This window comes from Salinivibrio sp. MA607, from assembly GCF_001996245.1.
GTDB classification, from domain to species: Bacteria; Pseudomonadota; Gammaproteobacteria; order Enterobacterales; family Vibrionaceae; genus Salinivibrio; species Salinivibrio costicola.
Window position 1 is genome coordinate 1 of sequence record NZ_MUFJ01000026.1, and the last position, 51,095, is coordinate 51,095.

At 49.6% G+C, this 51,095-nt stretch carries 40 protein-coding genes and 1 CRISPR repeat array; of the genes, 20 read left to right on the forward strand and 20 right to left on the reverse strand.

The annotated features are described in order from the left end of the window. Both BZG81_RS12025 and BZG81_RS12030 read left to right on the forward strand, forming a co-directional pair. The coding region (locus BZG81_RS12025) for an EAL domain-containing protein (RefSeq protein ID WP_108743489.1) at positions 1-745 on the forward strand (745 nt) is incomplete at its 5' end. A gap of 166 nt (positions 746-911) precedes the next feature. Next, positions 912-2,294: a multicopper oxidase family protein gene (locus BZG81_RS12030; RefSeq protein ID WP_077460981.1), complete on the forward strand. Its 1,383-nt coding sequence runs from the start codon at positions 912-914 to the stop codon at positions 2,292-2,294. 74 nt (positions 2,295-2,368) lie between these two features. On the opposite strand, the gene BZG81_RS12035 is transcribed toward BZG81_RS12030, so the two are convergent. Then, entirely contained in the window at positions 2,369-4,327 is a 1,959-nt protein-coding gene (locus BZG81_RS12035) for a methyl-accepting chemotaxis protein (protein WP_077677486.1), read from the reverse strand. 238 nt (positions 4,328-4,565) lie between these two features. On the opposite strand from BZG81_RS12035, the gene BZG81_RS12040 reads away from it, so the two are divergent. Next, positions 4,566-4,913 carry a carboxymuconolactone decarboxylase family protein gene (locus BZG81_RS12040; protein ID WP_077460919.1) on the forward strand — a complete coding sequence of 116 codons (348 nt, stop codon included), beginning with the start codon at positions 4,566-4,568 and terminating at the stop codon, positions 4,911-4,913. A 134-nt stretch (positions 4,914-5,047) separates the two neighbouring features. After that, a CRISPR array of direct repeats spans positions 5,048-9,534; the repeat unit is 29 nt; unit sequence CGGTTCATCCCCGTGGGCACGGGGAACAC. Positions 9,535-9,612: 78 nt separating this feature from the next. On the opposite strand, the gene cas2e is transcribed toward BZG81_RS12040, so the two are convergent. The 10 genes from cas2e to BZG81_RS12090 all read right to left on the reverse strand — a co-directional run bounded on the left by cas2e (position 9,613) and on the right by BZG81_RS12090 (position 20,185). Beyond that, on the reverse strand, positions 9,613-9,909 hold the full coding sequence (gene cas2e / locus BZG81_RS12045) for a type I-E CRISPR-associated endoribonuclease Cas2e (RefSeq protein ID WP_021022945.1): 297 nt from the start codon (positions 9,907-9,909) through the stop codon (positions 9,613-9,615). Positions 9,910-9,912: 3 nt separating this feature from the next. Continuing rightward, positions 9,913-10,833, reverse strand: a complete 921-nt coding sequence (cas1e, locus tag BZG81_RS12050; protein WP_021022946.1) for a type I-E CRISPR-associated endonuclease Cas1e — start codon at positions 10,831-10,833, stop codon at positions 9,913-9,915. A gap of 27 nt (positions 10,834-10,860) precedes the next feature. Next, positions 10,861-11,532 (reverse strand): type I-E CRISPR-associated protein Cas6/Cse3/CasE, encoded by a 672-nt coding sequence (gene cas6e, locus BZG81_RS12055; protein ID WP_241827389.1) that lies wholly within the window; start codon positions 11,530-11,532, stop codon positions 10,861-10,863. Continuing rightward, complete coding sequence (cas5e, locus tag BZG81_RS12060) at positions 11,516-12,265, reverse strand: type I-E CRISPR-associated protein Cas5/CasD (protein ID WP_077677488.1); 750 nt, start codon at positions 12,263-12,265, stop codon at positions 11,516-11,518. Before cas5e ends, cas6e begins: the two co-directional genes overlap by 17 nt. A 12-nt stretch (positions 12,266-12,277) precedes the next feature. Continuing rightward, complete coding sequence (gene cas7e / locus BZG81_RS12065; protein ID WP_021022949.1) at positions 12,278-13,312, reverse strand: type I-E CRISPR-associated protein Cas7/Cse4/CasC; 1,035 nt, start codon at positions 13,310-13,312, stop codon at positions 12,278-12,280. 17 nt (positions 13,313-13,329) lie between these two features. Continuing rightward, entirely contained in the window at positions 13,330-13,887 is a 558-nt protein-coding gene (gene casB / locus BZG81_RS12070; protein ID WP_077677489.1) for a type I-E CRISPR-associated protein Cse2/CasB, read from the reverse strand. Continuing rightward, the gene (casA, locus tag BZG81_RS12075) at positions 13,887-15,482 is read right to left on the reverse strand and encodes a type I-E CRISPR-associated protein Cse1/CasA (protein WP_077677490.1); all 1,596 of its coding nucleotides are present in this window, start codon (positions 15,480-15,482) and stop codon (positions 13,887-13,889) included. Before casA ends, casB begins: the two co-directional genes overlap by 1 nt. Next, a complete protein-coding gene (locus BZG81_RS12080; protein WP_077677491.1) occupies positions 15,479-18,208 on the reverse strand; it encodes a CRISPR-associated helicase/endonuclease Cas3 in 2,730 nt (909 codons plus the stop codon). Before BZG81_RS12080 ends, casA begins: the two co-directional genes overlap by 4 nt. 195 nt (positions 18,209-18,403) lie before the next feature. Beyond that, the gene (gcvT, locus tag BZG81_RS12085) at positions 18,404-19,522 is read right to left on the reverse strand and encodes a glycine cleavage system aminomethyltransferase GcvT (RefSeq protein WP_077577305.1); all 1,119 of its coding nucleotides are present in this window, start codon (positions 19,520-19,522) and stop codon (positions 18,404-18,406) included. Between the two features lie 60 nt (positions 19,523-19,582). After that, on the reverse strand, positions 19,583-20,185 hold the full coding sequence (locus BZG81_RS12090) for a helix-turn-helix domain-containing protein (protein ID WP_077677492.1): 603 nt from the start codon (positions 20,183-20,185) through the stop codon (positions 19,583-19,585). A gap of 596 nt (positions 20,186-20,781) precedes the next feature. Here BZG81_RS12090 and BZG81_RS12095 point away from each other — a divergent pair. From BZG81_RS12095 to BZG81_RS15510, 6 genes are all read left to right on the forward strand, one after another. Continuing rightward, the gene (locus BZG81_RS12095) at positions 20,782-22,182 is read left to right on the forward strand and encodes an L-serine ammonia-lyase (RefSeq protein ID WP_077677493.1); all 1,401 of its coding nucleotides are present in this window, start codon (positions 20,782-20,784) and stop codon (positions 22,180-22,182) included. A 26-nt stretch (positions 22,183-22,208) separates the two neighbouring features. Continuing rightward, entirely contained in the window at positions 22,209-23,507 is a 1,299-nt protein-coding gene (locus BZG81_RS12100; protein WP_077677494.1) for a serine hydroxymethyltransferase, read from the forward strand. A 128-nt stretch (positions 23,508-23,635) separates the two neighbouring features. Then, positions 23,636-24,013: a glycine cleavage system protein GcvH gene (gene gcvH / locus BZG81_RS12105; protein ID WP_021022957.1), complete on the forward strand. Its 378-nt coding sequence runs from the start codon at positions 23,636-23,638 to the stop codon at positions 24,011-24,013. Between the two features lie 15 nt (positions 24,014-24,028). After that, entirely contained in the window at positions 24,029-26,893 is a 2,865-nt protein-coding gene (gene gcvP / locus BZG81_RS12110; protein WP_077677495.1) for an aminomethyl-transferring glycine dehydrogenase, read from the forward strand. Between the two features lie 192 nt (positions 26,894-27,085). Beyond that, positions 27,086-27,493 (forward strand): hypothetical protein, encoded by a 408-nt coding sequence (locus tag BZG81_RS12115; RefSeq protein ID WP_077668964.1) that lies wholly within the window; start codon positions 27,086-27,088, stop codon positions 27,491-27,493. Between the two features lie 72 nt (positions 27,494-27,565). Further along, positions 27,566-27,739, forward strand: a complete 174-nt coding sequence (locus BZG81_RS15510; RefSeq protein WP_108743183.1) for a DUF6435 family protein — start codon at positions 27,566-27,568, stop codon at positions 27,737-27,739. Here BZG81_RS15510 and BZG81_RS12120 read toward each other — a convergent pair. Both BZG81_RS12120 and nsrR read right to left on the reverse strand, forming a co-directional pair. Beyond that, complete coding sequence (locus BZG81_RS12120; RefSeq protein WP_077677496.1) at positions 27,736-29,547, reverse strand: ABC transporter transmembrane domain-containing protein; 1,812 nt, start codon at positions 29,545-29,547, stop codon at positions 27,736-27,738. The genes BZG81_RS15510 and BZG81_RS12120 overlap by 4 nt on opposite strands. A 27-nt stretch (positions 29,548-29,574) precedes the next feature. Then, positions 29,575-30,000 carry a nitric oxide-sensing transcriptional repressor NsrR gene (nsrR, locus tag BZG81_RS12125; protein ID WP_077668966.1) on the reverse strand — a complete coding sequence of 142 codons (426 nt, stop codon included), beginning with the start codon at positions 29,998-30,000 and terminating at the stop codon, positions 29,575-29,577. 108 nt (positions 30,001-30,108) lie between these two features. On the opposite strand from nsrR, the gene hmpA reads away from it, so the two are divergent. The 7 genes from hmpA (at position 30,109) to BZG81_RS12160 (ending at position 38,365) form a co-directional block, all read left to right on the forward strand. Then, entirely contained in the window at positions 30,109-31,293 is a 1,185-nt protein-coding gene (gene hmpA, locus BZG81_RS12130) for an NO-inducible flavohemoprotein (RefSeq protein ID WP_077677497.1), read from the forward strand. 183 nt (positions 31,294-31,476) lie between these two features. Next, positions 31,477-31,959, forward strand: a complete 483-nt coding sequence (locus BZG81_RS12135) for a DUF3015 domain-containing protein (protein ID WP_021022964.1) — start codon at positions 31,477-31,479, stop codon at positions 31,957-31,959. A gap of 106 nt (positions 31,960-32,065) precedes the next feature. After that, on the forward strand, positions 32,066-33,988 hold the full coding sequence (locus BZG81_RS12140; protein WP_241827390.1) for an Lnb N-terminal periplasmic domain-containing protein: 1,923 nt from the start codon (positions 32,066-32,068) through the stop codon (positions 33,986-33,988). Positions 33,989-34,244: 256 nt separating this feature from the next. Continuing rightward, complete coding sequence (locus BZG81_RS12145) at positions 34,245-35,870, forward strand: HAMP domain-containing methyl-accepting chemotaxis protein (protein WP_077677498.1); 1,626 nt, start codon at positions 34,245-34,247, stop codon at positions 35,868-35,870. 163 nt (positions 35,871-36,033) lie between these two features. Next, positions 36,034-36,729: a pirin family protein gene (locus tag BZG81_RS12150; RefSeq protein WP_077677499.1), complete on the forward strand. Its 696-nt coding sequence runs from the start codon at positions 36,034-36,036 to the stop codon at positions 36,727-36,729. Between the two features lie 102 nt (positions 36,730-36,831). Then, the gene (arfB, locus tag BZG81_RS12155) at positions 36,832-37,245 is read left to right on the forward strand and encodes an alternative ribosome rescue aminoacyl-tRNA hydrolase ArfB (protein ID WP_021022988.1); all 414 of its coding nucleotides are present in this window, start codon (positions 36,832-36,834) and stop codon (positions 37,243-37,245) included. Between the two features lie 118 nt (positions 37,246-37,363). Further along, positions 37,364-38,365: a substrate-binding domain-containing protein gene (locus tag BZG81_RS12160; protein ID WP_077460904.1), complete on the forward strand. Its 1,002-nt coding sequence runs from the start codon at positions 37,364-37,366 to the stop codon at positions 38,363-38,365. Between the two features lie 21 nt (positions 38,366-38,386). On the opposite strand, the gene edd is transcribed toward BZG81_RS12160, so the two are convergent. Together edd and BZG81_RS12170 are read right to left on the reverse strand one after the other, a co-directional pair. After that, positions 38,387-40,180 carry a phosphogluconate dehydratase gene (gene edd, locus BZG81_RS12165; protein ID WP_077677500.1) on the reverse strand — a complete coding sequence of 598 codons (1,794 nt, stop codon included), beginning with the start codon at positions 40,178-40,180 and terminating at the stop codon, positions 38,387-38,389. Beyond that, positions 40,177-40,698 (reverse strand): gluconokinase, encoded by a 522-nt coding sequence (locus BZG81_RS12170; protein WP_077677501.1) that lies wholly within the window; start codon positions 40,696-40,698, stop codon positions 40,177-40,179. The genes edd and BZG81_RS12170 overlap by 4 nt, the downstream gene beginning before the upstream one ends. Before the next feature lie 152 nt (positions 40,699-40,850). Between BZG81_RS12170 and BZG81_RS12175 the strand changes: the two genes are divergently transcribed. From BZG81_RS12175 to BZG81_RS12190, 4 genes are all read left to right on the forward strand, one after another. Then, positions 40,851-42,230, forward strand: coding sequence for a GntP family permease (locus BZG81_RS12175; protein ID WP_077460901.1), 1,380 nt, complete (start codon positions 40,851-40,853; stop codon positions 42,228-42,230). A 9-nt stretch (positions 42,231-42,239) separates the two neighbouring features. Then, complete coding sequence (locus BZG81_RS12180; RefSeq protein ID WP_077677502.1) at positions 42,240-42,848, forward strand: bifunctional 4-hydroxy-2-oxoglutarate aldolase/2-dehydro-3-deoxy-phosphogluconate aldolase; 609 nt, start codon at positions 42,240-42,242, stop codon at positions 42,846-42,848. A gap of 159 nt (positions 42,849-43,007) precedes the next feature. After that, positions 43,008-44,933 carry a RecQ family ATP-dependent DNA helicase gene (locus BZG81_RS12185; RefSeq protein WP_077677503.1) on the forward strand — a complete coding sequence of 642 codons (1,926 nt, stop codon included), beginning with the start codon at positions 43,008-43,010 and terminating at the stop codon, positions 44,931-44,933. 185 nt (positions 44,934-45,118) lie between these two features. Next, positions 45,119-46,588, forward strand: coding sequence for a transporter substrate-binding domain-containing diguanylate cyclase (locus BZG81_RS12190; RefSeq protein WP_077460898.1), 1,470 nt, complete (start codon positions 45,119-45,121; stop codon positions 46,586-46,588). Positions 46,589-46,592: 4 nt separating this feature from the next. Here the strand turns inward: BZG81_RS12190 and BZG81_RS12195 are convergent, their stop codons facing one another. The 5 genes from BZG81_RS12195 to BZG81_RS12215 form a co-directional block, all read right to left on the reverse strand. Further along, a complete protein-coding gene (locus tag BZG81_RS12195) occupies positions 46,593-46,820 on the reverse strand; it encodes a DUF2798 domain-containing protein (protein WP_021022980.1) in 228 nt (75 codons plus the stop codon). 179 nt (positions 46,821-46,999) lie between these two features. Further along, positions 47,000-48,136, reverse strand: a complete 1,137-nt coding sequence (locus BZG81_RS12200) for a M20 family metallopeptidase (protein WP_077677504.1) — start codon at positions 48,134-48,136, stop codon at positions 47,000-47,002. An 8-nt stretch (positions 48,137-48,144) separates the two neighbouring features. Further along, positions 48,145-48,612, reverse strand: a complete 468-nt coding sequence (locus tag BZG81_RS12205) for a YjiG family protein (protein ID WP_021022978.1) — start codon at positions 48,610-48,612, stop codon at positions 48,145-48,147. After that, complete coding sequence (locus BZG81_RS12210; RefSeq protein WP_021022977.1) at positions 48,609-49,346, reverse strand: nucleoside recognition domain-containing protein; 738 nt, start codon at positions 49,344-49,346, stop codon at positions 48,609-48,611. The genes BZG81_RS12205 and BZG81_RS12210 overlap by 4 nt, the downstream gene beginning before the upstream one ends. 318 nt (positions 49,347-49,664) lie before the next feature. After that, positions 49,665-50,912, reverse strand: coding sequence for an aromatic amino acid transport family protein (locus tag BZG81_RS12215; RefSeq protein WP_021022976.1), 1,248 nt, complete (start codon positions 50,910-50,912; stop codon positions 49,665-49,667). Between the last annotated feature and the right edge of the window lie 183 nt (positions 50,913-51,095).

Genomic DNA, 51,095 nt, shown 5'->3' on the forward strand with positions numbered 1-51,095 from the left:
ATGTAAAAGTGCGCAGCCACTTTCCTTTGCCTTTACCATGGCTTTTCAACCGATCATCCAACTTTCAACGGCAACCGTGTTTGCTTATGAGGCGTTGGCGCGTGGTATTGATGGCAGTGGAGCAGGCAGTGTGTTTAAGCATGTCAACGCAGATAATCAGTATAAATTTGATCAAACCTGCCGAATCAAGGCTGTCAAATTAGCGGCAGAGCTTGCAATCCCTTGTTATCTCAGCATTAACTTTATGCCTAATGCCGTTTACGAACCTGAGCGTTGTATTCAAACAACGCTGAAAGCGGCACGCGATAACCAGTTTCCGCTCGATAAAATCCTCTTCGAGTTTACTGAGGGCGAAGAAGTGCTTGATTACGAACACATTCAACGCATCATTCACCATTATCGCTCTCAAGGCTTTCTGACCGCGATTGATGATTTTGGCTCGGGCTATTCAGGGCTAACAGCTCTCGCCAATATCGACACGCATATCATCAAATTAGATATGGCCTTGGTGCGCGATATTGATACGGACACCACGAAACAGGCCATTGTTCGCCATAGTATTGCCATGTGCCGCGAACTTGGCCGTCAAATTATTGCCGAGGGCGTAGAAACGGAAGCCGAGCTTGCTTGTTTAGCCGAACTGGGTATCGATTTATTCCAAGGCTACTACATTGCTAAGCCAGGTTTTGAATCATTACCTGCAATTAATCAATCACCTGGTTTAGAGGCCTTCCATCGTCAATAACTCGACGATGGAAGGCCGCTTAGATAGGTAGCGACTGGATAGGCATATTTTAACTGCCTCACAAATACAACTGATAACCTTTCTCATTTATTAGCCTTGCGATACAATACCGCATGATTTTTGTGAGTATAAAGGGCGTTGTATGCATAAAGGACAAAAAGGATTGATGACGCAGGGTTGGTCTCGTCGTCGTTTTTTACAATCGACAGTAGCGATGGCTGCTATCTCAACTCTCCCCGCCTGCTCGCTGAGATCTGCCTCCCGACAAACCGGGCAGTGGGAATATCACCTAAGCGCTGAACCAGGCCTCGCGTCACTCGTGCCCGGTCATCAAACCGATGTATTGGCGTTTAACGGTAAGATTCCAGCGCCTACTATTCGTTGTCGGCAAGGCGAGCCAGTGACCATTCACTTCACGAATCATTTACACGAGCCGACGACAATTCATTGGCACGGACTGCGTATACCCATAGAAATGGATGGTGTCCCCTTCTTATCTCAAGCACCAATCCAACCGGGCGAAACCTTTACCTATCGCTTTACCCCCCCTGATGCCGGCACCTTTTGGTACCATCCGCACATGAACTCTGTGGTACAGCTGGGGAAGGGACTGGTCGGAGCCATCGTAGTCGAGGAAGCCACGCCGGTTGTGTTTGATGAAGAGCACACACTGACACTCAAACACTGGCACCTTGATCGTCAAGGCAACTGGAAAGATCTCGCTATCCCTCGCTACAGCGCACGCATGGGCACTCCCGGCGAGTGGGGCACCGTCAACGGCGTTCACCACCCTGAATACACACTGCAAGAAAATGCCACCACACGGTTACGTTTGGCAAACGTGGATAATACGCTCACCTATCCGATTCAAGTGCGAGGCGCAGAGGCTTGGATCATCGCCATTGATGGCAACCCCATCGCAACGCCTCAACGGTTAGAGGAGCATAAAATCGCCCCAGGGATGCGACTAGATATCGGCCTGATTGCACCGAAAGCGGGTAGAAAGATCGAAGTCATGTACATGAAAGGACGTTTTCCATTCTTGTTGACAAGCTTTACCACAACACCGTCAACCTTAACAGACAAGCCCCTGCCCGCTCTGCCACTCAACCCCGTTGCAAAACCAGATTTAGTGAATGCCGAAACCCGTCATTTTGTGTTTGAGTGGGCCGGCGCCATTACCCCTGCGGATAAACAAGGAAAAGGAAATCACGACTTTTGGCTGATGAATAAACGTGCCTGGGAGGGGATGAGCAAAGGAAATATTCCTGAGCCAATCGCAAAACTGGAACGAGGGAAGACCTATATTTTCGATTTAAAGAATGTGACCCAGTATCATCATCCGATTCATTTGCACGGCCACACCTTCACGGTGCTGGAAATAGATGGCAAGCCTGTGACGCCGTTCCATACTGATACCGTACTATTAGGTAAAAATGGCCACGCCAAGGCTGCCTTTGTGGCGGATAACCCAGGTCGTTGGATGTATCACTGCCATGTGATTGAGCATATGAAAACTGGCCTGATGGGTTTTGTGGACGTGGTGTAGCAATACGCAAAACACACTAACAATAAAACGGCGAGCCGATACGCTCGCCGTTGCTGTCTTAACCGCAATCACAATCAGGAAGTCGGTTTATCTGTTTTGAACCGATTTACCAGCTCAGATAACTCAGTCGCCACCATACGTAACTCCGCCGCTGTCGCGTTGGTTTGTTCGGCGGTTTCAGCCGCACTGTTGGCACCATCCAATACGTTGGTCACATTCTGATTAATATCTTCAGACACCGAGTGCTGCTCTTCTGTCGCCGTGGCAATTTGTGCCGCCATGTCATGAATTTGTCCGACCAAGCTTTGGATAGTATCAAAGACGCCCAAGGCCTCTTCCGTCGCCTCCGTGGTAGTTTGCGAGTGTTCCACACTGCCTTGTAGCTTTTCTGAAAGCTGATTGGTGCGCTGCGTTAATGCTTGCAAAAGTTCATCAATCTCTTCGGTTGATTTGGTGGTTTTTTGCGATAGCACCCGAACCTCATCCGCCACCACGGCAAACCCGCGCCCATGCTCACCTGCACGCGCGGATTCAATTGCCGCATTCAGCGCCAACAAGTTAGTTTGTTCAGCAATACCTCGAATGGTATCGAGCATGGCGGTGATGTTGTCGTTCTCTTTAGTGAGCTCTGACATGGCGCTATCCGCTTCATTGAGTGTGGTCGCCATTTCTTGCACCGCGGCACGGGTGTTATTCATCAGAGCCATCCCTCGCTCGACTTCCGATTGGCACTGCTGAGCCGAATCCGCCGTTTGATTACAGTTTTGCGAGACCTCGTTTGCCGTGGCCACCATTTGATGGAACGCAGTCGCAATTTGCTCTAACCCTGAACGTTGTTGGTGACTCGCACCGTCTAGCTGCTCGGCAAATTGGGTGGCGTGATCGGCATGAGATGACAGCTTGGTGGACCTGTCCTTGATACCAATGATCAGCTCTTGAATCACATCCACGAACTGATTAAACGCACCCGCCGTTTTACCCAGCTCGTCCTGGCTGCGAATCGGTAAACGCTTGGTCAAATCACCATCACCGCTTGCCGCATCACTCAGCCCATCACTAACGGCAATGATAGATGCCGATATACGTTGAATCATAAAGTAGCCAAGCACACCAAAGGCGATAACAAGGATGAGGCTGATGGATAAGATAACCGTTTGCAGCTGGGTGACCTGACCCAGGACTTCTTGCTGCGGCACAATCCCAATCAAACGCCACCCACTCTCTGGTGCTTTGTATTGGTTGACAAAGTAGTCTTCCCCATCAAAAGAAACGGCTGTTAACGACTCACTAAAATTCCCATCGCTATATACACTTGCAACATTACGAGCCGGTTCAAAATTGTTATCTGGATTATTGGGATCAGCGAGCACAGTGCCCGTATCTTCTACCAGTACAATATAACCCGACTTGCCAAGGGTTACATCTCCTAGCATATTGGTGAGCGCCTCTAGGGTTACATCAACACCAATCACACCACTTAGCCCATCTTGCGCAGGAAACTCCATTACGTAGTCAAGCAACGGTGCACCCGTATTGACATCTTGATAAGCTGGCACTCGTACCGCGTTGTTGCGATTACCTTGACCTGTTTGATACCACGGTCGTTGACGGGGGTCATAATCACCGAGCTCTCCCTGTGGCCATTGGATATAATCACCGTTACTCAACCCAAGAAAGACATAAGCGAAATCATCCCGTGAATTTCCCATTGCTTCTAATAACGCATAAGCGCGGCGCTCTGCTGGACTATTTTGTTTGGATGTCATGGGTTGCGTGTCGCCCATATAGTCGGCGACTGAGCTATCTAGCCCCTGTAGCGCCTCACTATTCGCTAGTACTTTAGCGTTAGCAGACAAACCTTGAAGGTAAAATTTAAACGCATTACCTATGTGCTGCATTTCTTTATAGGAGCTCTGCTCATAACTTTGCAATGTACTCGTTCGAAACTGATAGAGTGACACAATAGCGATGATAAGCGTGGGCAGGATAACGCCTGTCAAGACAACAACGAGTAAACGTTTTTTAATACTCATACTGATCTCCGTCAGTGACGACACATTGAAGCATTTTCAAAAAATAACTGGTTTGTTTTAAATTAGAACAGCTATTAATGACAATCTAGTTAATATCCAGTTTTGCCCTGAAACTCGCTAGAAACAAAGCTGAATTGCTAGTTTTATAGGCAATTAAAACGCTGTGCCAGACATTAGTTGCATCTTACATGCAAAAATTATAAATTAGCATAATCTAAACAACAAGGAGCGATTGGGAATGAGTAAAAAAGACTACCAAGAGATTAACCAACAACAGTTAGCTCTCAACAAGCAATTTAAGGCACACAGCAGCGAGACACTGACTGCATTTGGCCAGCTTCATCGCGCCGCAATGGCAGAAGGCGATCTAGATGTAAAAACCAAAGAATTGATTGCCTTAGGCATCGGAATTGCCGCGCGCTGTGATGGCTGTATCGGCGCACACGTCGCCGCCGCTTTAAAGCACGGCGCGACTAAGCAAGAATGCGTAGAAGCAATTAATGTTGCCATTGTGATGGGCGGTGGTCCGTCGTTGATTTACGGCTCTCAAGCTCTGGAAGCCGTCGAGCAGTTGAGTGAAGCTTAGCTTATTAGCGCTCGGCAACATCAGTAGGCTGAGATAAGATAGTCTCAGCCTTAACGTATTCGGCATTTCACGAACCTTATTTCCCTTAGGCACGGGGAACACGATTTGGTCTCGCGGGCGTTTACCTCTGGCGACGGTTCATCCCCGTGGGCACGGGGAACACACGTGCTAGGCGTTTGCTACACCTTGTTCGCCCGGTTCATCCCCGTGGGCACGGGGAACACAGTCCGAAGAGCTCGGGGCGGCTGTCCCACGGCGGTTCATCCCCGTAGGCACGGGGAACACCAGTGACAGAATCTCAGTGTCAGGACGCTCAACGGTTCATCCCCGTAGGCACGGGGAACACGATACGAATTCGGTCATAAACTGCGGGCATTTCGGTTCATCCCCGTAGGCACGGGGAACACCCAAGGAGACGGAAACAGGACGTAAAGAGAACCAGTTCATCCCCGTAGGCACGGGGAACACGACTATAAAGTCTACGCAGCAGCAGACGGCACCGGTTCATCCCCGTGGGCACGGGGAACACTGTTCCATCAACCGCAAAGCTATCCATCAAAGCGGTTCATCCCCGTGGGCACGGGGAACACAACCGCAAGAGTGCGATTGACAGGAGGATTTTCGGTTCATCCCCGTGGGCACGGGGAACACCTGACGCTCCGCTTCTCGTGCGTCTTTGTATGCGGTTCATCCCCGTGGGCACGGGGAACACATCACCGAACCCGCAGTGTAYAACGACATAACCGGTTCATCCCCGTGGGCACGGGGAACACCTTAGTCTTTGCCTGTAAACATCCATCAGAACCGGTTCATCCCCGTGGGCACGGGGAACACAACAACAGCAATAATGACGGGCGCATATCGTACGGTTCATCCCCGTGGGCACGGGGAACACATCACCGAGCACGTCAGTGTTGACCCGCATGACGGTTCATCCCCGTGGGCACGGGGAACACATTGCGGCTTGAATGCGTTCACGAGCTGGAAACGGTTCATCCCCGTGGGCACGGGGAACACCTAGCCAAAAAGGTTGGCACCAAAGTGAGTTACGGTTCATCCCCGTGGGCACGGGGAACACTACCCCTGTTAACGTTAATCCAGTCGCTCAAACGGTTCATCCCCGTGGGCACGGGGAACACACGCGGCGGTTAACGATGCCGTCAACAAGTTACGGTTCATCCCCGTGGGCACGGGGAACACATTGATAATGGCAAAAAGTCTGTTTATGTGAGCGGTTCATCCCCGTGGGCACGGGGAACACTCTTCGGACTGCTCCTCCAGCTCGGCCATCTGCGGTTCATCCCCGTGGGCACGGGGAACACTGTATCAAGCGCAGCCATTCAAACTAACTGCACGGTTCATCCCCGTGGGCACGGGGAACACCAGTACGAGATTGGTTTAAGCTCTTGCTTGCGCGGTTCATCCCCGTGGGCACGGGGAACACTAAAGGCGTATATCATCGAATCAATGAACACGCGGTTCATCCCCGTGGGCACGGGGAACACGATCTAGCGCTGACGCTCGAAGACGCCGGCGGCGGTTCATCCCCGTGGGCACGGGGAACACGCAGATTCCCAGCTCTTTGTTGGTCGCGGTACTCGGTTCATCCCCGTGGGCACGGGGAACACTCAAACAACAGATGAGAACCAATTATTTGCTGACGGTTCATCCCCGTGGGCACGGGGAACACCTCGATGCTGTATGCCATCGCATCGCCGATATCGGTTCATCCCCGTGGGCACGGGGAACACGCCCCCGCTATCCTCCACGACCAGAACGCCGACGGTTCATCCCCGTGGGCACGGGGAACACTTCCTCTTGTTAATGTGCTAACAAATCTAGCACGGTTCATCCCCGTGGGCACGGGGAACACACTGCGCCTACGCCGTGGGCGACTAGCTTACGCGGTTCATCCCCGTGGGCACGGGGAACACAGGCGCTAGCACAAGACGGTGACATTGCTCGGCGGTTCATCCCCGTGGGCACGGGGAACACCTGCGGTTATCGCCTTTGTTCCAGCGCTAAACCGGTTCATCCCCGTGGGCACGGGGAACACACTAACTTCACCGATGCTATTCAGCAAATGGGCGGTTCATCCCCGTGGGCACGGGGAACACCATTTCCCAAACAGTTTGCATTACCGGATTGCCGGTTCATCCCCGTGGGCACGGGGAACACCTCTCCGTGTCGCTTGTAAACATGATTGATTAGCGGTTCATCCCCGTGGGCACGGGGAACACGGCATCCAACTTAGACTCAAGTTCTCGATGCTCGGTTCATCCCCGTGGGCACGGGGAACACCGGAGAGTAAGGTGATCAAGTATCACATTATGCGGTTCATCCCCGTGGGCACGGGGAACACAAGTCCATCAGCGGCCGGTTATTTTTTGCCGACGGTTCATCCCCGTGGGCACGGGGAACACTCGGGTAGATCTTGCCGTCGTCCCCTTCGTACTCGGTTCATCCCCGTGGGCACGGGGAACACATACGTTGGCCCCGTGACTAAGCGCAAGTGCGCGGTTCATCCCCGTGGGCACGGGGAACACTAATAGTTGGCACCGGTGTGGATCTCAGCATACGGTTCATCCCCGTGGGCACGGGGAACACAAATACTGTCTAACCAATCAATTATTGAAACACGGTTCATCCCCGTGGGCACGGGGAACACAATGACGGAACAGAACACAAGATCGGCGAAAACGGTTCATCCCCGTGGGCACGGGGAACACTTATTCCGTTCGAGAGTGGGCAAGGCTGCAAGGCGGTTCATCCCCGTGGGCACGGGGAACACTCGAGCGTAAAAACGAGCCGGTATTCCGATCGCGGTTCATCCCCGTGGGCACGGGGAACACAGCAAATGTATATCGAACTCGACGAACTACAACGGTTCATCCCCGTGGGCACGGGGAACACCTCATGCTCACCTCCAAAGGTCTCTTTATTAACGGTTCATCCCCGTGGGCACGGGGAACACTTCGAGTTTGCCAATGTTTGCCTGGGCGCAGTCGGTTCATCCCCGTGGGCACGGGGAACACTGCCAAACGCCCGTCTGGGAGTTTATGAGTAGCGGTTCATCCCCGTGGGCACGGGGAACACTCGGAGAAATCAAGGCGATAGAGGCCGCTAAACGGTTCATCCCCGTGGGCACGGGGAACACGTTGGCAAAGGCTGCGTCCTGCATACCGGTAACGGTTCATCCCCGTGGGCACGGGGAACACGATAGCCTGTTGTCAACTATTACGGTTAATTACGGTTCATCCCCGTGGGCACGGGGAACACCCGTAAAGCCTGACGCGGTTTATCTACGCATGCGGTTCATCCCCGTGGGCACGGGGAACACTAAAGTTGAAACAGGTCGGTTTCTTCGTCCTGCGGTTCATCCCCGTGGGCACGGGGAACACTAACATATGCCCTCTCGATTTTTGCGCGCCAACGGTTCATCCCCGTGGGCACGGGGAACACATAAAACACTGGTTATCGACTCTTGCACGCAGCGGTTCATCCCCGTGGGCACGGGGAACACACCTCGATGGTCGTCAAAGTGATGATGCGTTGCGGTTCATCCCCGTGGGCACGGGGAACACCTGTCGAAAACGAGGTGCCGGTCAACACTGAGCGGTTCATCCCCGTGGGCACGGGGAACACGCCCATGCTGCCAAGCAAGCGCGGCAAAACGGCGGTTCATCCCCGTGGGCACGGGGAACACCTGTACGCGGGCAGCATTCCGCCCGTTGAGCACGGTTCATCCCCGTGGGCACGGGGAACACATCTCGCATCCAGCGCTGGCGCTGTCTTTAGACGGTTCATCCCCGTGGGCACGGGGAACACTGAATCAGGGATACTAGACGAGTTCGAGCTGTCGGTTCATCCCCGTGGGCACGGGGAACACGGGGAGGTTCCCGAGCATGTCCGACCAGTTAACGGTTCATCCCCGTGGGCACGGGGAACACACTGTGCCGGTCTTTTCTTCACGCGCCATTGACGGTTCATCCCCGTGGGCACGGGGAACACATACTTGCTCGACCAGAAAAACGTTCGTGTCGCGGTTCATCCCCGTGGGCACGGGGAACACTAACTAGACGTTTGTTTTGGCTCGACCAATGTCGGTTCATCCCCGTGGGCACGGGGAACACCGTATCCTCAAAATGAGCACACGCAATGTAACCGGTTCATCCCCGTGGGCACGGGGAACACATCACGAGGCGCAAGGTTTAACAAAAAACAATCGGTTCATCCCCGTGGGCACGGGGAACACTTCACAAGTGATTCCATTGCATCATCATCAATCGGTTCATCCCCGTGGGCACGGGGAACACGCGTGATAAACATATTGCGATCAGCAATAAGGCGGTTCATCCCCGTGGGCACGGGGAACACACCGCTCGAACTGTTGCCGCGATCCCAGTTTTCGGTTCATCCCCGTGGGCACGGGGAACACACCAAGGGTGGTAAAAAGATCCATAATTAATACGGTTCATCCCCGTGGGCACGGGGAACACGAACTCAGGGAATTTTCTTTCAATCCTTTTATCGGTTCATCCCCGTGGGCACGGGGAACACGCCAGTGAGTGAGACAGTGACGCCGCCAATAACGGTTCATCCCCGTGGGCACGGGGAACACTCTAAACGGATACTACTGTTTTATATAACAAAAATCGACCCTCTTTTTTCTACCAATTTTTTAAAGAACACACTGGGCTTATTTATCCTCATCACTCGGCTTGAATACCACCAACCTTAGACCATCTAAATCGACAGGCTCCCGACGATTTTCACCATAAGTTTGAAAGTCAAAACCTGATTCATTGTTCATCGCCCAACACATCACCACGTTGCCGGAGTCAGCAAGTTCTGTTACCTGCTCCCAAATCATTTCCCGCACGCGACGTGTTACATCGCCCACATAGACACCGGCGCGCACTTCGAGCAGCCAGACCGCAAGTCGGCCACGTAATCTCGGTGGTACGGCTTCGGTGACAACAACAAGCATACTCATTATCTACCCGCTCCTATGGCCACTATCACCAATTGATTTTGGCTCAGGTATAGCTGGTGGTTGAGCGTCATGAGGCGGTTCAGGTGGTGTAATATCACCGGCCGCTAATACCTCTTCGATCATCGGAATGATGTTTTTCAACAACTTGCTGGTTCTAAAGAGCTCACGACAAGCAAGACGTACTTGTCTGTCAGGTGATGCAGGTGAAGAGGCCGCCACTTTGAAAGCGAGTGGCACTACGGTGTCAAATTTGACAATGTCTGCGATGTCATAAACAAACGAAAGCGGTTTACCCGAGTGGATAAATCCAATCGCAGGCGCGTAACCAGCTGCCAAAATAGCCGCTTCAGTCACGCCATAAAGGCAACTGGTCGCCGCACTGATACATTGATTGGTCACATCGCCTTTATCCCAATCATTTGGATCATAGTTGCGGCCATGCCATTCAACGCCGTATTGCTTGGCCAATATTTTATAGCTGTTGCGTACCCGAGCCCCTTCAATTCCACGTAATTGTTCAACACTACGTCTTTGGGGCGCAGGTTCGCCAAATCGTCGTTCAAACATTTTACGCACGACTTTTAGGCGTAAATCGGGGTCAAGCGCTAACTGTGCTTGGTATAAAAGACGATCAGACCGCGCACCGCCAGGTTGTCCTACAGAATACAGCCTCACTCCTGCTTCACCGACCCAAATCAATAATGTACCCGTTGTTGCCGCGAGTTTAACCGCAGCATGACTGATGCGCGTACCCGGCTCCAACATAATGCATACCACTGAGCCAACTGGGATATGCATTCGTTCACCATTCACCTCATCAATCACAACAAAGGCACCATCACGCACATCAATGCGCCCCATCCCGACAAAAACCATCGAACGTCTGTCTTTTATCGGGATAGGTTTCAACGGAATGAACCCCATGATACCTCCATATCTACTGACCGATATTTATGCAGGCCGAATCAGCATTAACCCACACCCCATAGCTTTGGCGCGCCCAAAACCTTTTGCGTATTGTTCCAAAAAGCGCTCGCTGTCTTGGAGCGTTAAGGTACCGCGAGCATCCACACTCGAAAACTGCACATGCGCGCCACTCTTTTTCCGGCTTTGATGTTGGGTATATCCCTCAATTGTTGGCACGTTATCGAATGTAACACCCCACTGCGACAAGCGTTTTTCGTCACAGAGCCATTGTTGCGCGGCCTGATCCATCCGCTCCTGCAACGCGATAGCACTCACTTCCCCCGCCTGCTTTTTAGCATGCATAAGAACATCGTGCCGCTGTCGCTTTCCTTTTACATCGGTCACACAAATCGTCGGGTTCACCCTCAGCTGAAAATGAAGTCGCTGGCCATTGTATAACTGGGGCGAGAATGGCTTGATTTGGAGGTCGAACACACCGGTTTCATCTTGTGGTGGAATAGTTGAAAGCACATAAAACAGCGGCCGTCCGGTGGCTTGATCTTGCTCCTCTCGATATATAAACGGCCGTTCACTCGCATGACGAAAGAGTTGCCAAATGATTTGGTGAGTACTGTATGCCCCATTGCGGCCAAATTTTGAGATAAGTTTAACTGCTTGTGCGGATGACAGTAGCCGGACTTTAGACAGATACATCATTGGCCCCCTCTACCGTCAATTGATGCATAACGCGTTGTTTAAATTGCCAACGACTGCGATTGATAGGGTCATCCCAAGGGTGGGTGGTTAATACACGCTCATCATTGATTTCTCCCACATCGCCTTCCCAAAAGTAAGTCACATAAGGTGTCGTCCCCAGCCAGAGTGAATCGCTTTTATTCGATGCTGTTATCGCTGGAAACTCCATATCTAATGCTGACTTTAAATCAGCATTAGCCACCAAGGTAGGTTGTAATGGTAAGGCCGGTGGACATGCTTTTCTCCCCAAAGAAAGGGGATACACAGGCTTTAATAACGCCTTTTTAAACTCGTTTAATGAGATCGTAGCCGAGGGCGAGAGCCACACTGCAACGACCCACAAACCGTCACAACGATAATCACGTTTTGAGAGCACAGTTTGTAGTTTCTTTCCCGTTTTTAATTCACTTTGGCGCGTGCGATGTATGCGCTTTTTATCGTGACTCGGCACCTGCGCGGTATGGTAGTCACGCAAAAGCGAACCCGGTACACACTGTTTGATGCCGATACATACACTTTGTTGCAGACTTGAAAGCTGTACCTTATCATCCCGTTTGATGCCAAGTGCCGCTCCAAGTAATCCAAGCACTGCTGATCTCGACGGATAAGCGCTGGTGGGTCTGTCGCCACCGACGGCTGGCTCACCCCAACTGGCTAGCGGCCCGTACAATCGAAAAACAAGATAATCTCGCATCTTGCCTCCCACTTATTCTGTGACGAATTTGAGTAATTCATCAAAAGAGCCGGTACCCTCAAATACATTTAATGCATAGCGGCTATCTGCACACTCGCCATATACTTGATCGAATTTTTGCACTTGGTCGCTGAGCGCCGCTACAGCCGCTTGGCCTTGATCGGGGTCGTTAATTGGCTTCAGAAATGCCACCGACAATTGTCTTGGTTGGTATTCGCCCTTCTCGGCTAAAACAAAACTCGCGTAAGCGCGTGAAGCAAAGCTATTTTGTTTACCTGAAGGCGCAACTTTTACCGCCGCTTCCGTCAAGGCTTTGATCGCACTATCGGCCAATGCCTCATCGCCCTGCAAGTTTTCAATCAACTGCGTTTTGTTGATGCAGATATAGGAATAGAATAAAGCCGCCGCAAACCCCGCTTCGCCAAGGTGCGCGGAGCCCGCGTCCTCCTCTTTGTTGTTCAAATCGTCCACAGCAGTAAAGTAATCATCTTCCACAACCACGCTATGAACACTTAATGCATGCGCGACTTGGCAGGCGGCCTCCACGTTAAACGATGGAGAAGAGGCTAGCATACGGCCAAACAAAGCGATGTCGGCTGCTGCATGATCTGCCTTCAATAAGTCCAGTTCTTCTTTGTTTGGTGCACGATTTTCTTCTGCCAATACCGCAACCAAAGAGAGTGCAGCATCCTGTTCTTCTGGGCTAATATGAACAAGCTGTTCGATGTCTAATTGATCTTTTTTAATTTGGCCAAAAACACCCGCTATCTCTGCCGCCCATGCTTTGGCGGATTTTTCCGCAACGCCGTGCTCGACAAGCGCATTATATAACTGACGACCAAAACGTTTGGTCCGTATCCCAATTTTACCTGCCAGTGCCGTTTCAAAGACTTCCGATGTCCGCCAATGGCGTTTTAAACTTTGCGAGCTCACTCGCAAGCGCTCAAATCCACCCATCTTTGCGGTTTTGGGACGACCTAAATCGTCACGGTTCAGGTTAGAAGGCGCATAAGAAGTAAGCAGGTGTAGTTGAATAAATTGACTCATTATCTTTTCCTTTTTGTCTATTTAGTGCCCGCTGCACGGTAATAGTCCATTGCCCATTGAACAGTGATTCGTTTATCTGCTTGGCGAGGATAAAATTGGCGGTATTCCTCAAACCATTTATACATATCTTTCGCTAGAGTTGAGACCAAAACACTATGATCAAGCTGATGCAGGATCCTTCTTAAACGACGCAGAAATTCATCCGGTGTCTTGGCATCTTGTAATTGTGCAAAGCGAAGCTCACTCACTCTCGATTTATCGCTTTTTGTTTTGCTTCCCGCAGCTGTGGCTAGGTTTTGTGCGCTATCATGCTTCACATGTACTAGCGCACCAGCAATAGTTGCCCAGCATTCCATGTCATTTGATGTAGCATGCTCCGTGATGGATTCAGGCAAGCTTTGCCATAGGGCACGAAACCCTGGCGTCAGCATAACGGCGTCAATATCTCGACAACGTTTTAGCTGTGCTTTTTGTGCGTTAGAGGCTGGCGTGATGCCTTTCTTGTATAATTCATTCGGTGATAAGTACATACTTYGCCACCAGCGTAAAACACTATGTTGTAGTGTGCTATCCATTAGGCGATCTCCTTATCAATCGCAATACCGTGTTCACGAATAAACGCTTTTATATCTTTACTATTAAATATCCACCGGCTCAATGCCTGTCGCGCCTTTATCCGTCTCGCCATATTTCTCGCGTTGCCAAGCTCGGCCATCGCGTAACCATCAAATAAGTCGAAACATACACCACGTAATGTGGTGAGCCATTTTTTTGCTTGTTCCGGCGTTAAGCTCTCGTCTTCTTGCTCTATATTTTCAATCAACAGCGACACAGCAGTAAAAAAAGCAGACTCCGTTTTCTGCCAGAACGCGAGATCAATAAAAGATGTATCGCCTTTCGCATCCTTTGGACGATCAAACCACGCGTGTTTGATTTGTTCACGTAGCTGCTTAAGACTTTTGACCGATAAATCTTGCAGTGTGTTAACCGCTGTTAACACATCGTCTTGCTGCTCTTCGCTAAAAGCAAATAAAGGCAATTCGCTGTTATACCATCCTCTCGCTTTCATATTATCCATGTCATAACCGAAAGCTTTGAGGCGTGGACTGTAACCTAATAACTTTTCGTGCCTTTGACTTAGAGCGTAATAGTGAGAAATCACGGTTGCACATTTATAGCCTTGGACGTCACTACTTAGTGTTAATGTGTCCCAAATTTTATAGGTGATACCACCAGGTTGCGCTTTAACCGAAAAAGGGGGTTCTTCAGGTTTTTTGGGGTTAAATCGATATGGTGTTAGAGGATGAGACCATTCTCCATCATAATTGGCGCCATAATTTTGCGTCCGGTAATAGTTAACGACTTGCTCAACCTGTTGACCTAGTAATTGACACTCTGCGTCACGATGTTCAACTTCTAGGCGGATACGTCTTGGCATCGCCCAATAAACATGTAACGGATGAACAGCATTAGCAAAAACTTCACTGCCCTTTTTCTCACTTGTCTGCGTAGGAGCAAGCCACGGGAAGACGGAACCATCTGTAAAATTAGGCGATGGATACCGCCAAAAATCTTTATTGATAATATTAAGCCAAAGCTTTTCCCACAGACTGGCCTCGCTTGTTACTGGCATCACTAACGTTGTTAACGGTCCGCCACCACGCAAACCGACACGATGTCCAGAACCACCAGCAGGCGCATTGATTTGCATGGTAAACAAAGCCAAGGCCGCCATATCGAGGGACAACACTTGGCCAACACCCCGCTTGATAAAATGATCGGTATTGTTCTTTATGCCGTTCGCCCCGGGCGCTTCTATCAATAGCCCTGAGACCGTGGTAGATGGTGCATCCTCGAGCAGATCAAAATCCTGCATAAATAAGGCACCATTTCCGTCAACATTAAAGGCATGACTGACCTGATTAAACGCCTCTTCCAAAACAGCATCGGCCGGTGGCGTTTTAAAGTAATGGTGCCATTGTGACAAATCTTTTGGCGCAAACGCGGTTTGCAATAAACCAATGGTAAACTGATACGCCGCGCCATAGAAATCGGCCCTTGGTAGTGAGAAATCTACGACGTTGGGATCACATATCGCAGTAATCGGCCGTTTCTTAACGTCGCCATTACGATGGATATAATCCAACCATGGGTCTTGAATTAAATTCATGTCGCCTCCTGTGGCCGCTCGTAAAACCCTTTTTCCTCGCTATAAGCAAAACGAGAATCGTTTTCGGGCAACCAGACTTTCATATATTTCAGCTGAGGGTGTTGCTCGATCAATTTCGCCAATGCAGGTTCAAGCCGCTCGGGAAAAGGTGCAAGTTGATCGGCATACTTTCTTTTTGACAGCTTGACCGTGCTCAGCGCCACTGAGAATCGATTGTCTTTTGCTATTGGCACAAGCTCACCTGCTTGCACGTTGACCAACAACACATCCACGGTTTCTATGTCGTTGTATCGAGTACTAATGTCTGTGTCGTCATCAAACCAATACTTTGCGCTGCGATCACAATAACCATATTGCCAATCAATACATTGAGACTGTGCTTTCGCGCCAATACTGTATGTTTTCCCCAAATATTCTTCTTCCATAGGTTGAAGCGCGGTTGGAATTTGTGCCAGTGCTTCGTCACTGTAAACGGCTTCTACCAATTCGCGTGCATGGGTTGGCATACAGATTTCGCCTAATTCGCGTAGTTTTCTAAGCCCCAACCAAAGCCGTCCAGGTGAGCGATAAACAAATTGCGTGGGTTGAAAATGACGGCTGAGCCAATCGGCTTTTGGCTCGTCTTCCCAAGAGGGGGCATGAATATAGAGAACAGGAGGATCGCGTTCGTCGTCACCTTGCGTAATATAGGCACCTTGTTTGTTTCTTTTATGACGGTGCAAACGTCCCGCGCGTTGAATCAAGTCATCGATCGGACAAAGATCGGATATCATTACATCCGCGTCAGCATCTAAGCTCTCTTGGAAAACTTGAGTCGCAATTAAGACACGACCTTGACGCTCCGATTGCGAACTGCTTTTACCAAAATTATCGAGGACGGTTTTCTCAATATTTTTCCGATCCGCCAGAATAAATCGGCTATGAAATAAATGGCACCTTTCCGGGTGATCAAGCCGACTAAGTAACGTTTCATATGCTTCACGTGCGTCATCTACAGTATTTCTTATCCAGACTACGCATTGTCCTTTGACAACCGCTGTCAACACAGTTGCTAAACAGTCATCAAACTGAGTGAGCATATCTATTGCAACCGCAGGTTTTTGTTTAGCTTGCCGAGAAATAGCGGTTTCTTTCAGCGCTGGGGCTTTATCAATCGCCACTTGGGTAGCTAAAGGGAAGTGATCCTGACTTGGAATCACAGGGGTTAAACCGGCGGCTTGCTGCCACACTTGGCATAAGCGTTGCCGTTGTTGCTGAGACAAGGTGGCCGTTAACAATATAACCGAGCCGCCCTGATGCAGATGCAATGATAATAAGCTTTCTAACAAGGCGAGCATATATTCATCCGCTGCKTGGATTTCGTCAAAAATCAGGACCTTTCGATTCAACCCTAGTAAACGCAAAGATTGATGCCGTCGAGGTAATACAGCGAGCAAAGCTTGATCAATGGTGCCCACACCAACAGGTGCTAATAACGCTTTTTTACGCGAATCCGCAAGCCAAGCATTACATTGTGCCGTTACGGTTGCATCACGCTGGTGATAATTGCTATCTACCGTAGCTGTAGTATGCACCATTTCTCGAAATCGGTCATTCATATCACGTGCGCCGTGTGCCAACGTAATACTGGCTAATTCTCCCTCACCGAGTTTCACCATTTGCGTATAATGATTGGCGACTCGATCAAACATGGCATTAGATGTCGCCATGGTCGGTAAGCCAAAATAAAATCCGTCGGCCGCGCCTGCAGCCATGAGTCGGTGTGTGAGTGTGAGCGCGGCTTCTGTCTTCCCTGCCCCTGTCATATCTTCTAAGATAAACAGCTGAGGTTGGTCGTTGATTTCTACCGACGCCGCCCAAGCCTGCAAAGGTGTTGGGGAAAAGGGAAAGATATCGGAAAAGGCACTAAAAGGTGTAATTGTCGGTGTGCGAGATAAGTCGGTATAGTCCAGTGCTTGTTCGGCACATGTCAGCGCGTAATGCCAATACTGTTCAAGCGGCTGAGGCTGAGAGACGTAGGGAAAAAAGTGAGTATCTGAACCCATCCAATCCGCTAGCACAGCCAGCCCTGCTAGTTGCCAGCTCACTTGTTCAAGTCGCGCTCGCCAATCATCAGACGACAATGTCTCAATGTTGATTTTGGGCTGAAACAACTCATTAATATCAGCAATAAATTCTGTCACCGCATCATGATTGCGCGCTTCCGTGAATGATCTCATCCGCCTCGGCGTTTGCCGATTGACTGGCTGACCGTGATGCCCTAATACACATTGCGCCAGCACGTCAACTGTTTCATATACAGCTGTTTCATCATCTATTGAACCAAGCGATTGGCCACAAATCGCGTGAATAAGCTCAGTCTCATGCTGCTGCCAGAAATAATACCCTAACCTGTCATGTCGATATTCTCGCCCGTCATATTCTTTTTTGCTTTGAGGGTTTAGCAAAGTAGCGGAAACACTGAGGTTCAATTCCTGAAATGCAGACGCATACTTACCCAAGTCATGAAGTGATATCATGAAACACCATAGGGTTCGTAGCTGTTCTGGAGATAGTTCGAGAAATTCTGCGATGGCTTTCGTGAGCGGCCGCTCTTTATGAAGGAGGTGATAGCTAACTGCTGCTACGTCCAAACAATGATAGGCTAGCTGGTGATATGAATCCCCGTCTCCTATGTCAGTACTGGCCTTTCCCCAATAGGAAAAATAAGGCTTTTCGTTATCCACAACCTGTATCCACGTCCTATGTTTTTTAGAACGCTAACATAGGCAAGTCCAGCCAGCAATTTAGCCACTTGATTTATGTGAGTTAGTAACGACTCGAGACTACCGTGATATATACTCATTATAAATAAGATGGCACACCGAATTACTCATCACAATCAATGCGTAATTTGTGCCATCCTAATCAATAACAATTATTTACCCGCGGTAATATCGCTGTGGCACAAACGGCATTTTTTCGACCGTCATAGGCAATTTCTTGCCACGCACTTCAGCGTATACCTCGGTGCCGGGGGCAATAAACTCAGGTGGGAGGTAACCCATCGCCACGGGCATCCCTTTAGTAGGGCCAAAGGTGCCACTGGTCACGATGCCAATTTGGTTGTCGTCCGCATCAAACAGTTTACTTCCTTCACGGACCGGCGCTTTGCTTTGACCGACTAAACCAATCCGCTTCCGACTCACCGCTTTAGTCGCTATTTGATCCAAAATGATTTGCTCACCGGGAAAGCCACCTGCGCGCTCACCATCAGCGCGACGAACTTTACTGATTGCCCAGATTAAGGTTGCTTCAACCGGCGTAGTGGTGGTGTCCAAATCATGACCATACAGGCATAAGCCACACTCCAAACGCAATGAATCCCGCGCACCTAAGCCAATCCATTCTACTGCCTCATCATCGAGCAACGCTTTTGCCAACGACGCAGCATGCTCAGCCGGCACCGAAATCTCAAACCCATCTTCGCCAGTGTAACCTGAGCGACTCACCACACACTCAATGCCGTTGACCACAATAGGCTGAATATCCATAAAGACCATCTCACTGACCTGCGGGTTAAAGGTCGCCAGCACCTCGGCCGCTTTTGGTCCTTGCAAGGCCAGCAAAGCGCGATCGTCAACAACATCGACGGTCACATCCCCTTTAAGATTATCGCGCAAATGCTGAATATCCTGGGCTTTGCAGGCGGCATTGACCACCAAGAACAAGTGATCGCCTAAGTTCGCAATCATGAGATCATCAAGAATCCCACCTTGCTCATTGGTAAACACCGCATAGCGTTGTTTTCCTTTCGGTAAATCGACGACATCGACAGGCACCAATGTTTCGAGCGCTTTCGCGGCGTCATCACCATGGAGGCGAATTTGCCCCATATGAGAAACATCAAATAATCCCGCCTGTTCGCGGCAATGCAAGTGCTCTTTGCGCACCCCTAGCGGATACTGGACTGGCATTTCATAACCCGCAAAGGGAACCATTTTTGCCCCCATATCAAGGTGCAAGCCGTGTAACGGGGTGGTTAGTAACTCTGCCATCATTCTCTCCATATTGTGCCTGCGGGCATCATGCCCACGTGAAGCAAGGCGTTTGTGTGGTCATTAAGAAGCGGTCACCCATAAGATCAATGCATCGGCGTCACTCACTGACGCCAACATGTGTCCCATGGTGGCGTCGTAATACACGCTATCGCCCTCATTGAGAGTAATCGCTTCATAAAACTCAGAAAAAAATTGAATGCTACCTTCAAGTACCAGCAAAAATTCTTCGCCGTCATGTCGGATCCAATCACTGTAATCCTCAAAAGCACGCGCTCTTACTCGCGATTTAAACGGCATCATTTTTTTGTTGCTTAACTGTGTGGCCAGTAATTCATGCTCATAGGTGCCGGTAGGGTGCGCTCTGCCCTGGCCCGCAAACGTCACATCTCGCCTTCCCGTTGCCTGCCGCTTTTTTGGCGGAGCAAATAACTGCGGGATATCAATGTTCAACCCGTGCGCGAGTTTTTGCATGGCTTGAAAGGTGGGAGATATCTGCTCATTTTCAATTTTGGACAACGTGGAACGCGCCAAGCCAGTGCGCTGGCTTGCTTCTTCAAGCGTTAACCCTAACCCAACCCGTACGGCTTTTAAACGCGGGCCCAGCCGCAATGGCGCAATGGGTTCGCGTGCCTCCCCCTCATGTTGCGATCGTTCTACCTGCATTGAGGGGTACACATCCTGTGTTGATTGATTGGTTGTCACCTAATTGTCGCCCCTATCGGTTATCTCACAGTATGACGCTTTAACGCCTTAACATTTTTAACAAAAAAGTTTCCTATCGGAAAATAGTGATGCCATAAACGTGACATAGCAAGCGAATTGGCACAGGCACGCTACGCGCTCTCTTCATCACCACCCCACCTCGCTTAAAATCAAATATCATAAAATCAATGTATTATATATCCACTCACGAATACTGTTCCACGTAATCACTGACGAAAAGCGATGTTTTCATCAACATGGATTTGCAATTTACCCTATCTTAAGATAAAAAGGCAAACGTTTGCGCTGCATTGATTGAGAGAGAAAAGGTGAGGTTTTGTCTTCAGGATCACAACATAGGTTTCTTATTGGAAATTTATTTTGCGGAAAAGTGAACGCTTAGGTACGTTAACAAAATGTTTAAATTAATGGTAAAGCGCGAGAGCTCACCGCTTAACTGTTTGCTGTAACGTGAAGCAATGTCGGCAACACCCGTTGGCATGTAGGACAGTATAAATAATGATAAAAACGTACCTTACTGATCGAGGAGGCAGGCCATGAGTCACAGCATGTTTGACCTGTTCAAAATAGGCGTGGGGCCTTCAAGCTCACACACTGTCGGGCCCATGGTTGCCTGCGCACGTTTTTCGCAACTTGCGTCGCAAACGCTCGCGCTCGATATGATCCATCGTGTGACTGTCGATTTATACGGCTCTTTGGCGCTGACCGGAAAAGGACATGCCACGGATGTCGCTTGCGTGATGGGATTGATGGGCGAAATGCCCGCGACTATCGAATCAGATGAAATCGATACCATGACTAATATGGTTAAAAATGGTGGCGAACTGCCCTTTGCCGGCCGGCATTATATTCGATTTAACTGGGAGGCAGATATTGCCTTTCATTATGATCAGGTTCTCCCCGCGCATCCTAATGGCATGACTGTCAGCGCATATGATAAAGCCGGTGACTGCTTGACCAGCAAGACCTATTTCTCTGTCGGTGGCGGCTTTGTGGTCGAAGAGGGCGAAACGGATGCCTTGGCAACTAATTTCACGCCACCTTATCCATTTGATAGTGCGGCAACGCTGCTGGCGCAATGTGATCGAACCGGGATGAGTATTAGCGAATTGATGTTCACCAACGAAATTGCGCGCGCCCAGTATCATGACTCGGCAGCAACGCATGAAACCGTCAATCAAGGGCTCGACCATATATGGCAAGTGATGCGTGAGTGTATTGATCGCGGGGTTCAACAAGGCGGCGTGCTGCCAGGCGGTTTGAACATCAAGCGACGCGCCAAAGGCATGTACGAGGCCATTCATGACAAGCAAGCCCATGGATTACCGACAGATACCAATGATTGGGTCAACCTGTTTGCCATGGCAGTGAACGAAGAAAACGCCGCCGGTGGCCGAGTCGTCACCGCACCGACTAATGGTGCTGCCGGCGTGATCCCTGCAGTACTGGCGTATTACGATAAATTTGWATCGCCCAATAACCCTGAAGGCATCCGCACCTTTATGGCGACTTCCGCGGCTATCGGCTCTTTGTACAAGACCAATGCCTCTATTTCGGCAGCAGAAGTCGGTTGTCAGGGAGAGATTGGCGTGGCGTGCTCGATGGCAGCAGCCGGATTAGCCGCAGCCATGGGCGCAAGTAATCAACAAATTGAAAACGCGGCAGAAATCGGCATGGAGCATAACCTCGGCCTCACTTGTGATCCAATAGATGGCCTCGTACAAGTCCCTTGCATTGAGCGCAATACCATGGGTGCCGTGAAAGCGATTAACGCGACTCGGTTGGCAATGGGTGGTGACGGCCAACACCATGTCTCACTCGATAGCGTGATTAAAACCATGCACGAGACCGGCCTCGACATGATGAGTAAATATAAAGAAACCTCACAAGGTGGCCTCGCTACCAATGTGATCCCGATTAATGTTGTGGCCTGTTAGCCACCATCGCCAACAAGGAAAGCAAAATGAAACCGAGCTACCCAAATGTAGAATTGGAGCAGTTTTTCTCCACCAATTTATCGGAATCCGATGGTGCCGTGATGTCAGCCGTGCAAGCCGAACACAAACGCCAACAACAGCAAATCGAGCTTATCGCATCAGAAAACATCGTTTCGCAAGCGGTGATGCAAGCACAAGGTACTTGCTTGACCAATAAATACGCAGAAGGCTATCCAGGCCGTCGCTATTATGGCGGCTGTGAGCATGTCGATGAAGTCGAAGCCATTGCTCAAGCCCGTGCCAAACAGCTGTTTAACTGCGAGTTTGTAAACGTGCAGCCGCACTCTGGCGCACAAGCCAACGGTGCCGTGATGCTGGCACTACTGCAACCTGGTGACACTATTTTGGGTATGTCACTGGATGCCGGAGGCCACCTTACTCACGGGGCACGCCCTGCGTTATCAGGCAAGTGGTTTAATGCAGTGCAATACGGTGTTAATCAAGAAACTCTAGAAATTGATTATGACGATGTCGCGGCTCTTGCGCGTGAACACCAACCTAAGATGATCATCGCCGGCGGCAGCGCTGTCCCACGCCCAATTGATTTTGCTCGCTTCCGCGCGATTGCCGATGAAGTAGGCGCATATCTGATGATCGATATGGCACACATTGCCGGTTTAGTGGCCACCGGCGCCCATCCATCGCCACTGCCGCATGCGCACGTGGTCACCACCACCACGCATAAAACCCTGCGTGGTCCACGCGGTGGCATGATCCTCACCAATCACGAGGACATCAATAAGAAGATCAACTCGGCCGTGTTCCCCGGCCTGCAAGGCGGTCCATTGATGCACGTGATTGCCGCGAAAGCCGTGGCATTTGGTGAGGCGCTAGAGCCTGAGTTTAAATTGTATATTGATCAAGTGGTTGCTAACGCCAAAGTACTGGCTGAGGTTCTACAAACGCGTGGCTGCGACATTGTCACGGGCGGCACCGACACTCATCTGATGTTGGTTGATTTGCGCCCGAAAGGTCTAAAAGGCAACCAAACCGAACAAGCACTCGAGCGCGCGGGGATCACTTGTAACAAGAACGGTATTCCATTCGACACCGAGAAGCCAATGATCACATCGGGTATTCGCCTCGGTACACCAGCCGGCACCAGCCGCGGTTTCGGCACCGAAGAATTCCATCAAATCGGTGAATGGATTGGCGATGTATTAGATGCCCTAGTTGAGGAACCAGACGGCAACGCTGAGGTTGAAGCGCGGATTCGTAAACAAGTGCAACAGCTATGTGCCCGCTTCCCGCTTTATCGTCAATAAAGGCACAGCAATAAATAACCATATATCAATTACTTAGGATTATGAGGCGGTAAAATAGTATTTGCCTCAATTTACAATGTAAATTGCTCATAAATCGAGCAGTTCGTAATTTAGCAGGAGAGTAGCAAATGGACGCGACACTGAAGTATTCCGAAAGCCATGAGTGGGTCAAAGACAACGGCGATGGCACAGTCACCATGGGGATCACTGATCATGCCCAAGGCCTACTTGGCGATGTCGTGTTTGTCGATCTACCTGAGGTGGGTGACAGTACTGAAAAAGGTGAAAGCTTTTCTCTGGTGGAATCGGTAAAAGCCGCCTCTGATATCTATGCACCGGTTGATGGTGAAGTTGTCGCCATTAACGACGATTTAGAAGACAGCCCAGAGTTAGTTAATGACGAACCTTTTGAGGGCGGCTGGATTGCCAAGATTAAACTCGCTGACGACACCAACTTGGATCATCTGATGGATGCGGATGCTTATGCCGCCGCCATCGACGACTAATTCAGGACGAATATCATGACTAAAACGCGTTTACTCGATAGCTTAGTGGCTGATAGCGATTTTATTGCTCGCCACAATGGACCGGATATCAAACAACAAGACGCTATGCTGGCGGCGATCAATGCCACCAGCCTTGAGCATGTGATTGAAGAAACCGTTCCTGCGGATATCCGTTTGCCGAAGCCGCTTAATCTGAGTGCGCCGAAAAGCGAAACCCAGATGCTGGCGGAACTGAGCGACATTGCTACGCAAAATACGATAAAGCGTAGCTTGATTGGCCAAGGTTACTACCACACTCATACCCCACCGCCTATTTTACGTAATGTGCTGGAAAACCCTGGCTGGTATACCGCTTATACGCCCTATCAGCCCGAGATCTCGCAAGGCCGATTAGAATCCTTACTGAACTTCCAGCAAATGGTAATGGACTTAACGGGGATGGATTTGGCCAACGCGTCGCTGCTCGACGAAGCCACTGCCGCGGCGGAAGCCATGACCCTGTGTAAGCGTGGCGGCAAGCACAAAGGCAACGCCTTTTTTGTTGCCAGCGATGTGCACCCACAAACCTTGGATGTGATTAAAACGCGTGCCAACTTCTTAGGTTTTGACATCATTGTTGATGACACGGACAAGCTGGATCAGCACGATGTATTTGGCGCCCTACTCCAATACCCCGGCACCACCGGCGAAGTGCGCGATCTCAGTGCGCTTATCGCAGAAGCACAAAGCAAGAAGACGCTGGTCGCGGTTGCTACCGATCTGCTTTCACTCACTTTGCTTAAAGCGCCGGGTGAAATGGGCGCGGATGTAGTGATTGGGTCGGCACAACGCTTTGGTGTGCCTATGGGTTACGGGGGCCCACACGCCGCCTTTATGGCGACACGCGACAAGCTAAAGCGCACCATGCCTGGCCGAGTGATTGGCGTATCGGTCGATAGCAAAGGCAACCAAGCCCTGCGCATGGCGATGCAAACGCGTGAGCAACATATTCGCCGTGAAAAAGCGACTTCCAATATTTGTACCGCTCAAGCCTTGCTGGCCAACATGGCTGCTTTTTACGCGGTGTATCACGGTCCAGAAGGCTTAAAGAAAATTGCTCGCCGCGTGCATCACCTCGCCGCGCTGTTCGCCAAATCGGTACAAGCAGCCGGGTTGAGCCTCGCGCACGATAGCTTCTTCGATACCGTGACGTTTAACACGGGCGATCAAACCGATGCCTTGTATCAACAAGCGCAGGACGCCGGTTTTAACCTGCGTAAACTGGATGGCCAACTTGGCGCGAGCTTTGATGAAGCGAGCACACTGGCAGAAGTCAATCAACTGCTCACCGCACTCACCGGTCAAGGCGATGCAGATGCCGTGGCGAGCGACATTGAAGCCGATGAATTTGCCGCGATCCCTGCAGTATGCCGCCGCAGCAGTGCATACCTGACGCACCCTGTCTTTAACCGCTATCACAGTGAAACCAAGCTGATGCGGTATATGAAGGCGTTGGAAAACAAAGACTTCTCTCTCACCCACGGCATGATCCCGCTGGGCAGCTGTACCATGAAGCTGAACGCCGCGGCCGAAATGATCCCCGTCACCTGGCCAGAGTTTGGCGCCCTGCACCCGTTTGTGCCATTGGAGCAAGCCAAAGGCTATCAAACTCTGGGTAAATCACTGCGTGACATGCTGTGTGAAATCACCGGGTACGACGAGATCTCCATGCAGCCGAACTCAGGCGCGCAAGGGGAGTATGCGGGATTAATCGCGATTCAGCGCTACCATGAAAGCCGTGGTGACAGTCACCGCAACGTGTGCTTGATCCCAAGCTCCGCCCACGGTACCAACCCTGCCTCCGCAGCCATGGTCTCAATGAAAGTGGTTGTAGTTGGCTGTGATGACGATGGCAACATCGACATTGATGATCTGAAAGCCAAGATCGATAAACACCGAGATGCGCTCTCGTGCATTATGATCACCTACCCATCGACACATGGTGTGTACGAAGAAACCGTGCAGCAAGTGTGCGAGCTGGTGCACGAGGCAGGCGGCCAAGTTTACTTGGATGGCGCCAACATGAATGCGCAAGTGGGGCTGACAACGCCGGGCTACATTGGCTCAGACGTCTCGCACCTCAACCTGCACAAAACCTTCTGTATTCCCCACGGTGGCGGCGGCCCAGGTATGGGACCGATTGGCGTGAAATCGCACCTTGCGCCTTTCCTTCCCGGTCATGTGGAGCAAGGCGACGAATTTGCCGTCTCGGCTGCACCTATGGGTAGCGCCTCGATTCTTCCTATTTCATGGGCGTACATCGCCATGATGGGTGAACAAGGCCTGACGCGCGCGACCGAGTTGGCGATTCTCAGTGCCAACTATGTGATGGAACGTTTGCGTCCTTACTACCCTGTGCTTTATCGCGGCAAAAATGGACGCATTGCGCACGAATGTATTATCGATATTCGTCCTCTCAAAGAGGCATCCGGCATCAGCGAAGAAGACATTGCTAAACGCTTGATGGATTATGGCTTCCACGCGCCGACCATGTCGTTCCCGGTCGCGGGTACGCTGATGGTTGAGCCGACCGAAAGTGAAAGCCAAGAGGAATTGGATCGCTTCTGTGATGCCATGATTGCCATCCGCGAGGAAATTGCCAAGGTGCAAGACGGTGAATGGACGCTGGAAGACAACCCATTGGTCAATGCGCCTCACACCCAAGCGGATCTGATGGCAGACGAGTGGTCTCACGCCTATTCACGTGAGTTGGCTTGCTTCCCATCTGCCCATAATAAGGCAAGCAAATACTGGCCATCGGTCAACCGTGTCGATAATGTCTACGGCGACCGTAACTTGATTTGTTCTTGCCCTAGCATTGAAAACTATATGGATGAGTAATCCGTTCCGCTCGCGGAAAGAGTGATGTTAAAGGCGAGCCGCTCGGCTCGCCTTTTTTATGAATGGCTTTCTCTGGGCAAACGTTGACATAAGGGTATGAACTTTTAAATGTCGCTGACAAACGCTTGACAGATTGTTCTCCGAACACCGCTACATTCTGTGCCATCTGAAAAAGCAGTATTAAGGCACACTATGAAACCTATCGCTCTCGGTCTCCTGCTCGCACTTGGTCTCACCACTCAAGCGGTGGCGCAAGAAAAAACCAGCATCTCGGCGGGTCTCGCCGTTGATCAACAACTAAGCGCTGTACTGGAAATCGACGATCAATACCGTTTTACCCTCGGCAATGATGGCACCGCGTTTGATTATCTTTTTCAACAAGGCACTTTTGATAATCCCGATATCCCGGTTGATTGGTATGTAGGCGCTGGTGGCTGGGCCGAGTGGGACGACGACTATGGCGTTCGTTTACCGATAGGATTAGATTGGGAAATCACCAAGCAGATCACTGCCTACGGCCAAGTCCATCCAGAGCTTAACTTCCACGGCGGCCCAGAGTTGCAACTTGGCGGCGCGCTGGGCGTGACGTATTCATTCTAGTCACAGCAAGCGGTCATCTAAGCGTAGGTTAATGTCGTACTGAAAGCAGTCATCTATCTAAAAGGATCCACTATGCTCTCATTTTTAAAGCCGAATCCGGTTAAAAAGCTAAAAAAGCAGTACGACGCCAAACAACAACAAGCCTTTGAAGCTCAACGCAATGGCGATATCAGAGGATACTCACTACTCACCGAAGAAGCGGAAAAGATTGACCAACAGATTAAAGCCTTGGAAAACAAGGCTTAGTAACTTGAAGAAGGGTTAAATTGCCGTTTTACCAAGCGCTGGTATAAAGGGCAGCGTGCCAACAACTCGGTATGACTGCCCACATCCACCAACTTACCTTGATCCATCACCACAATGCGATCAGCATGTTGAATGGTCGACAAACGATGAGCAATAATCAAGGTCGTTCTATTGCGCATCAAGGTGGCCAATCCTTGTTGTACCGCATGCTCACTTTCACTATCCAGCGCGCTGGTGGCTTCATCGAGCAATAAAATCCGTGGGTCCTTGAGAATTGCGCGGGCAATCGCAATTCGCTGCCGTTGGCCGCCCGAAAGCCGCACACCACGCTCGCCCAAAAAGCTGTGATAGCCGTCCGGTAATTGCTGAATAAAGCCGTCAGCGTGCGCTTGAACTGCCGCCTCTTTCACCGCTTGCTCACTGGCGTCTGGCCTGCCGTAGCGGATGTTTCCTATCACATTATCGCTAAACAATGCCGGTTGCTGCGGCACCAATGCCATTTGTTGGCGCAAGGCTTGCGGGGACAAGCGGCGAATATCTTGTCCTCCCAGCGTAATCGCACCCGACTGCGGATCGTAGAAGCGTTGCAGTAACTCAAAGACCGTCGTTTTTCCGGCCCCCGATGGCCCCACTAACGCCACGACTTCACCAGGCTGAATAGCAAGATTCAGCGTATCAATCGCCGGCTGATGGGGCCGCGTGAGATAATGAAAGTGCACCGCTTCAAAGCGAATATCATTGCTCAGTGATTGGGCATCAACAATCGGTGAGGTAGCGGGAGTACGAATATGACTTTGCACGTGTAAAAGCTCCACCAAACGCTCCGTCGCGCCAGCCGCGCGCTGCAACTCCCCCAGCACTTCCGACAAGGTGGCCATGGAAGAGGCAACCATGATGGCGAAAAACACAAAGGCGCCCAAATCGCCTGCCGACATGGTGCCTTGAATCACATCGCGACCGCCGACCCATAACATCCCTGTAATCGCGCTGAACACAATCACGATCACCCCGGAAATGAGAATGGCTCTTTGTTTCACGCGCTCGCGTCCAATGTGATAGGCACGTTCCACCTCTTGCCCAAATGCGGCTTTGGCGTGATCTTCTACCGCGAAGCTTTGCACGGTTTTAATATTGGTGATGGCTTCACCGGCATAGCTGCCCACATCCGCCATCGAATCTTGGCTTTGCCGCGACAACGCCCGCACGCGACGGCCATAGATAAGTATGGGCACCAAAATAAAAGGCACGGAGGCCAGCACAATTAAGGTCAGTTTAATATTGGTGGCAAACAGCATGATGATAGCGCCCACACACAGCAACGCACTGCGCATCGCCATGGAAAAAGAGGAGCCGATGATGTTTTGCAGCAAGCTGGTATCTGTGGTGATCCGCGACATAATTTCGCCGCTGCCGTGGGTTTCAAAATAACTCGGATGCAGATCAATCACATGATCAAACACCGCTTGGCGAATATCGGCACTGACCCGCTCACCTACCGATGACACCAGATAGAACCGGAAAAAGGTGCCGATCGCGATTAATACCGTGATCAGCAAAATAAACTGTACCGCATTACCCAACTCAACCAGTGATTGCTGTGCAAAGCCTTGGTCGATCAAAAGCCGAACGCCGTGTCCGACCGAGAGTGTTAATGATGCGGTAAAAACCAAAGCCAGCAATGCCGCGCTCACTTGCCAACGGTAAGGGCGGATAAACGCAATAAGCTCCCACAATATAGTCAGATTTTTACTGTTGCGATTCACGGCAGATTGTTTCGATGAGGTATCCGTTGCGGTTTGATTTGCCATAAGTTCACTTAATGCTGTCCTTGCATGTTAAGGGCGGGTGAGTAGGATCATTAACTCGCGATTGTCGTTAATAAGTGCATCGATGGTGCATGTATCCAGCTCATTTAAAAATGCTTGTTTGGCTTTCGCTAATCGGTCTTTTAAACGGCATGCTGGAGTGATATGGCAAAACTCGACCGAGCAATTAACTAGTTCTAGAGGTTCAAGATCGCGTACCACCTGTCCGACGGTAATCGCTGTCGGCGCTTGCAGCAGACGAATACCACCGTTCTTCCCACGCACCGTTTGAATATACTCCAGCTGCCCTAAACGGTTGATGACTTTCACCATATGATTGCGCGACACACCAAACAAGCGCGTCACCTCGGTAATGTTGGTAAGCTCACCCTCTGGCAAGGATGCCAGAAAAATCAAGGTGCGAAGTCCGTAATCTGTAAAGCTGGTTAGTTGCATGTGTACCTCTTACTACCCAGTCAAATTGTAATTCTTCGATTGATTAAAAGATATATTTGAGATACAACTTAAAACATGCATTAAATATACATGTTTAGAGAGACGCTGATGTTAAGCCAACAAACCATTGATATTGTTAAATCAACTGCCCCTGTGCTCGCCGAAACAGGCCCGAAGCTGACGACCCACTTTTATCAGAGGCTTTTCCAACACAACCCTGAATTAAAAGATGTTTTTAATATGCGCCACCAGCAAAATGGCGATCAACGTGAGGCGTTGTTCAATGCTATTTGTGCGTATGCGCAGAATATCGATAACTTACCTGCCCTCCTTGGCACAGTAGAAAAAATCGCCCACAAACACACTAGTTTGTTGGTAAAAGCCGAACACTATCCCATTGTAGGTAAGCATCTATTAGCGACCATTGATGAGTTACTCGCCCCCGAACAAGCGGTACTAGATGCCTGGACGGAGGCGTACCAGGTGCTGGCGGATGTGTTTATCGCAAAGGAACAACAACTTTATCAAGACAGCCATGATCAAGTGGGCGGTTGGCAAGGGCTACGCGATTTTGTGTTGGTTGAAAAACGTCCAGAAAGTGAACAGGTCACCAGTTTTGTGTTTGCACCTAAAGACAGTCAGCCCGTCGCGCCTTTTACGGGCGGACAATACATTGGCATCGTCGTTAATCATACCGGTTTTGAACATCAAGAAATTCGCCAATACAGTTTGTCACACGCGCCTAACGGCCAGCATTATCAGATCTCGGTAAAACGGGAGCCACACGGTCAGGTCTCCAACTACTTACATGATGAGTTAGCTGTTGGTGGTACTGTGATGCTCACGCCACCGGCGGGCGATCTCAAACTGAACGTGGATCAGGGTACGCCCGTCGTATTAATTTCTGGCGGGGTGGGCGTAACGCCAATGTTAGCGATGTTAGAAAGCCTGACCGAACATGATGCGCCCGTCACTTGGCTGCATGCTACCGAGCACGGCAAACTGCATGCTTTCAATCATCCTGTCCGCAACCTCGCGCGTCAGCACAGGCATATCCAGACGCACATTTGGTATAACCAACCTCAACCCGCGGATACGCTTGGACAAGACTTTGATCATACCGGATGGATGGATCTGACTGCGGTGAGCGATACGTTCATTCCAGTCACGGTGCAGGTTTATCTCTGCGGCCCAGTTGGCTTTATGCAGCATGTCCAAACCCAACTACGCGCCTTGGGCGTCCCTGACGAACAGTTCCACTATGAGTGCTTTGGCCCGCATAAAGTATTATAGCTCGCTATTTCTCTTTCTTTGAGCAGCTAATCCCACGTTTCAAAGGTGTCGTTGAAATTATACAAAACAGTCAATATAATCATCACACCAAATTTTTAGGGTTTTCCTGCCTAATAATCTCACCTTTGAGAAGCTATTATGAGGTAAACTCTAGTTGCAACACTTTTAATCAAAAGGATTACCATGAAAAAATTTATCGCTATTGCTGCACTTGCTACCCTTCCACTCTCTGGCGCGGCATTGGCAGATTCAGATATCGGCTGTGGTCTCGGCACAATGGTATTTGATGGTCAACAAGGAAAGGTTTACAAAGTACTCGGCGCCACCACAAACGGCACCTCTGGTAACCAAACCTTTGGCATCACCTTTGGTACGCTAGGCTGTGATGGCACAGGCACCATTGATTCGCAGCAGAAGCTAGCCATGTTCATTGACGGAAACATGGATAACCTAGCGCGTGATATCGCACGTGGCGAAGGCGAAACGTTGGCAACGCTTTCTGAAGTTTGGGGCATCAAAGATGCAGACAAAGCAGCATTTAACGACGTTGCTAAGCAAAACTTTGCATCGATCGTAACCTCTGATCAAGTCACTTCACAAGAAGTACTGACCAACCTAAATACTGTTGTAGCGCAAAACGAGCAGCTTTCAACGTATAAAATTTAAGCGGTATAACGCTTGACGGTTATCCGCCAAACAGTGGCGGTTATTAAGTACGAAAGTGCCCTACTTGGGCACTTTCATGTTTCTGGACGTGAATCGTTGTACTGATATGAGACTTATTCATTCTCGCACCTCGCTATTTGTTCGTCTTAGTCTCATCATTCTTTCTCTCTTTAGCGCGCCGGCTTTTGCGAGTACGCCTGATTTTACCAACACGGCTACGTTTGCTAAGACCGCTACTGTTACGAAAAATAGTGACTTTGATATTCCCTCCTTGGCCAACCAAGCATACTGGCTAAAACTGATTCACTATCTACCTAACACGTTATCAGGCTATGAAAGTACGGTTGATTCAGAAGATTTTTTCCTTGCCGCTAACGGAAAGACACACCCGCAACAAGAGCTAGCAGCGACAATTAATGCGCTTTACCATGCCGATGCCTCCGTTGCAAAAGCAGCAAGGTGTCAATATCCCGCGCGTTTTACATGGCTCGAGTCTAAAGCAGGACGCACTGCACAACTCGATTGCCCTGAACTTGAGCGTTGGCAAAAGGTGCTTGATCCAGACGGCATGACGCTGGTTTTTCCAACGGCATTTATGAACAATCCCTCATCAATGTTTGGCCATACGCTGTTGCGAATTGACGCACAAGATCAAACACGAAATAAAGAATTGGTGGCATTTGCAGTCAATTTTGCTGCCGAACCCAGCCAAGATGACAATGCCGCCATGTATGCCGCAAAGGGGCTGTTTGGCGCTTACCCGGGGCAATTTACTGTGATGCCTTATTATCGTAAGGTTCGCGAGTATAACGACATTGAATCGCGAGATATTTGGGAATATCCCCTTAACTTGTCCGAGCAAGAGGTAAATCGTGTATTGCTGCATTTGTGGGAGATGCAAAGCGCGACCTTCGATTACTACTTTCTTGACGAAAACTGCTCATACCAACTGCTCGCATTGCTTCAGTTGGCTCGCGATGATTTAAGTTTGGTCGATGATTTCCCGTTTCAAGCGATCCCGTCAGATACAGTAAAAACGCTAGCCAGTAATGACTTGATTGAGACACCGAGTTTTCGTGCCTCGTTTGGCACTCGCCTATTAAATATGTCGCAACAAGCCTCTCCTGCGGTGTTTGAAGCCGCGAAAAAAGCGAAAAGTGGCCATTTCCCTGACCATCAGCAATATACTGACGAGCAATTGGCCGCTATTTATGAATTTGCTTACGAGTGGCTCAATTTTGATTTTTATGATCAAGCACTTCCTAGAGATCCCTATGCGCAGCGCCTCACTAAATTACTCAGCATGCGCAGCCAAGTCAGTGCAGCCTCTCCGTTTGAGTCCGTAGCTAATATCAATGTATCGCCGGATAAAGGGCACGGCTCTACACGTATTGGTTTTGGAGCAAGAACCGCAAAAAACGGTCTCGATGCCCTCTCGCTTGAATGGCGCGCGGCATACCATGACTTAATGGATCCCCAAGATGGCTTTGTGCCCGGCGCACAAATCAGCTTTGTTGATGTCGCTATCAGTCACGATGAAAACGGTAATACGCAACTGGATAAGCTTTATCTGATCGATGCAATGACAATCGCGCCGAAAAAACGGGTTTTCTCTAGTCTATCGTGGAATATCCGTGCAGGCTTTGACCGTTTACCAGGCACCGAGAGACAAGATAGCCGTTGGTTTGCCCAAGGGGGCGTAGGTCAGTCGTGGGGAGAAAGTGACGGTTTACATGCCTACGCTTTGTGGTCAACAGTATTAACTCATGGCGACGCCAGCGATAACCAATTTAATCTAGCAACCGGCATAGAATCAGGATTGCTATGGCAACTTGCTGATGACCATCGTCTCGGCGTGCAAGCACAGTATCTGCCGCTGCTTAATCGTTCCTCCCTGACACAATCACAAGTCGATATGACTTGGCACTGGCGCGTCACCGATGATTGGTCTATTCGCAGTAAAGCACGCTACCAGCACTGGGAGAACGAAGAGATGAGTGGTCACATTACTAGCTATTTTTACTTTTAAACACCTCAAATCGTGTGCCGTCCTCTCGAACTGACAGCAAGGAAATAGCACGCATCCCCCAGAAAAGCGGGTCTAATAGCATTCAAGATTAACGGCCCGCTTTCATAACAAGTTACTCCTCGGTTTTCCCTCCGCGCGTTTATATCCTTCTCTCACAATTAATAATATTTTTATCATCTAAATCGTCTACGCTTAGCTTAATGTTGTTACAAAACACCTTTGCGCTAGTTCATAAGCGCGATGAACAGGAAAGCAGATGATGAAAGATCTTAGTGTTGTCAAAAAAATAGGGCTCAGTTTTATTGCCGTTTTTATCGTTTTTGCCTCCGTTGCCATCATGTTTATGCTCGGCCTATCCTCGATAAGTAAAGATATCACACAACTTTCAAACAAAAGTCTCCCCTCGGTATCAATATTAAAAGGCATCCAGGTCGACATCACCAAAGTCCGAAAAGATGAATTTTCACTGCTACCAAACAGCGGTAACCCAAAAATATCGCAATGGTTAAACGATCTCGACCAATGGCGTGCCGATGTACAAGCTGGGATCAAAGCTTATCAAGCTCTGGACCTCACATCACAAGAAAAACAATCATTTAATGTGTTTAAGAAAACGTGGAATCAGTACATTGAGGAAACCCAGTCTTATAACCAGCTTTTAAGAAATGACGATCCTGACAAAGCGAATGAAGTCGTGTTAGCCAGTTTTGGGACCTATTCCGATGCGCTAAAAAGCTTGGATAACACACTCGAATTAAACGATGACTTAGTAAAGCAAATTGGGGCAGAAGCCCAGAGTGCAGCAACCGCCGCTCAGATAAATGCAGCCATTGGAACACTTGTGATCATTTTAGTGATTATGGCTGCATCTATTCTGCTTTCTCGCGCTATCTCTCGCCCAGTCGGTAAAGCGCTCGCGTTTGCATCGAGTATTGCCAAAGGTCAGCTCAACAACAAATTTGATGAAAAGGACTTGTCCAAAGATGAGCTTGGCTCCTTACTCAAAGAATTGGTGACGATGCAAAACAATCTTCACGGATTGGTATCAGAAATTAACGATTCTACTATTCAGTTAACTGCCGCCGTTGAAGAAGTGAGTGCGATTTCATCTCAAAATGCGTCAGGTATGCAAAACCAGCAGCAAGAGCTTGGATCGGTGGCGTCAGCGATGACCCAGATGCAAGCCGCTGTCAGTGAAGTGGCACAAAATACCGAAGAAGGCGCAACATCAGCGCATTCGGCAGCAGATATAGCAAAAAAAGGGAGTGGTTCATTAGCCGATGCGGTTAGCATTATTGAACGCGTATCTAGATTGATGCAAGACTCAGAGACGTTAACAGAGCAACTTAAAACAAGCTCCGAAGACATTAATGTCGTGGTTGATGTGATTCGTGGTATTGCCGAGCAGACTAATTTACTTGCTTTGAATGCGGCGATAGAAGCAGCCCGTGCCGGTGAGCAAGGCCGAGGGTTTGCTGTGGTAGCCGATGAGGTTCGCTCACTGGCACAGCGTACTCAAGAATCGACCGAGCAAATCGTTAATACCATCGAGACACTGCAAATAAACACGACTAAGGTCCGCGAATCCAGCCATGAATGCCAAACAGGCATTACGCAATGTGTAGAAACGGTCAGCGATACCGGCGAACAAATGCGGGAAATTGAAGTCTCTGTTGATGATATCGCCCAACGCAGTACCCAAATTGCTACCGCCTGCAGTGAGCAAAGCTCTGTCTCTAACGAGCTTAACCGCAGCGTTGAGAACATTAATAGTGCCTCAACGGAAATGGCCGAGGGGGCAACGCAAACAGCGATTGCCTGTGACCAAATCAGCAATCTTGCGCATAACTTAAAAACACGCATGGAAACATTTAAGCTTTAGTACATTATCTGATGCGTGCTATTTCTCCTGCACAATACTCGTTCAATGTTTTAGAACAAGATGCACAAGATTACGCCGTGTTCGCACGGCGTTTTTGTTTCTACACTGCATCTATTGTTCAGCGTCACCGCTGTTCAACATCGAATCAGTGAGGAGAAGCGTTATGATTACAGTACGTCATGCCAGCGATCGCGGTCAGGCCAACTTTGGTTGGCTACAAAGCCGCCATACCTTTTCATTTGGTAGCTATTACGATGCCCATCATATGGGCTTCTCTGCACTACGTGTGATCAATGATGATATCGTTTCGCCCGGCGCGGGCTTTGATACCCATGGACACCGTGATATGGAAATCATCAGTCTGGTGCTGGAAGGAGCAATAGAACACAAAGACAGTCAAGGCAACCGACAAACTCTACCCGCTGGCGAGTTCCAGCTGATGTCGGCTGGGCGTGGTATTTATCACAGTGAATATAATGCCTCGTCATCCCAGCCATTGTGTTTTTTACAGATTTGGATTGAACCTAACGAAAGAGGCGGAGAGCCGGGCTATCAGCAAAAAGATTTTGGCAACCAACCCGGCTTTACCGTCATTGCGACGCCAACGGGTGAGAATGGCTCGTTAAAAATAAAACAAGAGGCACGTTTGCTGCAACTTGTCTTGGCGCCGAGTGAGTCTGTTACCTTCGCTTTGGAGGCAGGACGCAACGCCTATGTGCATCAAGTTGCGGGCACTCTTAAGGTTGAAAACACATCTCTTTCTCCCGGTGATGGCGCGAAAGTCGAAGATATCCGTCACATCACCTTTAGTAATGTCGGCAACGAAATCAGCCAAACACTGGTATTTGATTTACCCTAAAGTGCCGATTAACGACTCAAAAAGACTCGGCCTGCAGGCTTATTTGCGCCACAGGCCTAATGCTATGTACACTGCGCGCCTCTTGTTAATATTTGAGGCCGTATGCTGACTCTATCCAACAAAGTAGCGATTCCCGACAGTGAAATCGAGCTCACGGCCATCCGCGCCGCTGGGAAAGGCGGACAAAACGTCAATAAAGTGTCGAGTGCCATTCATTTGCGCTTTGATATTCACGCCTCGTCACTGCCTGATGCCTACAAAGCACGCTTAATGACACTGTCCGATTCACGCATCTCCAAAGACGGCGTCGTGGTGATAAAAGCGCAAAACTACCGCACCCAAGAGCTAAACAGAGAAGACGCGTTAGAACGCCTCGCTGCGCTAATTAAAAGCGCGATGGTGGAGCAGAAAAAACGCAAGCCAACTCGGCCAACCAAAGCGTCACAACGCCGCCGCGTAGAATCCAAAAAGCGTAAGAGCCAGACTAAGTCTTTGCGCGGAAAAGTGGCGCCTTAATTCAAAATCGTCAGTGTGCGTTCTCAATAAAGACCTAATTCCACCTACCAGTTTTTCTTGCTAATCGGCGGTCAGATTGCTCTAATGTTACATGTAACATTTTCGGCTAGTGCATGAGATGACAGAAAAAAGAAACCGGGCCACCTTACAAGATATTGCTGACCGCGTCGGGATGACCAAAATGACAGTCTCGCGCTATATGCGCAATCCGGAGTCAGTCGCCCCTGCGACACGTGACAAGATTGCGGCGGTGATTGAAGAATTGGGATACATACAAAATCGTGTGCCCGCGATGTTATCTAAATCATCGAGCAAAGCCATTGGAATTGTGCTTCCTTCATTGTCTAACCAAGTCTTTGCTCATTTAGTCCAGGGCATTGAACGCGTGACTAAGGCACATGGCTACGACATTTTGATTACGCACGCCGGCTATAGCGAGCAGGCAGAGGAAGAGAAAATTGCCTCTTTGCTCTCTTATCAAGTGGATGGCTTAATCCTCACTGAAACTAACCACACCCCACGTACGTTACAAATGTTAAAAACCGCCGCCATTCCTGTGGTAGAAACCATGGAGCTTCCAGAAACGCCGATTGATATGGCAGTTGGGCTTGATCATGAGCAAGCCGCTTATGATGCAGTTCAAACGATGATCAACAAAGATAAAACGCAGATTGTGTATTTGGCGGCTCGTCTGGATACCCGCACTCAGCTGCGGCAAAAAGGGTACGAACGCGCGATGACACAGGCAGGACTCACTCCTCGCTGTGTTGCCACCGAGGAGCATTCTTCATTCAGCTTAGGCGAGACCTTACTTAACCAAACCTTGGCTCAGTATCCAGATTGTGACGGGCTGTTTTGTACCAATGATGACCTCGCCGTCGGTGCGTTACTTGCCTGTAAACAGCAGGACATTGAGGTACCTAAAACGCTTAGCATTGTCGGCTACAATGCGTTGGATATTGGCACTGTGGTCAGCCCAAGACTCACCAGTGTCGCGACGCCTCGAGAGTTAATCGGTGAGCGCAGCGCGACACTTTTGATTCAAGCATTAAGCGGTGAAACTATCACCGAAAAAGTGCATGCTATCCCACACACCATCACAGACGGTGGCAGCTTGTAACCATCACGGTTGACCGAGCGATCACGGAAATAGATACGTCGCTCCTTCATCGGCGCGAGACACCTGCTGACGCGCCGCAGCAAACAAATCACGTCCCCAGGTTGTAGCAGCTTGAGGCGTATTAGCTACATATCGTTGAGATAAGTCAGCATGGCAGGTCAATACGCCAGTATTCGCGTCCAATGTGATCAGATCGCCGTCTTGAATGGACGCCAACGCACCGCCATGCATGGCTTCCGGGCAGACATGCAAGGCCGCAGGGACTTTGCCTGACGCGCCGGATAACCGGCCATCTGTTACCAGTGCGACCTGATAACCCATTTTTTGCACATTGCCGAGAATAGGCATGAGTTTATGGAGCTCTGGCATCCCATTAGCAGCAGGGCCATTAAAACGCACCACCACAATCACATCTTGGTTGAGCTCACCGCGTTGATAGGCCTGCTCGACCTCGTGCTGACACTCAAACACCCGTGCGGGCGCACAAACTACGCGATGCGCGGGATCAACCGCTGAGACTTTGATCACCGCGTTACCCATATTGCCAGACAGCATGCGCAAACCACTAGTTGCACTGAAGTGTAAACCGGGCTGGGCAATGACCGCTGTGTCGGTTGATGGGGTGGCGGTTTCCCAAACAAGCTGCCCCTGATCTAATCGTGGTGTGGTCAGCTGGTCGCTAAATTGGCCGACGGCAGGCAAGGTATCGGCATGCAATAACCCTAGCGCATGTAAGTGAGCCATTAACGTCGGTACGCCTCCGGCCGCTTCAAAGGCATTAATATCGGCCGGCCCATTGGGGTAGACTCGAGTCAGCAAGGGCACTACACGAGAGAGCGCATCAATATCTTCCCACGTTAGGATAATCCCTGCTGCTCGCGCCATGGCCACCAAATGGATGGTATGATTGGTGCTGCCGCCTGAAGCCAACAACGCAACCACACCATTCACCACGCTTTTTTCAGTCACCACATCGGCTAATGGTCGGTAAGTTGCACTTTCGGCACACTGAGAGGCTAACGCTGTCGCTGCATAGCAAGTCAACGCTTGGCGCAACGCTGAGTCTGGTGGGACAAAGGCAGCGCCAGGTAAGATTAATCCCATCGCCTCGAGCACCAGTTGATTGGTATTGGCCGTACCATAGAAGGTGCAGGTTCCCGGGCTGTGATAAGCCTGACATTCCATGGCGAGTAATGCGTCTTTGCCTACTTCGCCTGCCGCATAGGCTTGACGCACCGCCACTTTTTGATCATTGCTGGTGCCCGTTGTCATTGGGCCGGAGGGAATAAATAAGGTAGGTAAATGGGCGTAGGCCAGCGCGCCCATCAATTGTCCCGGTGCAATTTTATCGCATACACCAAGCAATAATGTTGCGTCATACACATTGTGACTCAGCGATATCGCAGTCGCCTGTGCAATCACATCACGTGAAAACAATGACATTTCCATTCCCGGTTGGCCTTGGGTCACTCCATCACACATCGCAGGCACACAACCTGCCACTTGCGCGGTATGACCTAACGGCAGCAAAGCGGCTTTGATCTGTTCAGGGTAGTCAGCATAGGGCGCGTGCGCGCTCAGCATATCGTTATAGGCGCTGATAATCGCCACATTGGCGGTGGTCATATCCAGCATGTGCTGTTTGTCTTGTTGGCACGACGCCGCCACCGCATGCGCCATGTTACCGCAAGACAAACTGGTACGCGCTTTCCCGGTATCGGCTTGCTGTTGAGTCCGATTCAAAAACGCGATGCGCGTCGGTTGGCTGCGCTGGCATAACGCCTCTGTCACTGCCATCAATGTCGGATGTGTCATTCGGCATCCTCCTTGTCTTTTAAAGCGTTCACTGCACGTGTCACCACAGTATCAATGTCTGCATCAATGCCGACTCGGACCACATCAGGCTCATCGTCACCCGGCACCTCCAACGTGGCAAACTGGCTATCCAGCATATAGGTTTTCATAAAATGCCCTTTGCGCGCTCGAAGCCTTGCGAGGATCAACGCATAATCTCCGTCCAAAAACAAAAAGGTAACGTTCTGATTGCCATCTCGGATCTGGTCTCGATAGCGGCGCTTTAAGGCTGAACACACAATCACGCCATATTCATGTTTATGCTCCAAACTAAAAGCGGCATCGCTAATCCGGCCCAGCCAGGGAGTTCGGTCATGATCATCAAGCGGCTTACCCGTCGCCATTTTTTCGATATTCGCACGCGGGTGTAAGTCGTCTCCATCAATAAACTTTGCCCCTAAGCGCTGTGCCAACTTTGCGCCAAGGGTGCTTTTCCCCGAGCCACTGACGCCCATCACAATCACACTGCCAATTGTCATACCCACTCCTTAGCGAGATTTTAACCAGATCTCATTTTTGATAACGCATTCAATAATTGTCTTTATCTTAGTGTGGTTACCGGTAACATGTTACCGGTAACGTTGAGATTTGTGAAGTTTAACACAAACATCCTGGTCGGAAGAGGTGAGCCATGGAACTACTCGCACAAAGCCCTGAACCCACTACTTTACTCTTGATAGCATTGGGCGCTATCGCGTTGTTATTACTACTGATAATGAAACTTAAGGTGCATGCGTTTGCATCACTCACATTGGTCAGCTTAATCACTGCTTTGGCCACGGGGATCCCTACCGATAAGGTAGTGCCGGCCATGATGACAGGGTTTGGCGGCACCCTGGCGTCGGTCGCCTTGCTCGTTGGGCTCGGCGCCATGATTGGTAAAATTCTCGAAGTCACCGGTGGCGCAAATGTATTGGCCGATACGCTGATCGACCGCTTTGGCGAAGCCCGTGCTCCGTTTGCACTGGGTATCGCTTCTCTACTATTTGGCTTTCCGATCTTCTTTGATGCGGGGCTGATTGTGATGATGCCCATTATGTTTAGTGTCGCGAAACGTTTAGGTGGCTCACCGATAAAGTATGCCCTACCCGTCGCGGGTGCATTTGCGGTTATGCATACCTTCGTTCCCCCGCACCCCGGCCCCGTTGCGGCCTCAGATTTACTCGGCGCAGATATGGGTCTTCTCTTGGTCGTTGGGCTACTGGTTTCGCTACCCACTTGGTATCTAGGCGGTTATTTATTTGGTTTGTATGCCGGCAAGAAATTCAATATTCCCCTTGCGAAGGCGTTTTTAAATACAGAAGTGATGTTTAAAAACAAAAAGGACCATCCCACCTTTTCTACGGTGCTGATGATCTTACTCCTACCTGTCATGCTAATTTTCCTCGACACAGGCTTAAACGCACTCAGTGTTGCAGGTATCGTTGACGGCGAAAACCCATGGGTTGGTTTTCTGCGTATGCTGGGTAAAACACCGGTTGCACTGCTCATCACCCTATTGACCTGTTTGCTGGTCTTCGGCCAAAAGCTGGGTAAGAGTAAAATGGAAAAGCTGTGCTCTGACTCATTGGCACCGATTTGTGCGGTGATTTTGGTGACCGGTGCGGGCGGGATGTTTGGAGGCGTACTTCGTTCTAGCGGCATTGGTGAAGCACTCGCCAACATGCTGTCAGATACAGGGATGCCGATAATATTGGCCGCGTTTGTGATTGCTACCTGCTTGCGTGTCGCACAAGGCTCAGCCACCGTTGCACTCACAACCACAGCCGCGCTGATTGCGCCCACGGTGTCGCACACTGTCGGCTTATCTCAACTCGATTTATGCTTTATTGTCATCGCGATTGCCGGTGGAGCTACCGTTTTATCGCATTTCAACGACTCGGGTTTTTGGCTCGTATCACGTTTGCTCGAAATGGATGAAAAAACCACGCTAAAAACTTGGACTGTGATGGAAACCCTGCTCGGGACTATCGCGTTTGTTATCGTAGCGCTATTAAGCATTTTACTATAAGGGAATCCCATGACTGAACTACACCAACGTCTCAAGGCAATTCGCATTGTGCCGGTGATTGCGATTAATAATGCGGACGATGCCGTGCCGCTCGCTAAAACTTTGGTCGACAATGGCTTACCGTGCGCCGAAATCACCTTTCGTACCGACGCGGCTGCCAGTGCTATCCGCCAAATGCGCGATGCCTATCCCGAGCTACTGATTGGTGCCGGAACGGTACTGACGCCTGCACAAGTCGATGCTGCGATTGACGCTGGGGCGGATTTTATTGTTAGCCCTGGGCTTAATCCCACTACAGTAAAACATTGCCAACAACGTGGGATTGCCATCGTCCCTGGGATCAACAACCCGAGTTTGGTCGAGCAAGCCATGGAACTTGGTCTTGATACGTTGAAGTTTTTCCCCGCGGAAGCGTCGGGAGGCATTGCGATGTTAAAAGCGCTATCTGCGGTGTACCCGGTCAGCTTTATGCCAACCGGCGGCGTGAGTGAAGAAAACGTGAGCGATTATCTCGCGTTGCCCTCTGTACTGGCATGTGGCGGTACTTGGATGGTGCCCGCCAAGTTGATTGATGAGCAAAGGTGGGATGAGATCGCAGCACTGATTAAGGCGCTGTGATAGCTCTCGCATCCGTTAAGAAAAGATCGACCCCACTTATTGAAGATAATGGGGTCGCTCGCACGCATACCGCCTGTGCTTGCAACCTCGGCACATAGCCGATACCTTTTCCCGCCTGTTCATAAACAGACACTTGGTTAAAAGTAGGGGAAAGACGGCATGTTGGCACAAGCACTTGAGCAAATTTTTGGGTTTTCGTCATTTCGTGCGGGACAAGAAGCAGTGATCTCGCAGGTGATGCAAGGTGAATCGGCCTGTGCGATCTTTCCCACCGGTGCAGGTAAATCATTATGCTATCAATTGCCGGCCACACAGCTGCCCCACTTAACATTGGTGATTTCGCCTTTGCTGGCATTAATGCATGATCAACTTGCATTTATGACCCGCAAAGGCATCCCAGCGGCCACCATCGATTCAACGCAGACACCCGAACAAACCAAACAAGTGATGGATCAAGTCCGTCGCGGCGACATCAAGGTACTGATGATTTCAGTCGAGCGTTTGAATAACGAACGTTTTCGCCAGTTTATCACTCCTATCCCGATCTCGTTATTGGTGGTGGATGAAGCGCATTGTATCTCTGAATGGGGACACAATTTTCGTCCTGATTACCTCAAACTCCCTGCTTACCGACAGCAATTAAATATTCCGCAAGTCTTGCTTCTCACCGCCACCGCAACGCCGGCTGTGGTTGAGGATATGCAGACGAAGTTTGCCATCCCGGCAAATAACATCACATTAACGGGGTTTTATCGTCCTAACCTGCATCTAAATGTGGTCGCCGTGGAAGAGACGCAAAAACGGCAAGCGCTGGTTGAGCAGTTAAAGCCCGACCCCGATTTGCCGACCGTCATTTATGTCACCCAGCAGCAGACCGCGGAGAATATCGCCCAGTGGTTACAATCCCAGCATATATCCGCGACAGCTTACCATGCCGGTATGAGTCACGATGTTCGCGTGTCGATACAAGAGGCATTTATGTCGGGCCAATCGCCATGTATTGTTGCGACCATCGCCTTTGGGATGGGCGTCGATAAGGCGGATATTCGCCGTGTCATCCATTTTGATTTGCCGAAGTCGATTGAAAACTACAGCCAAGAAATTGGCCGCGCGGGACGGGATGGTCACAAGGCGACCTGCACGGTACTCGCTAACCAGTCGAGTCTGAATGTACTAGAGAATTTTATCTACGGCGATACGCCAGACAAAATGGCGATTCAGGGGTTACTGGAAGAAGTACAACAGGCAGGTCAACAATGGGAAGTCATGCTCCATAGTCTTTCACGGACATATAATATTCGGCTCTTACCGCTTAAAACCTTGCTCGTTTATTTAGAAATGGCCGGCGTGATCACCAGCCAATACAGTTACTTTGCCGATGTGAAATTCCAGTGTGTGGAGTCACCCGCCGCCATTACGGCCAAATTCCATGGTGAGCGACGCGAATTTGTTGCCCAGCTATTTGCATGCGCGATCAAAGCAAAAACCTGGTACAAGATGGATTTCCAACAACTGTGGCAACGCTTTGGAGCAGAAAGAAAGCGCGCGTTAACTGCATTGGAGTACTTTAACGAACAAGGTTGGTTATCACTCGCGACACAACAAGCCACACAAGTGTTTGGCGTGAACACCCACGAGATTGATATTCACGATCAAGCTGAGACGCTGTATGCCCTTTTTGCCAAAAAAGAACAGAGCGAGCTTGCCCGCATCAACCAATTACTGACCTTGTTATCTTCTTCAACCTGTATTAGTCAGCGCCTTGCCGACTATTTTGGTGATCATGCGGCACCAACCACCTGTGGTCATTGCTCGGTATGCCAAGGCGAGATCGCCCATTTACCTCCGCGCCCAGAATTACCGGCGATCGATGCGCAAGCGTTATCCTCATGGTGTCAGCACTTTGCGGCTGCTTGCGACGGCACGCCAACTTCGGCGGCAATGACGCGCTTTTTACTCGGCCTATCGTCACCGCTTCATACCAAAATTAAGGCGAAGGCCATACCTGGGTTTGGCGCCCTTGCATCTTATCCGTTTCAAACTATCAAAGAACAGGTGATCGCTGATCACGATACCTATCATTAAGAAGTGGCGATTTGATTCATTGACCTTTGCGTGCGTTAACACCCGTTTAAGCGGCTAGCCGAACAATCTCAGTGTTATGCAACAGCCGCGATCACCTTTATAACCCTATAGTTATAAGAAAACGAGACAAATTTATCCCAGAAGTTAAGAATTTATTCATATACTGATGATAAAGACGTGATGCGGTGACCACCGCACACTTAATGTATTGCCATATTCAGGGTTTATTTATGCTGCATTCTGGGGCGTTGTATGTTTTGGCCCGCCAAATTGTTTTTACACTGTGCGTTGGCGTGTTGTTATCGATAAGCCCCAGCGCTCACTCTGATAACAGCGAACAACCTGAGTCACAAAAACCTGTTTTAAAGGTGGCTAATTCGCATGCATGGCGTCCATTTTCTTATCTCAATAGCAACCAAGAACCCAGAGGGATCTTGATTGACTTTTGGAAAGAATTTGGCGACCGCAATGGCTATGATATCGAGTTTCTATTGACCGATTGGCAAACGTCAATCGATTTAGTGCGTACCGGTCAAGCTGATGTGCACGCTGGGCTCCTTCAGTCACCGGAGCGGTTGCAATTCATGGATTTTGGCACGCCTCTATTTGCCATTGATACGCAAGTATTTTTCAGTCAATCCATGATGGGCACGTCTGCTGACTTTGTCCTTTCTGGTGAGACCGAACATAAGATTGGCGTGGTACAAGGCGGGTACGAAGAAGAGTTTATGAGCGCTAACTTTCCAGACGTAGCATTGCAGCTTTTCCCGAATAACCAAGCCATGCTTGATGCGGCATTATCTGAAAAAATTCAAGCATTTGTGGCCGACCTGCAAGTGGCAAATTATCACCTTTATACCACCACGAACCACAACCTTTTTATCCCTGTCAGGCACCTTTATACAGAGATGCTGCACGCTGGATTTGCGAAAGGCAACGCGGCATTACTTAATCGCATAGACAATAAATTTGCTTGGTTAGATGACGATACTAAACGCCAGCTACTCAATCGCTGGGTCTATTATGACGTTGAAACGGTTTACCCTACACATTTATTTCCTGCTTTAGTCGCTATCAGTATTTTTATCGTTACCAGTTACATTGTCTTACTTAAGCGAACGGTCAAACAAAAAACGCGCGCGCTACAAACAGCCAACGATATGCTTCAAGATCAAGCCATTACCGACTCATTAACGCTGTTGCGCAATCGCCGGTATTTTTATCAATACCTCTATGACTTGGATAAAACGAGAGGCGACATCGCACTAATGGTTTTTGATATTGATGACTTTAAAGCATTTAACGATGGTTTTGGTCATGCTCATGGGGATGAAGTGCTCTGTTTTGTGGCTAAAACGGCGACAACTCTATTGCCGAAAGATGCCATTATCGCCCGTATTGGCGGCGAGGAATTTGCAATACTCCAATACTTCTCAAGTGCAGAGGGCGCCTTGGCACAAGCAAGGGTTTTATGTGAAGAGATTGCGCGACAGAGTTTAGCGTTATTTAATCACGCGTCTAAGCCTGTCACGATCAGTTTAGGCGTTGCTTATTATCCTAGCGGCATGCCTCACAGTGAAATTATCGATGCTGACAAAGCCATGTACCAAGCCAAAAAACAGGGTAAAAACTGCGCGGTTCTACACGTGCTGTAACCCTTTACTCGCGGCTACACAACCACTGAGCTAATCGTTGAACATGTCTTGACGAAACAAAAATAATAGTAAACGCAATGGGCCAAGCAACGATAAAGGCCTCTAACCAACGCCAAACAAACCCACTGCTCAGCCCGGTATTCACAGCGGTGATTACCGCTGTCATCAACGTCACCATTAACACTGACATCAGAAACGGCGCAACAATAGGGAAAAATCGTTTTGGTAACATACACACCCAATAATTTAGCAAGTACTAATGCTTATAGTAAATGAGCAAGCAGAAATAACAAGTGGTGTTACTGCGTCGATCAACTATAGCAGATCAACTTCCCCCCTAATTTGTAATATGACATGGTCACTTGATGGGAAACGCCATCGCGGCTACCGCTTATTGTAGCCGCGCAATGTTTAGACTGTTTTTTGCTCTGCTAAACGTGATAACACTCGAGTGAGCAAGCGGATCCTTGGTTCAATGGAGTCGAGTTGCAAATACTCACCATCACTATGGAAGTTGGCTCCTACTGGGCCAAATCCATCTAAACTAGGGATCCCCAATGCTGCGGTATTATTGGCATCGGAGCCGCCGCCCACCGCTTTCCAATGGATAGGCACGGTTTCCTCAAAGGCTGCCGCTTCAACAAGACCCATCAAGTGTTCCGTTTCAGGGGTCGGCACCATCGCTGGTTTATAGGCTTCGCGAACCAATTCAATGGTGACATCGGGGGTGTAAGGGTGAGAGGCGCGCGCTTGAATGGCTTGATCAAGCGCGCAATAAGCATTGTTGTCCCAGAACCTGACGTCAACCAGTGCTGATGCATAAGCAGCGACAATATTCGCCCCCGCTCCACCTTCAATCAAACCAGCATTAATACTGGTACCGGCCTCTAGATCTTTCATACTATCGAGGGTCACCAGCCAATGAGCTAACTCTGTAATCGCGCTACGTCCTTTTTCTGGCTCGTTACCAGCATGAGCGGCACGACCTGAAACGGCAATTTTATAACGCGCCATGCCTTTACGCGCTTTTACTAAGCCACCATCTGCGCGGGCCGCCTCTGCCACCAGCACATAGCGTGCATTACGAGCAACGGACTCAAGCCAGGTACTGGAATGTATCGAACCCACCTCTTCATCCGGGTTCATGCAGACACAAATGCTCAATGCATCACGTTCTGCTTGCGGCAATGCGCGCAGTGCATACACGATATTAAGCAAGCCTGATTTCATGTCTGATACACCGGGACCGTATGCGAAGCCGTCCTCCACATGCATGGGACGCTCTGCCGCCGTCCCCTGAGGAAAGACCGTATCCATGTGACCAATCAGCATCACATCGATATGTGGATGGGTTGGCTGGTTGCGAATTTCCAATCCAATCCCTGCCTCTCCACATTCCACTCGCTTAATATGCCATCCTGCCATTTGCTCATATTTATCGGCCATTAGGGCCGCAATCACCTCAATACCTTCTCGTTGAAAGGTGCCACAGTCGATATTGACTAGAGGCGCCAACTCATCTAGGTAGCGTTGCAAAGAAAACGTCATCATGCCTCCTAAAGTAAAAGATTCATCACCCACATGGCGCCAAAAGCATTCAGAATAGAAATGCCGACCATAATAGGGATGTAGCGGCCTTCAGTGCCAATCGGGCCCATTACTCGGCCAATGTATTGCACTTGCGAACCCATTAAATAAATAGCAGGAACCAAGATAGCGATATGGGTACCGGTGAGAATGCCTTGGTCAAACAAAGTGATCACGACACCAACAGCGCCTCCCATCGACATCCATGCCCCCATTAGCACTGCGGCGGCTTCACCGGGTAATCCGAATACAGCCATCACAGGTGCAAACACATCGCCCATCAAGGCCAGTAGGCCGGTAATTTGAAGTGCTTTGATAATCACAAACGCCATGACAACATTAGGCACGGTTGATGTTGTTGCAATATGCCAACCTTTCTTAGCGCCTTCGACAAAGATGTCAGTGATCATCGGTTTACTGGTAGAAGACTGGGTCATGATGCGTGCTCCTCTTGATAGGATTGTGTCTTTTCTCGCTGCGGTCCTTTGCCCTCAGTTATATTGAGGTACAAACGAAAGACATTGGCACCAATGAACTTAAATAAGAAGATCACGCCAATAGCAAGACCAATTGACGATGTCACCGCTAACGAACCGTCTGACATGGTTAAAGTAAAAAGTACCGCGCCCGAGGAAAAAAAGTTGACGATGGTTGCGCCTGCCGTGAACTGAAACATGGTGAATACATCGGTTTCACGCTTGGTCAGGTAACCCTCATCTTTCAATTGACGAGTCATCGCTGCGCCAGCATCTGTGCTTTGCATGGAGGCAATCAGTGCTAGTCCTGAATTTCCAGGAATGCCTAATACAGGTTTAAGAAGAGGCGTTAAGAGTTTGCGCGCGGCATCAAGCGCTCCATAGTGCTCAAGTACACCAATCATACCCAGCGCAAACATCACGGTAGGAATTAAGGTCAACGCAAAAATGAAACCATCACGCGCACCGCTCCCGCCCTTACCGCGAAGTGATGTTGTTGCCACCTCTACCGTGCCGTCTGTCGCAGTCGTGGCCTGATACGCAACTTGTCCGAACGAACCATTCAAGGTGGTAAAGTCGAACACGCCGTACCATTGATTGGATTGTAACAATCCCGAGAAAAACACCACAGCGAATACCAGTGCCAAGTAACATCCCCATGTCACTTGCCGATCTGTATCGGTTGGATGTGTCATAAACAGCCCTCATGATCAATGAACATTGACCTCATCATCGGCGCTGACACACAAACAAAGATTGATAATTATCAATTTATCCCACAAGTAATAGGCTAGCAGTTACATAATATGAGCTCATTCATAAGCTGACAAACAAAGTCAAAGAAAACAGAAATGAATGTGACTTTAAAGGCTGATTTAAATGCATTTATATGTCACAACTGAGAGATATGCGCAGAGAACATCGGATAAGAAAACCGCTTATAATAGATTAGAAAATATAACCCAAAAAGCGCCCAGTGGGCGCTTTTTTAATGGATGATTACGAATACTTAATTAGCCCATCAGGTTATAAAGCAATGCTGATATCGCAAGCATCCCTGTGATGAAGATAAAGTAAGTACCTACTTGCCCACGATACTGCGCCAGGGCTTTGACCTTGTAAGCGGCAACCGTTGGCATAATGAACAAGATCATCGCAATCACAGGCCCAGACAATGCACCCATCATGTCAAGGATACTGGGGTTGATCACGGCACAGCCCCAAATAGCAAAAAACATCACGATGACGCCCAGTTTGTCGGCGCTTTTGTAAGTGAGTTTACTGTGCTTCGTCACCAAGCCGTTCAAACTTTCACGCGCGCCAAGGAAGTGTCCCAAAAACGATGAAGTAATCGCAATGAAAGCAACCAAAGGCCCCAAGGTACCAATAAACGGGTTATGGGTGACATTAGCAAGATACGACAATACAGACACATTTTGTGCTTTTGCTTCTGCCATTTGTGCTGGGGTGAGTGTCAACACACACGAGAACACAAACAGCAACACAAAAGCCACCAGCATAATACCGGCACGTTTAAGAATTTGCTCTGACTTACCTTGAGCCTCGTCGCCGTAATGCCGGCGCTGAATGTTGGCAAAGCTAGAAATCGCCGCTGCATGGCTAAACGAGAAAATCACCACAGGCACCGCCAACCAAAGACTCATACCCAGCTCACCCATCGGCGGTAAACTGAGATTAGGCGTTTGCCACGATGGAACAAGATAAAAAGACAGAAACGCCAGAATGGCAACCAACGGATAAACCATCGCCGCGAACGCACGCAGCATCAGGCGTTCACCACCCAACATGATCGCAATCATACCAGCGACTAGTACACCCGACAGCAACACGCGATTTGGTGATACCCATCCCAGTTGGTTGACTAAAAAGCTATCAACCGTGTTGGTCAGCCCAACGCCGTATATCAATAAAATGGGGAAAATAGAGAGGAAATACAGCATCGAAATCATACGTCCGACATTGGCGCCGAAATGTTCTGCGACGACATCGGTGAAATCGGCATCGTTGTGACGCGACGATAATACAAAGCGCGCTAGACCCCGGTGCGCCATATACGTCATCGGAAACGCTAGTACCGCCATAATAATCAGCGGCCAAAAGCCCCCCATTCCTAGGTTAATGGGTAGAAACAAAATTCCGGCACCGACCGCGGTTCCAAACAAGCTAAGCGCCCAATGGGTGTCATGCTGGGTCCAACGGTGCGATACACTTTTTGAGGAGATATCTATAGTCTGGTTCACGTCAAACTCTCTTAGTTATAATATTTTGTGCGGTTGCATAGTACCGAGTTCGACCTAAACTATCACATATATGTAATAGATATATGTCCTAATTGTATCACCAAAAACACGCAAATCCAGCTGGGCCATTCTTCAAATGGCAGCATAAATAACCAATAAATTGACAAATAATCAGAATAATAT

Bases quoted from the DNA above. Each gene is read 5' to 3' on its own strand.
- BZG81_RS12040 (WP_077460919.1), top strand. From the start codon at position 4,566: ATGAGTAAAAAAGACTACCAAGAGATTAACCAACAACAGTTAGCTCTC.
- casA (WP_077677490.1), bottom strand. From the start codon at position 15,482: ATGAATTTAATTCAAGACCCATGGTTGGATTATATCCATCGTAATGGC.
- BZG81_RS12030 (WP_077460981.1), top strand. From the start codon at position 912: ATGACGCAGGGTTGGTCTCGTCGTCGTTTTTTACAATCGACAGTAGCG.
- BZG81_RS12210 (WP_021022977.1), bottom strand. From the start codon at position 49,346: ATGACACATCCAACCGATACAGATCGGCAAGTGACATGGGGATGTTAC.
- BZG81_RS12185 (WP_077677503.1), top strand. From the start codon at position 43,008: ATGTTGGCACAAGCACTTGAGCAAATTTTTGGGTTTTCGTCATTTCGT.
- cas6e (WP_241827389.1), bottom strand. From the start codon at position 11,532: ATGATGTATCTGTCTAAAGTCCGGCTACTGTCATCCGCACAAGCAGTT.
- BZG81_RS15510 (WP_108743183.1), top strand. From the start codon at position 27,566: ATGCTCTCATTTTTAAAGCCGAATCCGGTTAAAAAGCTAAAAAAGCAG.
- gcvT (WP_077577305.1), bottom strand. From the start codon at position 19,522: ATGATGGCAGAGTTACTAACCACCCCGTTACACGGCTTGCACCTTGAT.
- hmpA (WP_077677497.1), top strand. From the start codon at position 30,109: ATGTTAAGCCAACAAACCATTGATATTGTTAAATCAACTGCCCCTGTG.
- BZG81_RS12135 (WP_021022964.1), top strand. From the start codon at position 31,477: ATGAAAAAATTTATCGCTATTGCTGCACTTGCTACCCTTCCACTCTCT.
- BZG81_RS12170 (WP_077677501.1), bottom strand. From the start codon at position 40,698: ATGACAATTGGCAGTGTGATTGTGATGGGCGTCAGTGGCTCGGGGAAA.
- BZG81_RS12120 (WP_077677496.1), bottom strand. From the start codon at position 29,547: ATGGCAAATCAAACCGCAACGGATACCTCATCGAAACAATCTGCCGTG.
- BZG81_RS12200 (WP_077677504.1), bottom strand. From the start codon at position 48,136: ATGACGTTTTCTTTGCAACGCTACCTAGATGAGTTGGCGCCTCTAGTC.
- gcvH (WP_021022957.1), top strand. From the start codon at position 23,636: ATGGACGCGACACTGAAGTATTCCGAAAGCCATGAGTGGGTCAAAGAC.
- BZG81_RS12205 (WP_021022978.1), bottom strand. From the start codon at position 48,612: ATGACCCAGTCTTCTACCAGTAAACCGATGATCACTGACATCTTTGTC.
- BZG81_RS12140 (WP_241827390.1), top strand. From the start codon at position 32,066: ATGAGACTTATTCATTCTCGCACCTCGCTATTTGTTCGTCTTAGTCTC.
- gcvP (WP_077677495.1), top strand. From the start codon at position 24,029: ATGACTAAAACGCGTTTACTCGATAGCTTAGTGGCTGATAGCGATTTT.
- cas2e (WP_021022945.1), bottom strand. From the start codon at position 9,909: ATGAGTATGCTTGTTGTTGTCACCGAAGCCGTACCACCGAGATTACGT.
- BZG81_RS12180 (WP_077677502.1), top strand. From the start codon at position 42,240: ATGACTGAACTACACCAACGTCTCAAGGCAATTCGCATTGTGCCGGTG.
- BZG81_RS12150 (WP_077677499.1), top strand. From the start codon at position 36,034: ATGATTACAGTACGTCATGCCAGCGATCGCGGTCAGGCCAACTTTGGT.
- edd (WP_077677500.1), bottom strand. From the start codon at position 40,180: ATGACACATCCGACATTGATGGCAGTGACAGAGGCGTTATGCCAGCGC.
- BZG81_RS12145 (WP_077677498.1), top strand. From the start codon at position 34,245: ATGATGAAAGATCTTAGTGTTGTCAAAAAAATAGGGCTCAGTTTTATT.
- BZG81_RS12035 (WP_077677486.1), bottom strand. From the start codon at position 4,327: ATGAGTATTAAAAAACGTTTACTCGTTGTTGTCTTGACAGGCGTTATC.
- BZG81_RS12160 (WP_077460904.1), top strand. From the start codon at position 37,364: ATGACAGAAAAAAGAAACCGGGCCACCTTACAAGATATTGCTGACCGC.
- BZG81_RS12195 (WP_021022980.1), bottom strand. From the start codon at position 46,820: ATGTTACCAAAACGATTTTTCCCTATTGTTGCGCCGTTTCTGATGTCA.
- cas1e (WP_021022946.1), bottom strand. From the start codon at position 10,833: ATGGGGTTCATTCCGTTGAAACCTATCCCGATAAAAGACAGACGTTCG.
- cas5e (WP_077677488.1), bottom strand. From the start codon at position 12,265: ATGCGAGATTATCTTGTTTTTCGATTGTACGGGCCGCTAGCCAGTTGG.
- cas7e (WP_021022949.1), bottom strand. From the start codon at position 13,312: ATGAGTCAATTTATTCAACTACACCTGCTTACTTCTTATGCGCCTTCT.
- BZG81_RS12100 (WP_077677494.1), top strand. From the start codon at position 22,209: ATGAAACCGAGCTACCCAAATGTAGAATTGGAGCAGTTTTTCTCCACC.
- BZG81_RS12090 (WP_077677492.1), bottom strand. From the start codon at position 20,185: ATGCAGGTAGAACGATCGCAACATGAGGGGGAGGCACGCGAACCCATT.
- BZG81_RS12115 (WP_077668964.1), top strand. From the start codon at position 27,086: ATGAAACCTATCGCTCTCGGTCTCCTGCTCGCACTTGGTCTCACCACT.
- BZG81_RS12175 (WP_077460901.1), top strand. From the start codon at position 40,851: ATGGAACTACTCGCACAAAGCCCTGAACCCACTACTTTACTCTTGATA.
- nsrR (WP_077668966.1), bottom strand. From the start codon at position 30,000: ATGCAACTAACCAGCTTTACAGATTACGGACTTCGCACCTTGATTTTT.
- arfB (WP_021022988.1), top strand. From the start codon at position 36,832: ATGCTGACTCTATCCAACAAAGTAGCGATTCCCGACAGTGAAATCGAG.